Source organism: Sphaerisporangium rufum (assembly GCF_016863395.1).
Classification (GTDB): Bacteria; Actinomycetota; Actinomycetes; order Streptosporangiales; family Streptosporangiaceae; genus Sphaerisporangium; species Sphaerisporangium rufum.
Genome location: NZ_BOOU01000077.1, coordinates 1 through 56,829 on the forward strand (window position 1 = coordinate 1; position 56,829 = coordinate 56,829).

Annotated in this window: 51 protein-coding genes and 1 riboswitch (1 of these 52 only partly in view); of the genes, 20 read left to right on the forward strand and 31 right to left on the reverse strand. The window is 73.1% G+C overall.

The window, feature by feature from the left end; translation table 11 throughout:
* Window positions 1-292: 292 nt before the first annotated feature.
* Window positions 293-679 carry a roadblock/LC7 domain-containing protein gene (locus Sru01_RS28025; protein WP_373869550.1) on the forward strand — a complete coding sequence of 129 codons (387 nt, stop codon included), beginning with the start codon at window positions 293-295 and terminating at the stop codon, window positions 677-679.
* Between the two features lie 73 nt (window positions 680-752).
* Here Sru01_RS28025 and Sru01_RS28030 read toward each other — a convergent pair whose 3' ends face one another.
* The 4 genes from Sru01_RS28030 to Sru01_RS28045 are packed head-to-tail and all read right to left on the reverse strand — an operon-like array spanning window position 753 to window position 4,837.
* Window positions 753-1,328: a GTP-binding protein gene (locus tag Sru01_RS28030; protein ID WP_203991685.1), complete on the reverse strand. Its 576-nt coding sequence runs from the start codon at window positions 1,326-1,328 to the stop codon at window positions 753-755.
* Complete coding sequence (locus Sru01_RS28035) at window positions 1,309-1,683, reverse strand: DUF742 domain-containing protein (protein WP_203991688.1); 375 nt, start codon at window positions 1,681-1,683, stop codon at window positions 1,309-1,311. The genes Sru01_RS28030 and Sru01_RS28035 overlap by 20 nt, the downstream gene beginning before the upstream one ends.
* Window positions 1,680-2,087, reverse strand: coding sequence for a roadblock/LC7 domain-containing protein (locus Sru01_RS28040; RefSeq protein ID WP_203991690.1), 408 nt, complete (start codon window positions 2,085-2,087; stop codon window positions 1,680-1,682). Before Sru01_RS28040 ends, Sru01_RS28035 begins: the two co-directional genes overlap by 4 nt.
* Window positions 2,084-4,837 (reverse strand): sensor histidine kinase, encoded by a 2,754-nt coding sequence (locus Sru01_RS28045; RefSeq protein WP_203991693.1) that lies wholly within the window; start codon window positions 4,835-4,837, stop codon window positions 2,084-2,086. Before Sru01_RS28045 ends, Sru01_RS28040 begins: the two co-directional genes overlap by 4 nt.
* A 109-nt stretch (window positions 4,838-4,946) precedes the next feature.
* Between Sru01_RS28045 and Sru01_RS28050 the strand changes: the two genes are divergently transcribed.
* Window positions 4,947-5,771, forward strand: coding sequence for an SDR family NAD(P)-dependent oxidoreductase (locus Sru01_RS28050; RefSeq protein WP_203991696.1), 825 nt, complete (start codon window positions 4,947-4,949; stop codon window positions 5,769-5,771).
* 204 nt (window positions 5,772-5,975) lie between these two features.
* On the opposite strand, the gene Sru01_RS28055 is transcribed toward Sru01_RS28050, so the two are convergent.
* On the reverse strand, window positions 5,976-7,661 hold the full coding sequence (locus tag Sru01_RS28055; protein WP_203991699.1) for an NAD(P)-binding protein: 1,686 nt from the start codon (window positions 7,659-7,661) through the stop codon (window positions 5,976-5,978).
* 130 nt (window positions 7,662-7,791) lie between these two features.
* Window positions 7,792-8,367, reverse strand: coding sequence for a dihydrofolate reductase family protein (locus Sru01_RS28060; RefSeq protein ID WP_203991701.1), 576 nt, complete (start codon window positions 8,365-8,367; stop codon window positions 7,792-7,794).
* 110 nt (window positions 8,368-8,477) lie between these two features.
* Here Sru01_RS28060 and Sru01_RS28065 point away from each other — a divergent pair, with 110 nt between their 5' ends.
* Window positions 8,478-9,290, forward strand: coding sequence for an isocitrate lyase/PEP mutase family protein (locus Sru01_RS28065; protein WP_203991705.1), 813 nt, complete (start codon window positions 8,478-8,480; stop codon window positions 9,288-9,290).
* A gap of 43 nt (window positions 9,291-9,333) precedes the next feature.
* On the opposite strand, the gene Sru01_RS28070 is transcribed toward Sru01_RS28065, so the two are convergent.
* Window positions 9,334-10,728, reverse strand: coding sequence for an MFS transporter (locus Sru01_RS28070; protein WP_203991707.1), 1,395 nt, complete (start codon window positions 10,726-10,728; stop codon window positions 9,334-9,336).
* A gap of 63 nt (window positions 10,729-10,791) precedes the next feature.
* On the opposite strand from Sru01_RS28070, the gene Sru01_RS28075 reads away from it, so the two are divergent.
* Complete coding sequence (locus Sru01_RS28075) at window positions 10,792-11,613, forward strand: helix-turn-helix domain-containing protein (RefSeq protein ID WP_203991709.1); 822 nt, start codon at window positions 10,792-10,794, stop codon at window positions 11,611-11,613.
* Between the two features lie 67 nt (window positions 11,614-11,680).
* Window positions 11,681-12,553, forward strand: a complete 873-nt coding sequence (locus Sru01_RS28080; RefSeq protein WP_239137795.1) for a class I SAM-dependent methyltransferase — start codon at window positions 11,681-11,683, stop codon at window positions 12,551-12,553.
* Here the strand turns inward: Sru01_RS28080 and Sru01_RS28085 are convergent.
* Window positions 12,548-13,150, reverse strand: a complete 603-nt coding sequence (locus Sru01_RS28085) for a TetR/AcrR family transcriptional regulator (RefSeq protein ID WP_203991711.1) — start codon at window positions 13,148-13,150, stop codon at window positions 12,548-12,550. The two genes, Sru01_RS28080 and Sru01_RS28085, sit on opposite strands and share 6 nt — an antisense overlap.
* Before the next feature lie 76 nt (window positions 13,151-13,226).
* Here Sru01_RS28085 and Sru01_RS28090 point away from each other — a divergent pair, with 76 nt between their 5' ends.
* Window positions 13,227-13,916, forward strand: a complete 690-nt coding sequence (locus Sru01_RS28090; RefSeq protein WP_203991713.1) for an alpha/beta hydrolase — start codon at window positions 13,227-13,229, stop codon at window positions 13,914-13,916.
* A gap of 3 nt (window positions 13,917-13,919) precedes the next feature.
* On the opposite strand, the gene Sru01_RS28095 is transcribed toward Sru01_RS28090, so the two are convergent.
* Window positions 13,920-15,443, reverse strand: coding sequence for an MDR family MFS transporter (locus tag Sru01_RS28095; protein ID WP_239137796.1), 1,524 nt, complete (start codon window positions 15,441-15,443; stop codon window positions 13,920-13,922).
* Between the two features lie 301 nt (window positions 15,444-15,744).
* Between Sru01_RS28095 and Sru01_RS28100 the strand changes: the two genes are divergently transcribed.
* Both Sru01_RS28100 and Sru01_RS28105 read left to right on the forward strand, forming a co-directional pair.
* Complete coding sequence (locus Sru01_RS28100; RefSeq protein WP_203991715.1) at window positions 15,745-16,260, forward strand: SigE family RNA polymerase sigma factor; 516 nt, start codon at window positions 15,745-15,747, stop codon at window positions 16,258-16,260.
* Window positions 16,257-17,381 (forward strand): TolB-like translocation protein, encoded by a 1,125-nt coding sequence (locus Sru01_RS28105; RefSeq protein WP_203991717.1) that lies wholly within the window; start codon window positions 16,257-16,259, stop codon window positions 17,379-17,381. Before Sru01_RS28100 ends, Sru01_RS28105 begins: the two co-directional genes overlap by 4 nt.
* 36 nt (window positions 17,382-17,417) lie before the next feature.
* Here the strand turns inward: Sru01_RS28105 and Sru01_RS28110 are convergent, their stop codons facing one another.
* From Sru01_RS28110 to wecB, 5 genes are all read right to left on the reverse strand, one after another.
* On the reverse strand, window positions 17,418-18,839 hold the full coding sequence (locus tag Sru01_RS28110; RefSeq protein ID WP_203991720.1) for an ATP-binding protein: 1,422 nt from the start codon (window positions 18,837-18,839) through the stop codon (window positions 17,418-17,420).
* 177 nt (window positions 18,840-19,016) lie between these two features.
* Window positions 19,017-19,379, reverse strand: coding sequence for a DUF5615 family PIN-like protein (locus tag Sru01_RS28115; RefSeq protein WP_203991723.1), 363 nt, complete (start codon window positions 19,377-19,379; stop codon window positions 19,017-19,019).
* Window positions 19,376-19,819 (reverse strand): hypothetical protein, encoded by a 444-nt coding sequence (locus Sru01_RS28120; RefSeq protein WP_203991726.1) that lies wholly within the window; start codon window positions 19,817-19,819, stop codon window positions 19,376-19,378. Before Sru01_RS28120 ends, Sru01_RS28115 begins: the two co-directional genes overlap by 4 nt.
* 69 nt (window positions 19,820-19,888) lie before the next feature.
* A complete protein-coding gene (locus Sru01_RS28125; RefSeq protein WP_203991728.1) occupies window positions 19,889-21,967 on the reverse strand; it encodes a glycosyltransferase family protein in 2,079 nt (692 codons plus the stop codon).
* A gap of 146 nt (window positions 21,968-22,113) precedes the next feature.
* The gene (wecB, locus tag Sru01_RS28130) at window positions 22,114-23,250 is read right to left on the reverse strand and encodes a non-hydrolyzing UDP-N-acetylglucosamine 2-epimerase (protein ID WP_203991730.1); all 1,137 of its coding nucleotides are present in this window, start codon (window positions 23,248-23,250) and stop codon (window positions 22,114-22,116) included.
* Between the two features lie 76 nt (window positions 23,251-23,326).
* Here wecB and Sru01_RS28135 point away from each other — a divergent pair, with 76 nt between their 5' ends.
* From Sru01_RS28135 to Sru01_RS28155, 5 genes are all read left to right on the forward strand, one after another.
* Entirely contained in the window at window positions 23,327-24,988 is a 1,662-nt protein-coding gene (locus Sru01_RS28135; RefSeq protein WP_239137797.1) for a glycosyltransferase family 4 protein, read from the forward strand.
* 129 nt (window positions 24,989-25,117) lie between these two features.
* The gene (locus tag Sru01_RS28140) at window positions 25,118-26,383 is read left to right on the forward strand and encodes a nucleotide sugar dehydrogenase (protein WP_203991740.1); all 1,266 of its coding nucleotides are present in this window, start codon (window positions 25,118-25,120) and stop codon (window positions 26,381-26,383) included.
* A 19-nt stretch (window positions 26,384-26,402) separates the two neighbouring features.
* The gene (locus Sru01_RS28145; RefSeq protein WP_203991743.1) at window positions 26,403-27,491 is read left to right on the forward strand and encodes a glycosyltransferase; all 1,089 of its coding nucleotides are present in this window, start codon (window positions 26,403-26,405) and stop codon (window positions 27,489-27,491) included.
* A 78-nt stretch (window positions 27,492-27,569) separates the two neighbouring features.
* Window positions 27,570-29,369 carry a DUF4434 domain-containing protein gene (locus Sru01_RS28150; RefSeq protein WP_203991745.1) on the forward strand — a complete coding sequence of 600 codons (1,800 nt, stop codon included), beginning with the start codon at window positions 27,570-27,572 and terminating at the stop codon, window positions 29,367-29,369.
* A gap of 87 nt (window positions 29,370-29,456) precedes the next feature.
* Window positions 29,457-30,119, forward strand: coding sequence for an NUDIX hydrolase (locus Sru01_RS28155; RefSeq protein WP_203991747.1), 663 nt, complete (start codon window positions 29,457-29,459; stop codon window positions 30,117-30,119).
* Window positions 30,120-30,214: 95 nt separating this feature from the next.
* Here the strand turns inward: Sru01_RS28155 and Sru01_RS28160 are convergent, their stop codons facing one another.
* Window positions 30,215-31,141: a WXG100 family type VII secretion target gene (locus tag Sru01_RS28160; RefSeq protein ID WP_203991749.1), complete on the reverse strand. Its 927-nt coding sequence runs from the start codon at window positions 31,139-31,141 to the stop codon at window positions 30,215-30,217.
* A gap of 302 nt (window positions 31,142-31,443) precedes the next feature.
* Here Sru01_RS28160 and hisC point away from each other — a divergent pair, with 302 nt between their 5' ends.
* Window positions 31,444-32,505 (forward strand): histidinol-phosphate transaminase, encoded by a 1,062-nt coding sequence (gene hisC, locus Sru01_RS28165; RefSeq protein WP_203991751.1) that lies wholly within the window; start codon window positions 31,444-31,446, stop codon window positions 32,503-32,505.
* Between the two features lie 151 nt (window positions 32,506-32,656).
* On the opposite strand, the gene Sru01_RS28170 is transcribed toward hisC, so the two are convergent.
* The 8 genes from Sru01_RS28170 to purD all read right to left on the reverse strand — a co-directional run bounded on the left by Sru01_RS28170 (window position 32,657) and on the right by purD (window position 42,712).
* Window positions 32,657-33,565 (reverse strand): EamA family transporter, encoded by a 909-nt coding sequence (locus Sru01_RS28170; RefSeq protein WP_239137798.1) that lies wholly within the window; start codon window positions 33,563-33,565, stop codon window positions 32,657-32,659.
* 456 nt (window positions 33,566-34,021) lie between these two features.
* The gene (locus tag Sru01_RS28175; RefSeq protein ID WP_203991859.1) at window positions 34,022-35,269 is read right to left on the reverse strand and encodes a GTP cyclohydrolase IIa; all 1,248 of its coding nucleotides are present in this window, start codon (window positions 35,267-35,269) and stop codon (window positions 34,022-34,024) included.
* Window positions 35,270-35,692: 423 nt separating this feature from the next.
* Window positions 35,693-36,964, reverse strand: a complete 1,272-nt coding sequence (gene murA, locus Sru01_RS28180) for a UDP-N-acetylglucosamine 1-carboxyvinyltransferase (protein ID WP_203991758.1) — start codon at window positions 36,962-36,964, stop codon at window positions 35,693-35,695.
* A gap of 141 nt (window positions 36,965-37,105) precedes the next feature.
* Window positions 37,106-38,170, reverse strand: a complete 1,065-nt coding sequence (locus Sru01_RS28185; RefSeq protein WP_203991761.1) for a hypothetical protein — start codon at window positions 38,168-38,170, stop codon at window positions 37,106-37,108.
* A gap of 135 nt (window positions 38,171-38,305) precedes the next feature.
* Window positions 38,306-38,953, reverse strand: a complete 648-nt coding sequence (locus tag Sru01_RS28190; RefSeq protein WP_203991764.1) for a restriction endonuclease subunit S — start codon at window positions 38,951-38,953, stop codon at window positions 38,306-38,308.
* Complete coding sequence (locus tag Sru01_RS28195) at window positions 38,941-40,476, reverse strand: N-6 DNA methylase (RefSeq protein WP_203991766.1); 1,536 nt, start codon at window positions 40,474-40,476, stop codon at window positions 38,941-38,943. The genes Sru01_RS28190 and Sru01_RS28195 overlap by 13 nt, the downstream gene beginning before the upstream one ends.
* Window positions 40,477-40,484: 8 nt before the next feature.
* Window positions 40,485-41,159, reverse strand: coding sequence for a hypothetical protein (locus Sru01_RS28200; protein WP_203991768.1), 675 nt, complete (start codon window positions 41,157-41,159; stop codon window positions 40,485-40,487).
* A 323-nt stretch (window positions 41,160-41,482) separates the two neighbouring features.
* Complete coding sequence (gene purD, locus Sru01_RS28205) at window positions 41,483-42,712, reverse strand: phosphoribosylamine--glycine ligase (protein WP_203991771.1); 1,230 nt, start codon at window positions 42,710-42,712, stop codon at window positions 41,483-41,485.
* 411 nt (window positions 42,713-43,123) lie between these two features.
* On the opposite strand from purD, the gene Sru01_RS28210 reads away from it, so the two are divergent.
* Window positions 43,124-44,269, forward strand: a complete 1,146-nt coding sequence (locus Sru01_RS28210) for a magnesium and cobalt transport protein CorA (protein ID WP_203991773.1) — start codon at window positions 43,124-43,126, stop codon at window positions 44,267-44,269.
* A 72-nt stretch (window positions 44,270-44,341) separates the two neighbouring features.
* Window positions 44,342-44,932, forward strand: coding sequence for a putative glycolipid-binding domain-containing protein (locus Sru01_RS28215; protein WP_203991775.1), 591 nt, complete (start codon window positions 44,342-44,344; stop codon window positions 44,930-44,932).
* A 103-nt stretch (window positions 44,933-45,035) separates the two neighbouring features.
* Here the strand turns inward: Sru01_RS28215 and Sru01_RS28220 are convergent, their stop codons facing one another.
* Window positions 45,036-45,938, reverse strand: coding sequence for an endonuclease/exonuclease/phosphatase family protein (locus Sru01_RS28220; protein ID WP_203991777.1), 903 nt, complete (start codon window positions 45,936-45,938; stop codon window positions 45,036-45,038).
* Between the two features lie 653 nt (window positions 45,939-46,591).
* Here Sru01_RS28220 and Sru01_RS28225 point away from each other — a divergent pair.
* The gene (locus Sru01_RS28225) at window positions 46,592-47,008 is read left to right on the forward strand and encodes a sensor histidine kinase (protein WP_203991779.1); all 417 of its coding nucleotides are present in this window, start codon (window positions 46,592-46,594) and stop codon (window positions 47,006-47,008) included.
* A 78-nt stretch (window positions 47,009-47,086) separates the two neighbouring features.
* On the opposite strand, the gene tenA is transcribed toward Sru01_RS28225, so the two are convergent.
* From tenA to Sru01_RS28240, 3 genes are all read right to left on the reverse strand, one after another.
* Window positions 47,087-47,788, reverse strand: a complete 702-nt coding sequence (tenA, locus tag Sru01_RS28230; RefSeq protein ID WP_239137799.1) for a thiaminase II — start codon at window positions 47,786-47,788, stop codon at window positions 47,087-47,089.
* A riboswitch (TPP riboswitch) is annotated at window positions 47,780-47,891 on the reverse strand. It overlaps the preceding gene by 9 nt.
* Before the next feature lie 59 nt (window positions 47,892-47,950).
* Window positions 47,951-49,138: a helix-turn-helix domain-containing protein gene (locus Sru01_RS28235; protein WP_203991781.1), complete on the reverse strand. Its 1,188-nt coding sequence runs from the start codon at window positions 49,136-49,138 to the stop codon at window positions 47,951-47,953.
* Window positions 49,125-49,961, reverse strand: a complete 837-nt coding sequence (locus Sru01_RS28240; RefSeq protein WP_203991783.1) for a hypothetical protein — start codon at window positions 49,959-49,961, stop codon at window positions 49,125-49,127. Before Sru01_RS28240 ends, Sru01_RS28235 begins: the two co-directional genes overlap by 14 nt.
* A gap of 179 nt (window positions 49,962-50,140) precedes the next feature.
* Between Sru01_RS28240 and Sru01_RS28245 the strand changes: the two genes are divergently transcribed.
* Together Sru01_RS28245 and Sru01_RS28250 are read left to right on the forward strand one after the other, a co-directional pair.
* On the forward strand, window positions 50,141-50,791 hold the full coding sequence (locus tag Sru01_RS28245; RefSeq protein WP_239137800.1) for an RNA polymerase sigma factor: 651 nt from the start codon (window positions 50,141-50,143) through the stop codon (window positions 50,789-50,791).
* Window positions 50,784-51,896, forward strand: coding sequence for a CU044_5270 family protein (locus Sru01_RS28250; protein ID WP_203991786.1), 1,113 nt, complete (start codon window positions 50,784-50,786; stop codon window positions 51,894-51,896). Before Sru01_RS28245 ends, Sru01_RS28250 begins: the two co-directional genes overlap by 8 nt.
* Window positions 51,897-52,133: 237 nt before the next feature.
* Here the strand turns inward: Sru01_RS28250 and Sru01_RS28255 are convergent, their stop codons facing one another.
* Window positions 52,134-53,054 carry a glycerophosphodiester phosphodiesterase family protein gene (locus tag Sru01_RS28255; protein WP_239137801.1) on the reverse strand — a complete coding sequence of 307 codons (921 nt, stop codon included), beginning with the start codon at window positions 53,052-53,054 and terminating at the stop codon, window positions 52,134-52,136.
* 174 nt (window positions 53,055-53,228) lie between these two features.
* On the opposite strand from Sru01_RS28255, the gene Sru01_RS28260 reads away from it, so the two are divergent.
* Entirely contained in the window at window positions 53,229-54,563 is a 1,335-nt protein-coding gene (locus Sru01_RS28260) for a glycosyltransferase family 4 protein (protein ID WP_239137802.1), read from the forward strand.
* A gap of 102 nt (window positions 54,564-54,665) precedes the next feature.
* Here Sru01_RS28260 and Sru01_RS28265 read toward each other — a convergent pair whose 3' ends face one another.
* The 3 genes from Sru01_RS28265 to Sru01_RS28275 form a co-directional block, all read right to left on the reverse strand.
* On the reverse strand, window positions 54,666-55,568 hold the full coding sequence (locus Sru01_RS28265; RefSeq protein WP_203991790.1) for a hypothetical protein: 903 nt from the start codon (window positions 55,566-55,568) through the stop codon (window positions 54,666-54,668).
* Complete coding sequence (locus Sru01_RS28270) at window positions 55,565-56,206, reverse strand: RNA polymerase sigma factor (RefSeq protein WP_203991792.1); 642 nt, start codon at window positions 56,204-56,206, stop codon at window positions 55,565-55,567. The genes Sru01_RS28265 and Sru01_RS28270 overlap by 4 nt, the downstream gene beginning before the upstream one ends.
* Before the next feature lie 184 nt (window positions 56,207-56,390).
* On the reverse strand, window positions 56,391-56,829 hold the end of the coding sequence (locus Sru01_RS28275) for an adenylosuccinate synthase (RefSeq protein ID WP_203991794.1). The gene runs 845 nt beyond the window's last position; 439 of the gene's 1,284 nt are visible here — the last part of the coding sequence; its start codon lies off the right edge, out of view; it ends in the stop codon at window positions 56,391-56,393.

The window sequence follows — 56,829 nt, forward strand, 5'->3', positions numbered from 1 at the left end:
TCGTTCCTCAGGCTTCCTCCCTCCTCCTCAGAACACCGGCGCGCCCGAACCGGCCCGGGTGAGGCTTGCCGCGGTTGGACGGCTCGCTCCGCGCGGGATGGGGGGCCATGCCGGTCAGGGGACGGTGGACTGGAGGAGGACGATCGGGGCGGGACGGGGCGTCCGTGGCGGTGGGCGGCAAATGCGGAAATATCACGGATGTATATAGCTGTGGGGTCCGGCGGTGCTAATGTCAGCGGCGATCTTCACTCCGGTGGCGGGGACCGCAGGCGACGGCAAGGAGGTGAGACGATTGTCCACCGAGCTGAACTGGCTGCTCGACGACTTCGTGACGCGGGTGGCCGACGTCCGTTTCGCGATCATCCTGTCCAACGACGGGCTGCGCGTCGCCGCGTCCGGCAATCTCTCCCGGGAGGACGGCGAGCACCTGGCCGCGGTGGCGTCCGGTTTCCACAGCCTGGCCAAGGGCACCAGCCTGCGGTTCGGCGGCGGCCTGGTGCGCCAGACGATCGTGGAGATGGAGTCGGCCCTGCTGTTCATCACGGCGGCCGGCAGCGGCAGTTGCCTGTCGGTGATGAGCGGCATGAACGCCGACGCCGGGCTGGTCGCCTACGAGATGGCGCACCTGGTGGGCCGGGTGGGCTCCCACCTGGCCACGCACCCGCGCGGAGCCGTCTGAGGCCCGCCGGGCGGCGGCGGGGAGCCCCCGCCGCCCAGGGGGGCGGTGGCCGGCCGCCGGGCGAGCCCCGGAGTCAGCCGGCCGCCGGAGTGAGGGTGCGCAGCGCGTGCTCCACCAGGGTGACGAGCACCACCTTGGCCGAGGCCCGGCGCCGCACGTCACACAGGATGACCGGGATGTCGGGGTCCAGGTCGAGCGCGATGCGCACGTCCTCCGGCTCGTGCCGGTCGGCCCCGTCGAAACAGTTGACCGCCACGATGAACGGCGTGCCCCGCTGCTCGAAGTAGTCGATGGAGGGGAAGCAGTCGGTGAGACGCCTGGTGTCGGCCAGCACGACCGCGCCGAGGGCACCGTAGGACAGCTCGTCCCACATGAACCAGAAGCGCTCCTGACCGGGCGTGCCGAACAGGTAGACCACGAGACCCTCGCGGATGGTGATCCGTCCGAAGTCCATGGCCACGGTCGTGGTCGTCTTCGCCTCCACGCCGTCGATGTCGTCGACGCCGATGCCGCGGTCGGAGAGGACCTCTTCGGTGCGCAGTGGACGGATCTCGCTGATCGCGCCGACCAGCGTGGTCTTCCCCACGCCGAAGCCACCGGCCACCAGGATCTTGAGGGCGACCGGCTCCTCAGAGGGCTCGTAAGCCATTGATCACTTCCTTGAGAATGCGCTCGTGCGGGCGCGGTCCTGCCTGGGCGGGAGCCCGCACGCTGATCATGCCCTGGTCCTGGAGATCGCCGAGGAGGACTCGGACCACGCCCAGGGGCAGGTCGATCTCGGAGGCGATGTCGGCGACCGACACCGGGCGCTCGGCCAGATCGAGGATGCGCCTCTCCTCGGGGCCGAGACCGGCCTCGCCAGTGTACGGAGCCCCGGTCGCGGTGACCATAGCGATCAGGTCGAGATCGTCACCGGATGACCGCGTACGGCCACGGGTGAGAGCGTACGGCCGGACGACCCGCCCCGCGTCCTCGTCCAGCCACAGCTCGTGGCTCGCGCTCATGAGGGCTGCCGCCGGGGATTGGTGGAGATGTGCTGGCCGACCCGCTTCACGAGCATGGCCATCTCGTAGGCGATGTGGCCCACGTCGGCGTCCGAGCTGCTCAGCACGGCCAGGCAGGTTCCGGTGCCGGCCGCGGTCACGAACAGGAACGCGGACTCCATCTCGACGATCGTCTGGCGCACCTCGCCGCCGCCGAAGTGGCGGCCGGCGCCCCGCGCCAGGCTCTGGAAACCGGACGCCACCGCGGCCAGGTGCTCGGCGTCCTCCCGGCTGAAGCCCTTGGACGCGCCCACCACCAGGCCGTCGGTGGAGAGGATGACGGCCTGTCGTACCGCGGCGACCCTGCCGATCAGATCATCGAGCAGCCAGTTGAGTTCGCCGTTCGACGAAACATTGCCGGTCATTCGTCACCCTTCTCGCCGGTCGTCTGGTGTACGGAACCATGACTATGGTCGCGCAGCTCGCGAGGTTTGGTCACCAGACTGGATGATCTGCCGGACCGTTCGTTACCGGTGCCCGGGTCCGGGTGCGGTGGAAGATCGGCGTCGTCGCTGCTCAGGGCCGGATCCGGCCGGACGGGGGCGTTCGAAGAATCTTCCCGGCGACTCCGCTCGGCTTCCAGCCGTCCGCGCCGGGCACCTCGCTGGAAGGCCGACAGCATGGCGCGGGTCTCGTCCGGCGTGCGTTCGGCGACCGGCCCGGGCGGCCCGTCGGCCGGGGCCGGTGCGGCGGAGGCCGGGGCCGCGGGGGTCGCGGTGGCGGGCGCGGGTGGGGTGGGGGCGGCGTAAGGGCCGGTTCCCTCGCGGAGCTGCGGCGCCAGGTTGGCCTGGCGCACCCGGCGGGGCAGCCCGCGGTGCGTGCCACCGACCATCGACGCCCGGGACGGATGCCCGGCGGGGCACACCGATCCGGGGTGCGGTTCCTCCTCCGTCCGGCCGCCTGCCATCGGGGGGGCCGCCGCGGGAGAGTCCGCGATCGGGGAGTCCGCCGCGGGAGGGGCCGCCGGGGGCGAGCCGGCCGCCTCGCCGGTCGCCGGGCCGGCCTCGGTCTCGCCCGGCACCGGGGCGGCGGGCCCGGCGGGGATAGCCGGGAAGGGCCCGGTGTCGGCCCGGTCCGGGACCACGCTCAGCGGGGGCACCGCGTCCCTGCCGCGCCCGCCCGCGCGTGCGGGCACCGCGCCCCGGGCGCCGCGGATCCGGCGGGACAGCGCGGTGGCGTCCTCCTCGCGGGCGTGCCGCGGCGGCGCCTCGGCCGGCGGGGCGGCCGCGGCGACCAGCTCCTTCGGGATCAGCACGATGGCCGTCGTGCCGCCGTACGGCGAGCCGCGCAGTATCACGCCGACGCCGTTGCGCGCGGCGAGCCGGCCCACGACGAACAGGCCGAGCCGCTCGCTGTCGGCCAGGTCGAACTCCGGCGGGCGGGCCAGCCGGGCGTTGATCAGCTCGTACTCCTCCGGCGCCAGCCCGAGCCCCCGGTCCTCGATCTCGATGGCGAACCCGTTGGCCACCAGGTCGCCGCGGACCAGCACCTTGGTCTGGGGTGGCGAGAAGACCGCCGCGTTCTCCACCAGCTCGGCGACCAGGTGGATCAGGTCGGCCGCGACGGTGCCGTCGAGGTGGGTGTCGGGCATCGGCTGGACGGTTACCCGGGTGTAGTCCTCCACCTCGGCGATGGCCGCGCGCACGACGTCGACCACCGGAATCGGCTTGCGCCAGGCCCGGCCGGGCTCCGCCCCGGACAGGATGATCAGGCTCTCCGCCAGCCGCCGCATCCGGGTGGTGAGGTGGTCGAGCTGGAAGAGGCCTTCCAGCGCCTCGGGGTCATCGGCCTGGCGCTGCATGGCGTCCAGCAGGCTGAGCTGGCGGTGCAGCAGCCGCTGCTTGCGCCGGGAAAGGTTGAGGAAGACCTTGTTGACGCCGCGGCGCAGTTCGGCCTGGCCGACGGCGGCCCGCACGGCGGTGCGCTGCACCGAGCCGAAGGCGCGCGCCACGTCGCCCACCTCCAGTGAGCCGCCGGCGTCGGTGAGCGGCGGCGCGTCGGTGTCGACGTCGACGTCCTCGCCGGCGCGCAGCCGCTCGACCACCCGGGGCAGCCGTACCTCGGCGAGCTCTCGCGCGGAGTCGCGCAGGTCGGCGAGCTCGCGGGCCAGCCGCCGGCCGAAGCGGACCGAGATGATGATCGAGGCGACCACCGCGACCAGGCCGAGCCCGCCGGCCAGGATGATGCGGATCATGATGCCGGTCGCCACGTCGGCGGCGCGTTCGGCGAGCACCGCGGACGTCTTGGCACCGACCTCGTCCAGCGAGGCGGTCACGTCGTCGGTGGTCGCCTGCCATCCGGCGGCCGAGGCGGGCAGCGGGCCGCTGCTGCGGCTCCGGTCGACCAGGTCCTGCTCGATGCCGGTGAAGCGCTTGAACGCCGTGCCGGCGAAGACCTCGTCGTAGGGCCGGCGCAGGTCGAAGTCGAGCGCGGCCCGGCCCTTGGCGTGCAGGAAGCGCCGGGTGGCGGCCCAGTCGGCGAACGCCCCGTATTCGGCGTCGGACAGCCCGCCGGAGGCGACCGCCGCACCCACCAGCGCGTTCTCCCGGGCGATGACCTCCCGCGCGTTGCCCATGGCCTGCAGCGCCTGGGCCTGCTCGAAGATGGCCAGGTCCGGCACCGACACCATGCGGTCGTAGACGCGGAAGAGCGCGTCCATCAGGCGGTTGTACGCCTGGGTGGTCTCCAGCCGGTCGTCGGACCTGCTGTCCACGTTCGCCCGGATGCCCGGCAACTGCTCCAGGTCGTTGATCAGGCTGGTGAGCGAGACCCGGGTCGCGTCGCTGATCGCGTCCTGGGTGTCCTCGGCCTCCGCGGCGGCCCGGAAGCCCGCCAGCGACCGGTCGGTGGCCCGCCGCTGGTCCGCCAGCCGGGTGCGGTCGCTGCCCAGGTTGCTGAGCACGGTGGCGGACATGGCGCGCTCCGCCTGCATCTGCAGGCCGAGTTCGGTGGAGGTGACTCCGATGCCGCGGTAGATGGTGTTGGCCCGCATCAGCGCCAGGCCGTCACCGATGGTGAGGTTGAGGACGAATCCCCACAGGGCGCTGAGGGACAGCAGCGGGAGCATCAGCAGCGAGAAGACCTTGAACCGGATCGACCGCTTACCAGAACTCATGCCCCACTCCCGCGGCGATCGGAGGTTTCTTGCCGTTGCCGATGAAAGGTACCTCCGGAAGATCGATCCGAGGCTAGCACCGATAGGGTCGTTAATAGGGGAGGATGCAATGATTAGTGTGATTACCGGGGCCAGTGCCGGAATCGGCGCCGCCGCCGCGGTGGCACTGGCCGAGGCCGGGCACGAGGTGGTGCTCGTCGGCCGATCCTCAGCCCGGCTGGCCGCGGTGGCCGACCGGATCGCCGGCCGTTCCGGGCGCCGCCCGGACGTCGCCGTCGCCGACTTCACCTCCTTCCAGGACGTCACCCGGCTCGCCGCCGACCTGCTCGACCGGTACGAGCGCATCGACGTGCTGGCCGGCAACGCCGGGATCATGTCCACCAGGCGCCGGCTCACCCCGGACGGCCACGAGCTGATGATGCAGGTCAACCACCTGTCGCCGTTCCTGCTGACCAACCTGCTGCTGGACCGGGTCCGCGCCTCCGGCGGCCGGGTGGTCACCACCTCCTCCGGTGCCGCCCGGGCCGGCCGGCTGGATCCGGCGGACCTGGACCGCTCGCGCCGCCGGTGGAGCGGCTGGCTGCAGTACTGCGACAGCAAGCAGGCCAACGCGCTGTTCACCCTCGCGCTCGCCCGGCGCGGCGTCGCCGCCACCTGCTTCCACCCCGGTGTGGTGCGCACCGGGTTCGCGCCGGACAGCCTCTACATGAAGGCGCTCATGCTGCTGCCCGGCGTGGCGCGCACTCCGGAACGCGGCGCCCGCACGCTGGTGCACCTGGCCACCACCGCCGACGGCACCGAGCACTCCGGCCGTTTCTTCTTCGACGACGCCCCCGCGCCGGCGACGCCGCGGATGACCGACCCGGTGGCGGCCGAGTCGCTGTGGACGGCCAGCCTGGCCGCCACCGGACTGTCGGCGCCCGGCCCCGGCTGACCCGGCGTCCCGCCCGGTCCGGGCCGGCGACCCGCTCGCGCTGGGCCGGCGACCTACTCGAGCTGGGCCGGCGACCCGCTCGGACCGGGGCGGCGCCCTGGCAGAGCCGGGCCGGCGTCCGGTCCAGGGCAGGGGCGACCGGGGTGGCGACCGGCCCTGGCGACCCGTCGAGCAGGTCCCGGTCACCCGTCAAGTAGGTCCCGGTCACCCGTCGAGCAGGTCCGCGGCGGCACGGCACGCGGCACGCACCCCGGCGTCCCGCCCGGCCTCCGGCAGCGCGTCCGAGCCGGCGATCACGATCCGTCCGTGGCGGACGGTCCGCGGGCCCGCCCCGGTGCCCGCCGGATCACCGGTGACGGCGGCGGGCCCGTGCCCGAACCGGTGCACGGTCACCGCCGCCACGTCCCGCCCGGCGGCGAAGCCGAAGGGCCCGAGCAGCCGGCCGAGCTGGGCCACCGCGTGGTGCGCCATCACGTCGTAGGGAGTGCCGGCCAGCGCGCGCCGCCCGGCGGCCGCCGCCACCCGCAGCGGCGGTCGTGGCACGGCCGGCGCGTGCAGCAGGCGGACCTCGAGCGGCCCGTCCCCGGGGGCGGTCTCCGGCCCGGCCACCGTCCAGAACGCGCCGGTGAAGCGGACCCGGCCGATCCCGGCCGCCCGCCAGGGCCGGCCGTGCCGCAGCCGCACCGTCGCCCGGGCCAGCGGCAGCCGCACCGCCCGCCCCAGCGCGGCGCGCCGCCCGGCCGGCAGGTCCGGCACCAGATAGGGGACCAGCATGTGCGGGCAGGTCAAGATCACCGCCCCCGCCCGAACCGAGCGGACCCGGTGGCCGTCGAAGTAGGCCACCGTGGCCGAGCGCGCGGCGTCCGGCGGGCCGTCGTTGCGGGCCAGCACCACCGGGCTGGACAGCCGGATCCGGATCGGGCACGCGGGCCGGCCGGCCCGCACCCTCGGCACCGTCCCGGCCGCCGGCGCCGGGGCCGGTCCAGGCCCGCCGGCCGGCGCGCCCGGCGGCGGGCCGAGGCCGGCGAAACCGGGGCAGGTATGCGGGTCCGCGCTCGCCGCCCACGCGTCCAGCGCGGAAACCGTGTCGGCGCCGTGGCCGAACGCCGCGGTCGTCATGGTCCGGCAGAACGTGACGGCGTCCGGATGCGCCTGGCATACGTCCCGCAGCAGGTCGCGGTAGGTGAGGCCGGCCAGCCACCGCCCGGCGGCCGCCGCGGGCAGTCCGGCCGACCAGCCGGGGGGCACGTCGAAGAGCGTGATCAGGTCGTCGCGGGCGCGTGGCGCCACGGGCAGCTCGGCCGCCCAGTCGGCGGTCGCCCGGTCCGGCGGCAGCAGCACCAGGCGGTCGACGCCGAAGCTCTCCCGGTCGCAGAACACCGCCGGGTAGGTGCCGGGCGGTCCGGCCGTACCGGGCGGATGGAGCAGGTCGGCGTCGCCCGCTCCGCCGGTCCGCTCCCGGGCCTCCAGGACGAGCACGTCGGCCCCGGGCCGGTGCCGCGCCCACCGGCCGGCGGCGGCCAGGCCGCCGGACCCGCCGCCGACCACGACGAGGTCGTAGGTCTCGCCGGTGGGCTCCGGCGGCCCGGCCCGGTGCCAGAACCTGCCGTCGCGCAGCGCGTGCGGCACGCCGAGCAGGTCGGGGGTGTCGCCGCGCGGGTCCACCGGCGCGCGGGCCGCGCCGCCCGCGGCCCGGGAGGGTAAGGCGAGCGGGACTCCCGACCCGCACGCCGCCCGGTCCGGGGCGGGACGGCCGCGCGGGCCGAACGCCGCGCAGGCCGCGATCGCGACGGCCCCGTCCAGCAGCCCGCGGCGGGTCGGTCCCGTGCCACCGGCCGGTGCGCCGGGGCGTGCCGGGAGATCTCCGCCAGAAGGGACATGAGCGGTCATTGGCCGATCATCACCCCGTCCCGCCGGGCGGCGGCCCGGGGCGCGGCGCGCCGGGGAAGTCTTTTCGGGATCATTGTCGCGAAGGAACGAAGAAGATCCCCGGTTTGGCGCCGATCTCATCGGCCTTGGCTCAGCGAAGGACGTCGAACCACAGATGGGTCACGTGCGCGGACTCCCGGACCTCGGTGCGGCGCAGTTCCACCCCGCGCGGGCCCCGGTCGCCGAAGAGCCGCAGTCCCGCGCCGAGCAGCACCGGGGCGATCTGCAGGCGCAGCCCGTCCACCAGGCCGGCGGCGAGGCACTCCTGGCTCACCGTGGCGCCCATCAGCACGACGTTCCCGTCGCCCGCCGCCGCCCGCGCCTGCCGCACCGCGTCGCGGGCACCGCCGGTGACGAAGGTGAACGCGCCGCTCTTCATCACCATCGGTTCGTGCGCGCGGTGGGTGAGCACGAAGCACGGCACCGGATACGGGGTGTCCTCCCACACCGGCAGGCCGACGTCGAAGGTGCGCCTGCCGAGCACCACCGCGCCCGTGGTGGCGGACGTCTCCCGGACCACCGCGGCGTCCACCTCGCTGCCGGCCCCCCGCAGGATCCAATCGTGCAGGCGCAGCCCGCCGTCTCCCATGGGGACGCCGGGGCGTACATCCGGGCCGGCCATGAAGCCGTCCAGCGAGACCGTCGCGTATATCAGGACCTTGCCCATCCTCCACCGTCCTCTCCCGGCCGCGGGACGCGGCCGACTTCGGGATACGGACTCCGAAGGAGGGCGGAATTCATTGGTCCGGCGGTCCGGAATTCTCCTAGGCTCGGCCCATGAACTCCGATCCCACCGCTTCCACCACCACCACCGCCGCCGGGAAGGCCGCCGAGCTGCGGGCCCTGCACGTGCCGGGGCGGCCGCTGGTGCTGCCCAACGTGTGGGACGCGGCCTCGGCGCGCGCGGTGGTGGCCGCCGGGTTCCCGGTCGTGGCGACCGGCAGCGCCGCGATCGCGCCCGTGCTCGGGTACGACGACAACGAGGGCACGCCGGCCGGCCTGGTCCTGGACGCGGTCGCCCGCATCGCCCGGGCGGTGCCGGTGCCCGTCACCGCCGACATGGAACGCGGCTACGGCCTGGCGCCGGCCGAGCTGGTCGAGCGGCTGGCGGCCACCGGGGCGGCCGGGTTGAACCTGGAGGACACCGACCACCGGACCGGCGCGATGGCCGACCCGGCCGAGCAGGCCGCCTTCCTGGCCGAGGTCCGGCGGGCCGCCGGCGACGCCGGGGTGGACCTGGTGATCAACGCCCGGGTGGACTCCTACCTGCGCCACGGCGGGACGCCGGCGGAGATCCTCGCCGACGCGCTGGACCGGGGCCGGCGCTACCTGGCCGCCGGCGCCGACTGCGTCTACCCGATCGGCGCGGCCGCCGCCGAGTCGATCGCCGCGCTGGCCGCGGAGATGGGCGGCCCGGTGAACGTGCTGTTCCGGCCGGGAGTGCCGCCGCTCGCCGAGCTGGCGGAGCTCGGGGTGGCCCGGATCAGCTTCGGGCACGGCCTGCACGCCGCCGCCCAAGCGTACCTGGCGGCGATGCTCGGCGAGATCGCCGCCGGCCGCAGCCCCTACGACCTGCCCGCCGGCCGCTAGCCCGGCCGGCGAGCGCGAGCCGGTGATCCGCGGCCCGGTCCCGTCAGCGGGCGGGAGCCGGCTCGGGGACGGCGGCGGGAGTGCGGAAGGCGGCGTGCGCGCGGGCCGCGGCGGCGCCGGCGGCGGCGAGCAGCGCGGCGATGACGGCGCACGTCCACAGCAGCCCCGCGCTCAGGTACAGGCCGCCCAGCGCCGCGATGGCGGCGACCTCGGCGAGCGTCGGGCCGGTGGAGTTCAGCGCCGACAGCGCCGACGCCCGCTCCGGGCCGGCCACCGCCGACACCCGGGCGATCATCGGACCGTACCCGGCGGCGTGCCCGGCGCCGGCGGCGAACAGCAGCGGAGCGGTCGCCGCCACCGGCCAGCCGTCCCGCGCCAGCCAGGCCACCGCGAGCGCGGTCACCGCGAACACCGCCGGCCCGGCCACCGGGAGCAGGGCCTGGACGCGCGCGGAACGCCGGGACCAGGTGAGGCTGAGCGCGGCGAAACCCAGCGCGTACGGGGCGAACGCCAGCCCCGAGCCGAGCGGCCCGTACCCGAGCCGGTCCTGCAGGTGCAGGGTCAGCGCGAACAGCAGGCCCGCGTAGCAGCCCATGACGGTGAAGCAGGTCACCAGCGCGGGACGCACGCCCGGCGGCCGCAGCACCGACAGGTCGAGCAGCGGCGTCCCGCCCCGCCGGGCGACCCGGCCCTCGAATCGGGCGAACACCACCAGGAGCAGCAGGCCGGCCGCCAGGGACGCCCAGGTCCACGGGCCGAAGCCGTGCTCCCGGCCGAAGATCGGCGGGCCGATCAGCGCCGTCATCGCCACGGTGAGCAGGACGACCCCGCCGATGTCCAGCCGCCGGGCGTGCGGCGCGCCGGGCGGCAGCACCCGGGCTCCGGCGGCGAGCAGGACGGCGCCGACCGGCACGTTGACCAGGAAGCCCGGACGCCAGGAGAGGCCGAACAGGTCGGCGCCGACCACCAGGCCGCCCACCAGCTGCCCGAGCGCCACGCCCAGGGCCAGCACCATCGAATACAGCCCGATGGCCCGGCCGCGCGCGGCGCCGGTGAAGCGCAGCTGGATGAGCGAGAACACCTGCGGCATCATCAGCGCCGCCGCGGCGGCCTGGGCCACCCGGGCCGCGACCAGCGCCGGCACCGACGGCGCCAGCCCGCACAGCAGGGACGCGGTGGTGAACCCGGCCAGCCCGTACTGGAAGGCACGCCGATGGCCCAGCACGTCGCCGAGCCGGGCCCCGGTGACGATCAGCAGCCCGACGGTGAGCAGGTAGGTGGAGACGATCAGCTGGACGGCGGCGCCGCCGGCGGCGAACTCGCGCTGCATGGACGGCAGGGCGACCGTGATGATCGAACCGTCCATCGACGCCATGGTCTGCCCGGCCAGCAGCACCGCGAGCACGACGCCGGGCCGGTCCCGGCGGAGGGTGAGCATGGCGGCCAGCCTGCCGCCGCAGCTGCCGTCCGTCTTGAAGGTTCTTGTGCATATGGTGGTCGGGTGCGCAGCTCGCGGACCGTCGTCGAGACACCGGACTTCTCGGTCCGGGTGGTGGCGTGCGGCGAGCGGGGTCCCGGCTGGGGTGCGCCCGAGGAGGGCGGCGCCGACGCGCTGGTGCTGGTGCATCGCGGCATGTTCCGCGTCCGGGCCGGCGGGCGGCCGCTGACCGCCGACCCGACCATGGGATACGTGCAGGCGCCGGGACTCGACTACTCCTTCGCCCATCCGGCCGGCGGGGACGTCTGCACCGTCATCGCGGTGGCCGGCCATCTGTGGCACACCGCCGGCGATGTGCCGGCGGCCGGGCCGGTGGCCGTGGACGGGCGGGTCGAACTGGCCCACCGGCTGCTGCTGCGGTCGGACCGCGATGCCGCCGACCCCGCCGAGCGCCTGGTGCGGACGCTCGCCGCCGCCGGCGTCCGCCGCCCGCCTCGCGCCGCCGGCGACCGGACCGGCCTGGCCCGGCGGGCGCGCGAGGCCATCGTGGCCGGTGACCCCGATTCGGCGGACCTGGTGCGGCTGTCCCGGCTGCTCGACGTGTCGCCCGCGCACCTGAGCCGGGTCTTCCGCCGGCAGGTCGGCATGACGGTCAGCCGCTACCGCAACCGCGTCCGGGCGAGCAGGGCGCTGCGCCGGTTGGAAGAGGGCGAGACCGACCTCGGGGTGCTGGCGGCCGACCTGGGGTTCGCCGACCAGTCGCACCTGACCCGGGTGCTGCGCGCCGAGATCGGGCTTCCGCCCGGGCGGCTGCGTGCCCTGCTGGCCGGGATTCCGGAATCGGGACGCCATTCTCGGGAGTTGGAAATCGTCGGTGAATCGTGACCGGCAGGTGACGGTAAAGTTTTTTGTCGCTGATATGATGGTCAATTAGATTTGTATATTCCATAATGTGGAATCGAATGGAATGCCGAGCCGCACGGCGCTCACCGCCGCGGCGGCCCGCGCGGCGCATCTGATCGTCGACGCCGAGCCGCACATCTTCGCCGACACCCTCGCCCTTCCGCTGCTCGGTGACCGTGCCGAGGAACTGGTCGCCTACCATCGCCTGCACGGCACCCATCCGGTGCTGGCGGGTGCCCGGCTGGCGGCCACCACGCGCGGCCGGTTCACCGAGGACCGGCTGGCGGCCGCGGTCGCCCGCGGCACCGGGCAGTACGTGGTCCTCGGCGCCGGCCTGGACTCCTACGCCTACCGGGCGGGCCCGGGCGGCCCGCGGGTCTTCGAGGTCGACCACCCGGCCACCCAGGACTGGAAGCGCGCCGCGCTGGCGGCGGCCGGGATCGCCGTCCCGCCGGACGTGGTGTTCGTCCCGGCCGATCTGGAGCGGGATCCGCCGGTGACCGCACTGGCCCGGCACGGGTTCGACCCGGCCCGGCCGGCGTTCGTGAGCTGGCTGGGCGTGACCATGTACCTCACCCCGGATGCCGTCGGGCGGACGCTCGCCGCGCTGGGCGGCCTGGCCCCGGGCACCGAGGTCGTGCTCGATCACATGGTGCCGGAGGAGCGGCGCGACGAGCTCGGCCGGATGTACGCGGCGGCCGTCGCGCCGGTCGCGGCCGAGGGCGGCGAGCCGTGGCGGGGGATCTTCGCTCCGGAGGACATGGCCGCCCTGCTAGCGGCGCACGGATTCGCCGTCCGGGAGCAGGCATGGCAGGGCGAGTCGGTGGACGCCGCGCTGTGGGACCGCTCCGACGCGCTGCGACCGCACCGCCTGCCGATGCTGACCCGGGCGGCCGTCACCGGCGTGCGGCCGGCGTCATAGGCCGCGGCCGCCGGGCGGGTCGAGCGCCCGGCCGAGCGCCCGGTCGAGCAGCCGGGTCAACTCCGCGAAGGCCGCGTCCACCCGCTCGTGCTCCCCGGTCGCGCGGCGGTCCAGCAGCAGCCCGCGCAGGACGGCGAGCACCAGGGTGGCCGACGCGGCGGGGTCGGGATGGCCGCCGGCGCGCAGGCCAGCCTCGAGGTGGGGCAGCCAGTCGTGCACCGCCATCGCCGGGAAGTCCGGCCAGGGCACGTCGGAGGCCGGCAGGCCGTGCACGGTGCCGAACAGCCGGACGTAACCCTCGGCCTCGGGCCCGGCGAGCGTGCGCCACGCGGCCGCCAGCGTCACCGCGTAGTCCTCCTCCGGGCGGTGCCGCAGGGCCCGCCGGAACAGCTCCAGCTGCCGGCGGCGGGCCTCCACCAGCGCCGCCTTCACCAGGCGGTCCTTGGTGCCGAAGTGGTAGATCAGCATGCGCGGGCTGGTGCCCAGCGATTCGGCGAGCGGCCGCAGCGAGGTCACCGGCAGGCCGTGCGCGACCAGGTGGTGTACCGCGCCGTCCAGCAGGCGATCGCGGATCTCCGGCTGTGGATGCCGTCCCATCCCCCCACTTTTTCACGTAATGATCGATACGTCTAACGTGGCCGGGGTGAGGAGATCTTCGGCAGGGAGGAACGCGATGCGAGTCGTCTTCGTGCACGGCGCCTGTGTCCGCGACGGCGCCTGGTGGTGGTCGCGAGTGGCCGCGCTGCTGGGCGAGCGGGGCGTGGCGAGCGAGGCGGTGGCGCTGCCGAGCTGCGGTGAGGACGGCCGGGCGCCCGGCACCGGCGGTCCCGGGCTAGCCGACGACGTCGCCGCGGTGCGCCGGGTCCTGGCCGGCGGCGGCCCGGTGACCGCCGTCGGGCACTCCTACGGGGGCGTGGTGATCACCGAGGCGGCGGCCGGCGTCCCCGAGGTGACCGGCCTGCTGTACATCGCCGCGTTCCTCCCGGAGCCGGGCGAGTCGCTGGCCACGTTCGGCGGCGGGGAGGTGCCGCCGTACCTGGACCCCGCCGCGGACGGCACGTTCGGCGTGCGGCGGGAGATGCTCCAGGACCTGTTCCTGCAGGACTGCGACGAGGCGGCGGTGACCGGCGCCGAGGCCCGGCTGGCGCGCCAGTCCCTGCACGCCACCACCGAACCGGTCCAGGCGGCCGCCTGGCGGCAGGTGCCCGCCACCTACCTGGTGTGCGCGGACGACCGGGCCACCCCGCCGGCCGTGCAGCGGGCGCAGGCCGCCCGGGCCGGCCGGGTCGTCGAGGTGCCCGCCGGGCACCACCCGTTCCTGTCCCGGCCGGAGCTGGTGGCCCGGGAACTCCCGGTCGGGTGACCGCTAGTCGAAGACCGCCTCCCTGGTGCGGCGGGGCATGAGGAAGAGGGCCAGCACCCCGAGCACCGCCACCACCAGCAGCGCGAGGAAGACGTTGTGCGTCGCCTCCCGCAGCGCGCCGCGGACGAAGGCCGCCGCGGCGTCACCGCCGGCGGCGGCCCCCCCGCCGAGCACCGAGCCGGTCGCGTCCAGCCCGTCGGGCAGCTTCCCGGCCACCGCGGCCGGCGGATGCGCGAACCGGGCGGTGAGCGTCGCGTTGGCGATCGCGCCGAGCACGGCGGTGCCCACCGCACTGCCGATGGACCGGGAGAACAGGTTGGTGGCGGTGACCACCCCGCGCCGCTCCCAGCCCACCACCGACTGCACCGCGACCATCGTCGGGCTGGACGACAGGCCGAGCCCGGCGCCGACTACGAAGCACGCGGCGGCCACCAGCCAGATGGGCGTGTCGCCGGTCAGCAGCAGCGCGCACATGGCGGCGCCGGCCACCACCAGCCCGCTGCCGATCACCGCGGTGTCCCGGAAGCCGATCCGCATGTACAGCCGGCCGGACAGCGTCGCGGCGAGCGGCCAGCCGACGGTGAGCGCGGCCAGCGCGAAACCGGCCACCAGGGCGCCGGTGCCGAGCACCCCCTCGGCGTAGGTGGGGATGTAGGAGGTCAGCCCCATCAGCAGCACCCCGATGCCGAGGGCGACGACGTTGCCGCCGGCCAGCGTGCGGTTCCGGAAGACCCACAGCGGCAGGATCGGCTCGGCCGCCCGCCGCTCCACCAGGACGAACGCGGCGGTCAGCGCGACACCCGCGGTGAAGATGGCGATGCTCGGCAGTGAGTTCCAGGCCCAGGCGACCCCGCCTTCCAGCAGGCCGAGGATGATCAGCGACGAGCCGGCGGTGAGCAGCACGGTGCCCAGGTAGTCGATGTGGTGCTCGCGCCGCTCCACCCGCTCGCGGAACCGCCGGGCGAGCATCCAGGCGGCGGCCGCGCCGAGCGGGAGGTTGATGAAGAAGATCCACCGCCAGGAGACGTACTCGGAGAACAGGCCGCCGAGCGCCGGGCCGACGACCGCGGATACCCCCCACACGCTGGCCACGTACCCCTGCACCCGGGCGCGTTCCTCGACCGAGTACATGTCGCCCACCATGGTGACGCTCATCGGCTGGATGGCGCCGGCGCCGATGCCCTGCACCGCGCGGAACGCGATGAGCGCGGGCATGCTCCAGGCCAGCCCGCACAGCACCGAGCCGAGCAGGAACACCGCGATGCCGAAGAACATGACCGGCTTGCGGCCGAAGACGTCGGCCAGCTTGCCGTAGATGGGGACCGTCACCGCCTGGGTGAGCAGGTAGATCGAGAAGAGCCAGGGGAACTGGGCGAAGCCGCCGAGGTCGCGTACGACCGACGGCACCGCGGTGGCGATGATCGTGCTGTCGATGGCCACCAGCCCGGTACAGAGCATGATCGCCGCGAGCACCCGGCCGCGTTCCGACCGCAGCCCCAGGCCGTCCGATGTCGCGGTGCTCGTCACGGTCGGGGTGCTCCTCACGGTCGGCTGCGGCGGGGCCGGGACGGGCCGCCGGGGCGGCGGTCCACGGGCGTACCCAACCGGTTCCCCGTCCCGTACATTCCCCGCTGACCGGAAAGCGCCCTCTATATGGAGCTATGGGCAATTTCGAAGTAACGCCAGGGCCGGCACCGCACGCCGCCTCTCCGGTGGTGCCGCCACCGCACCGCCGGAACGGCGTGCATCGCCGGCGGCCGATCGCCGCCGGACCGGAAAAGGCTGCGCACCTTCCAACCTTTGTAACGCTTGTGGCGTTCTTGTACACATGGACCGTTACGACGGGTTTCGGGAGTTCGTGCGGGTACGCCAGCAGTCGCTGATGCGGACCGCGTACCTGCTCACCGGTGACGCCCACCTTGCCGAAGATCTGCTGCAGACGGTCCTCATCCGGGTCGCCGCGCACTGGCGGAAGCTGGACGGCGGCGGCAACGCCGAGGCGTACACCCGCAAGGCGCTGATCAACCAGCACATCTCCTGGCGGCGGCGGAAGATCGTCGAAACCCCGCATGCCGAGCTGCCCGAACCCGGTGGCCGGCATGACGAGGCCACGGTCCGCCGGCTGGTCCTGCGCCAGGCGCTCGCCCGGCTCACCCCCCGCCAGCGGACGGTGATAGTCCTGCGGTTCTTCGAGGACCGCACCGAGGTCGAGACGGCGCATCTGATGAACTGCACGATCGGCACGGTCAAGAGCCAGACGCATCACGCCCTGTCCAGGCTGCGCACCATGGCGCCCGAACTGGCCGGGCTGCTCGACGACGCCGCGACGGAGGGATCCCGATGAACATGTTGCGCGACGATCTGCGGCACATCGCCGGGGAGGCCCCGGACGTCGACCTCACCGAGCGCGCGATCCGCGGCGCGCGGCGCCGGCGCGCGACCGCGGTGGCGGCGGCCGCGGCCATGGCGCTGGTCGTGACGGCGGGGACGGTGAGCGCCGTGATCTCCGGTGTGCTGCCCGCCCGGCGAGCCGCCCCCATCGTCGCCCCCACTCCCGTCATGGTCGCGTCCCCGTTGCCGGACAGCGGGGTCGGCCCGCTGGCCCACGCCCACCGGACAAGTTGCCGGATAGGCGTCGAGGAGAACTGTGTCGTGACCTGGCGGGTCGAGACCGCCGACGGCGACGTCTACCGGCTCGATCCGGCCCGCTACCACTCCGGCGGGCCGATGGCGATCACGCCGGACGGGCTGCGCCTGGCGTACTACGACCCCGCACGGCAGCGCTTCCAGGTCCGTGACCTGGCGAGCGGCCAGGTCTGGACGGCGCCCCGGCAGACCGGCCCCGAGCTGCTCGACAACGGTGACACCGTCCTGAGAATCTCGCCGGACGGGCTCCACCTCACCTACTCATGTTTCGGCTGCCGGTCGAAGCCGTACAACGTGCTGATCGACATGGCGGGCCGGCGGCAAAGCACGCTCCCCGCCGAGTGGATTCCGGTGAGCGTCGGTGCGGGGGGCGGGCCGGTGACCTTGATCTGGCCGTACGACGACCACACGTCCATCCGGGTCTTGGACCGGGCGGGACGGGACGAGCGGCGCACGGTGACCATCCAGACGTTCACCGACAGGTTCAGCACGCTGGGACCGGACGGGCGGACGATCGCCTGGCTCGACCTGGGGACCGCCGAACCGGCTCCGCAGGCGCGGATCGTGGTCACCGACCTCGCGCAGGGCGGGAGCGGCAGGTCGGTGACCGTCGGGGCGCTGCCCGACGGGTACCGGCCGGCCAGGCTCGGGTCCTGGCTCGGTCCCGCGGAGGTCACCATGCTGGCGTATCCGGAGGAGCCCGGGCGGGGGGCCACGCCGATGCTCTACGCGGTCGATGTCGCTACCGGCGCGGTGCGGGAGATCATGCGCCTTCCCGCCGACCAGAGTGCCATCGTCGTTCCCGGGCTGGTCCGCTAGCCCCGCCGGTGGGCCCGGGACGCCGGGCCCACCGGCTCAGCGGTCGCCGTGCCAGGCGGCGACGAGTTCTTCCGGGCCGTAGAGCGCCGCGTGGCCGTGGCAGGTGGCGCCGCTCCGGGACACGACGACCAGCGGAAGCGCGCGGTCGGTCAGCGCGGCGCGATGGTGGATCAGCCGCTGGAGATCATGTTCGTCGAACGGGCTCTCCAGCCACTTGATCGAACCGACGAAGCGCAGTTCCTTCGCGATCGGCGCCCGATCGGCCCCCACGATATCGATCTCGATGTCGTTGCTCCGCGTCCAGTAGGACCCGATGGCCTCGGCCGCCGGCAGCCGCTCGTCCGGCAGCCGCCGGGCGAGTGACTCGCGCACCAGGGGCTCGACCGCCCGGCCACGCCAAGTGCTCCATCCGGCGGCGACCCGGCGCAGGGTGAGGTCACCCCGGCGCCTTTCGATCTCCGCCATGTGCGGGCGCACGAAGGAGAGCCAGAACCGCAGGTACGGGTCGGTGACGCGGTAACGGCGCTCCTTGGACGGGCGGGTGCTCAACGGCAGGTCGGACACCACCATCCCCTTCTCGGCCAGCAGGTCCACCGCTCTGGTGAGCGTGGAGTGCGCGATGCCGCCGGCCGCCCGGGCGATGTTGACGAAGGTGCGCTCGCCGCTGCCGATGGCGGTGAGCACGTCCCGGGCCATGGCGTGCTCGGGGAACTCGGCCGCCAGCATCCGCTCGCCGGAGACCAGCAGCGCGGAGAGCGGATCGGTCAGTGCTTCATGAAGGTACTCCCACGGCGACGCGCCCGGCGGCCACTCGGCGCACACCAGCGGCAGCCCGCCGGTGACCAGCGTGGCGTCCACCGCCGTCCTGGCGTCCAGGCCCAGCATCCGCTGGATCTCCGCGGGATTCAACGGGCCGACCACCATCTCGGTGCCGCGCTGGTGGAAGGGCCGTTCGTAGCTGTTCAGGGCTTCCATCATCGACAGGTCGGAGCCGATGAGGATCAGCAGTACCGGCCGCCGGCTGAGGTGGCGATCCCAGGCGCGCTGCAGCAACCCCTCGAAGGCGTCCACCCGCTCCATCAGGTACGGCACCTCGTCGATCACCAGCACCGAGGGAGAATCGTCCGGTACCGCCTCGGCGAGCAACTGGAGCGCGCCGTTCCAGTTCGCCGGGGCGCTCTCGGCGAAGGCCGCGCGGTTCGGGAGTGTCGAATCCGCGACGTCGGCCAGCAGTTGCTCCAGTTCCTGCTCGGCGCTCGCCCGGGCCGCGGTGAAATAGAGATGAGGGAGGCCGCTGCGACCGACGAACTCCTCGGCCAGCGCCGACTTGCCGATCCGCCTGCGCCCCCTCATCAGCACGCAGACTCCAGGCCGCGATCCGCCGGCAGCGGATTTCACCCGGGTGAGCAGCCCGTCCAGGGCTCGCAGCTCCGCCTCCCGGCCCACGAACTCCGGCATAAAACGGTCCTCCGAAGAATAGTTTCGCCAGCGATACTATCTTTCGTCGAACCATGGCCGGGGCCGATCGGCAGGACCGGCGCCGATGTCGCGGTGAAGAGACCGGAGGTGCCGAAACCGGCGACACGCCGCCGATCGGCACGCTGCTCGCTCATCGACGTAAGCGACCCGCGGGTGTCACGGCAGCCGGTCGATCTGGCCGGGGCGCGGGAGCCGGCCGCTGGAAAGGCGCTCTTCCAGCGCGTTGACCAACCGTCCCATCGCCGGCTTGGTGCGTGGGAAGCGGTGGGCGGCACTGTAGAGAAGACCGGCGCAGGGCCGGCCCTGGTCGAGCCGCTGAGTCCTGAGGATCTCGAAGTCGCGGACGTTCTCGGTCAGCAGACAGCGCTCCTGCCCGATGGCGAGATCGAGCACCGCGTCGTCCGGAGTGCCGGGGCCTCCGGGGCACTGCGCCAACGCGGTCACGTCGTAACCTCGAGCCTGGAGTTCCGCCGCCAGGGCCGGGGAGAACATCTCGTCCAGCAGAAGGCGCGCGATCACGAGGCGAGCAACCCGCGCTCGCGGCGCCACCGCTCCTCGGCGGCCCGCGCCGCCTGCTCGGCCGCCTCGATCTGCTGGTCTATCTCCTCGGGATAGGCCGACCAGTAGCCCACCGCCGCCCGTACCTGCCCGACGGTGACTCCGGAATGCTCGCTCACCATTTCCACGATCTCGTCCGGAGCGGCCTCCTGGTCGGCGGCCCGCGTCGTCTTCACCGCGCGGACCAGTTCCCACACATCGGGGCCGCCGGCGGTCACCGCGCGCCGGCCCGCCGGTCCGGAACGGAAGAAGATCCCCGGGTGCTCCTCCATCCGCAGGGCCTCCGCGACGAGCAGATTCACCGCGGCGGACACCGACAGGCCGGGATGGTCCATGACGAACCGGGCGAGCTTGTCGAGGACCGCTTCCTCGAACCTGATCGATCGCGGGCTAGGGGTCACGACTACATTGTAGTCACCCGACTGTGCGCCCTTTCCTGCTCCTGACGGTCCGGCGTGCCGCGCGGCGGGTCAGATCATGACGTGGGCTTCGGGGTGGCCGACGAAGCAGAACTGGGCGTTGCGCGTCAGCTTGTAGTCCTGGGCCTTCCAGGTGTGCGCGGAGGCGTCGGCGCCGCGCATGTAGACGAAGTTGAAGCGGTCGGCCGAGTAGATGCGGACCCCGTCCTCCTTCAACCGGCGGACCAGCCGGGTGTCCTCGCCCGCGTTGACCGCCTCGAAGGCGTAGGTGCGCATCAGGTCGGCCCGGGCCAGGATGGTGGCGCCCTGCACCAGGTGGGCGTAGCGGTGCTCCAGGCCGGGCAGCCGCATGACGGTGGTGTCGGTCGCCGGGAAATAGGTGTAGTGCGCTCCCTTGCCGACCAGGTCGGCGTCGGCGTAGTCGAAGGCGCGCAGCAGGTCCGACAGGTAGTGCTCGCCGTAGAGGTTGTCGTCGTCCATCTTGGCGACGAAGTCGCCGCCGGCCCGCGCGATGCCGACGTTGAGCACCTCGCCCAGGGTGAGCGAGGCGTCGGCGGTGAGCACCGTGACCGCCGGGACGCCGGCGGCCAGCGCCTTGTCCCGGACGACCCCGGGGTCGATGTCCAGGCCGTGCAGCACCAGGATCAGTTCCAGGTCGCGGTGCCGCTGCCGGGCGACCTGGGCGATGGCGTGCTCCAGCTGGCCGGCCCGGTTGGTGGGCAGCACCACCGAGACCGGCCGGGTGCGCGCCTGGACCGGCCGACCGAGCGCGGCGAGGATCTGGTCGACCCGGTGGGTGAACAGGTGCTTGTCGAACACCTCGCGCATCGCCAGGTGCGCCTGCCGGGCCCGCAGCTCGGGGCTGTTGATGAGGTAGAGGGCCTGGTTGTAGGCCTCCTCCTGGGTGTGCGCGATCGGGATCAGCGGGCCGAAGGTCTCCTCGATGGCCCGCGACCAGCCGGACAGCACCGTGGTCGAGCAGGCCGACAGCTCGAAGACCCGGCGGGCGCACATGGTCGGCGAGTCGATCACCGAGTTCACGTTCAGGAAGACCTTGTACATCTTGTACGCGGCCAGCATCTGCTCGTACGGCAGCTCGCCCACGATGTGCGGGCGGTACTCCTCCGGCCAGGCGTACTTGTCGCCGGCCTTCTCGTTGCGGGCGAAGATGTGCAGGCCGAGCTCGCGGGTGGGCGCGATCACGGTCTCCATCTGCTCGCGCCGCTCGGGGTGCTTGTCGCGGAAGTACATGCCGGCGAAGACGACGTCGTAGGGGCGGCCCTGCTTGGTCTGGACGGGGTTGTGCACCCGGGGCTGGGCGGCGAACTGCAGCACGTCCACCCGGTCGTGCCCCAATATCTCGCGATATTTCGGCACCATGTCCCCGTCACACGTGTAGACGTGGTCGAACAGCTTCGCGGTGTCGATGAAGAAGTCGAAGTTCGGCGGGTCCTCCTTGTTCCAGAAGACCGTGGGAATGCCCTGCTCCCGGCACCAGGCGACCAGATCGCGCAGCTCCTGCTTGGGCGCGTTGGTGCCGGTCATCTGGTAGCGCCACCGGCCCTGGTTGCCGTGCCAGGCCGACTCGCAGAACAGCACGTCCGGCCGGTCGGCGGCGAAGATCTCCGGCCAGTCCTTCAGCCCGAACTCGATCTGGTGCCACTCGTAGCGGAACGCCATCCGGGAGAAGTCGTCCAGGATCACCGCGACCTTCAGATCCGGGCGGTTCACCGGCCCGTCCGGCCAGGCCAGGTTGGGGATCTTCACCTCGGGCGCGTGCGCGAGCGCCGCGTCGATGACGGCGGCGCTCGCGGTGACGGTGGCCGGCGGCTTGGGCGCCTTCTTCGGCTTCATGGCCTTGGACAGCTCGCCGGGCAGCCGGACCAGCCGGGACGGCCGCTTGGCGCCGGCCAGTACGGTGCTCACCCGGTACGGCCGCTGGGCGCGGGTCGCCGACAGCTGCCACTGCGCGTACTCGGCGCGCGCCTCGGCGGTGGCCAGCCGCCGCTCCAGCTCGCGGATGCGGTCCTCGTAGCGTTCGATGACCTTGCGCTCCTCGGGCAGCCAGTTCGCCGCGCCGAGGCGCTGGAAGCGCGGACCGTCCGGGTCCTGCCGGTCGCTTTCGGCCATGGTCGAGGTGCCCCCTCTGAGCTCCGCGATGGTCCGCCGGTCACCGGTCGCCCGGCCGGCTCCGGCTCGATGCCGGGAATGTCCGATCGTACGGCGTGTGCCGCGCCGACCGGTCCGTTTCCCAGGAAATCCCCAGATGGTGCCGGTCAGCCGGTGGCGGGTGGCACGCCCTGCGCGGCGGGGGACAGGTTGTCCCCCCGCAGCCACGCCTCGATGACCCGGGCGATGCGCGGCCCGGCGGCGCCGTCCCACAGCGGGGGCAGCTCGCCGCTCGGCGTGCCCGCGCCGTCGGACAGCGCCTTGGACGCCGCGGCGGGCAGCGTGGCCGGGGTGACCAGGCGGTTGGTGCCGTGGGTGATGGTGACCGGCCGCTCGGTGTTCGGCCGCACGGTCAGGCACGGGACGCCGAGCATGGTGGTCTCCTCCTGCACGCCGCCGGAGTCGGTCACCACCAGCGCGGCACCGCGGACCAGGGAGAGGAAGTCGACGTAGCCGAGCGGGTCGATGATCATCAGGGTGTCCCCGGTGACCAGGCCTGCCTCGGCCAGCCGGGTGCGCCCGCGCGGGTGCAGCGGCACCACGACCGGCAGCTGCTCGCCCACCGCGAGCACCGCCTCCACCATCTCGCGCGCCGCCCCGGGGTCGTCCACGTTGGCCGGGCGGTGCAGCGTGGCGACCGCGTAGCGCTCGGGCAGCCCCAGCCGCTCGCGCAGCGGAGCCGGGTCCAGCTGCGGCAGCGCGGCGAACAGGCTGTCGATCATGGGGTTGCCCACCAGGTGGACCTTCGACGCCGGCACGCCCTCGTTCGCCAGGTGGGAGAGCCCGTCCGGGCTGGTGACCAGCAGGATGTCGGCCAGCGCGTCGGTGACGACCCGGTTGACCTCCTCGGGCATCTCGCGGTCGAAGGAGCGCAGCCCCGCCTCGACGTGCGCGGTGGGCACGTGCAGCTTGGCGCAGACCAGGATCGCGGCGAGCGTGGAGTTGACGTCGCCGTAGACCACGACCAGGTCCGGGCGGTGCTCCAGCACGACCTCCTCCAGGCCGGTGAGCAGCGCCGCGGTCTGCCGCGCGTGGCTGCCCGAGCCCACGGCGAGGTTGGCGACCGGCTCGGGCAGGCCGAGGTCGGCGAAGAACACGTCCGACATCAGGGCGTCGTAGTGCTGGCCGGTGTGGACGATGCCCTGCCGGACGCCCAGATCGGCCAGGCCGCGCACGACGGGCGCCGCCTTCACGAAGTTGGGCCGCGCGCCCAGCACGTGCAGGACGAGGGGGTTCTCCCGCATTGACCTCGCCTTTCCCCGGAAGTAGGTTCATCTGTCGCCCCATGGGGCCAAGCGGTGCCTATGGTACGGTCACCGCGTGGTTTCCGAGGCCAGCCGGCCCGAGAAGGTCTCCCCCAAGTCGGCTCGCGCCGGCCTGCGCGGCTTCCTCAAGGGCTTCGTCCAGCATCCGGTCATCGTCTCCAGGGTCTTCGTCACCAGGGTCAAGTCCGACCCGATGCGGGTGGCGCAGGCCGCGGCGGAGGCCATGCCGTCCCGCCTGCGTCCCGCCGTGGGCCGGGTCGCGTGGCCGGTCGCGCGCGTCGTGCGCGTCACCGCCCGCAAGATCGCCCGGCGGATGGCCGACGGCCCGCTGGAGCAGGCCAAGGCCGAGTTCGAGCAGGGCCGGATGACCAAGGCCGTCCAGGTGCTCCAGCCGCACGCCCGCTGGCCGTTCATCCGGCGGCGGATCGCCTACTACGAGGGCGAGAAGGCGGCGATCGGCACCACGCCCATCCCGCCGAAGTCCAAGGTGATCGTCGGCGAGCGGGTGCCCGGGCGGGTGCTGCACTGCGTCACCAACGCCCTGCCCTACACCCAGGCCGGTTACACGGTGCGCACCCACCGGATCGTCACCGCCCAGCGCGCCGCCGGGCTGGACCCGCACGTGGTGACCAGCTGGGGCTGGCCCATGCTGCAGGGGCACGCCGACGCCGAGCCGTACGAGGAGATCGACGGCGTCCCCTACCACCGGCTGCTGCCGAGCGGCGAGGTGCCGTTCGAGAGCCGGGGCCGGATGATCCGCGGCGCCGGCGAGGTCACCGAGCTGGTGCGCACGCTGCGCCCGCAGGTGCTGCACGCCGCCACCGACCACCGCAACGGCTCGGTGGCGCTGGCGGTGCGCGAGCGCACCGGCACGCCGCTGGTGTACGAGGTGCGCGGCTTTCTGGAGGAGACCTGGGCCTCGCGCGACCCCGCCCGGGTCGGCAGCGAGCGCCATCTGTTGCAGCGGGAGCGCGAGGCGCACATCATGCGCTCGGCGGACGCGGTGGTCACGCTGGCCGAGACCATGGCCACCGAGATCGTCGAGCGCGGCGTGCCGCGCGAGCGGGTCTTCCTGGCCCCGAACGCGGTGGACGACACGCTGCTGACGGCCGACTACGACGGCGCGGCGTTCCGCGCCGCGTACGGCATCGCGCCGGGGGAGATCGTCGTCGGCTCGGTGTCCAGCATCGTGGGCTACGAGGGGTTCGCCACCCTGCTGTCGGCGGCCGCGCTGCTGCGCGACGCCGGCACCCCGGTCCGGGTGCTGATCGTCGGGGACGGGGCCGAGCGCCCCGCGCTGCTGGCGCAGGCCGAGCGGCTCCGGCTCGGCGACCTGGCCCTGCTGCCCGGCCGGGTCGGGCCGGAGGAGGCGCTGCGGGCCCAGTCGGCGATCGACATCTTCGCCTGCCCGCGCGAGGACCTGCGGGTGTGTCGCCTGGTCACGCCGCTGAAGCCGGTGGAGGCGATGGCGCTGGGCAAGCCGGTGGTGCTCAGCGACCTGCCCGCGCTGTCGGAGCTGGTCGGCTCCGACGGTGCCGGGCTGCTCGTCCCGCCCGGCGACCCGGCGGCGCTGGCCAAGGCGATCGGCGGGCTGCGCGACGACCCGGCGCGCCGGGCCGAGATGGGCGAGGCGGGCCGCGCGGAGGTCGCCGCCAAGCGAACCTGGAGCCGGATCGCCGAGACCTACAAAGCGATCTACGGATCTGTGGCACGATGACGATCGGCCGGTGACCGTGCTGTCGGCCAGGCTTGCCTACCTGTTCATTCGCATTAGACGTGATCTGTGCGGACTTGAGATAGCCTTTGCCACCATGCAGTGTTGTTTCGGACTTCCTCGGGCCGCCCGGTGAGCGGATACGACCTCGCGGTCATCGGCCTGGGATACGTGGGCATGCCCCTGGCCAAGGAGGCCACCGGGGCCGGTCTCCGGGTGGTCGGGCTGGACGTCGACCCGCGCAAGGTCGACGCCCTGACCGCCGGTCACTCCTACATCGACGACCTGAGCGACGCCGACCTGGACGCCATGCTGTCGGGCGGCTTCACGGCCACGCTCGACCAGTCGGTGCTCGCCGCCAGCGACGCCATCGTGATCTGCGTGCCGACCCCGCTGGACGAGGACCACCGTCCCGACCTGTCGGCGGTGCGCGGCGCCGTCGCGTCGGTGGGCCGGTACCTCCAGCGCGGCAGCCTGGTGGTGCTGGAGTCGACGACCTATCCCGGCACCACCGACGAGGTCGTCCGGCCGATCCTGGAGGAGGCCTCCGGCCTCACCGCCGGCACCGACTTCCACCTGGCCTTCTCGCCCGAGCGCATCGACCCCGGCAACCCCAAGTTCGGCCTGCGCAACACGCCGAAGGTCGTCGGGGGGTTCACCACCGGCTGCCGGGACCGCGCCGCCGCGTTCTACGCCCGCTTCATCGAGCAGGTGGTGCCGGTCAGCGGCACCCGCGAGGCCGAGATGGCCAAGCTCCTGGAGAACACCTACCGGCACGTCAACATCGCGCTCGTCAACGAGATGGCGATCTTCTGTGACGAGCTCGGGGTGAACCTCTGGGAGTCCATCGAGGCGGCGGCCACCAAGCCGTTCGGCTTCCAGAAGTTCCTGCCCGGCCCCGGCGTCGGCGGGCACTGCATCCCGGTGGACCCGTCGTACCTCTCGCACGCCGTGCGCAAGCTCGGCTACCCGTTCCGGTTCGTCGAGCTCGCCCAGGAGATCAACGAGCGGATGCCGGCGTACGTGGCGGCCCGGGTGCAGCGGCTGCTCAACCGGGCGAAGAAGCCGGTGAACGGCTCCCGGGTGCTGCTGCTCGGGGTGACCTACAAGCCCGACATCGCCGACGAGCGCGAGACGCCGGCGGTGCCGGTCGCCCGCGCGTTCCGCGAGCTCGGCGCGGAGCTGTCCTTCGCCGACCCGCACGTGAAGAGCTGGGCGGTGGACGGCGTCCCGGTGCCGCGCGAGGAGGACCTGGCGGCCGCGGTGGCCCGGGCCGACGTGACCGTGCTGCTCCAGCCGCACTCCGCCTTCGATCTGGACATGGTGGAGAAGCAGGCGCACCTGCTCCTCGACACGCGGGGCGTCCTGGCCGAGGGCGAACGCGTCGAGCGGCTCTGAGACGCGGAGGGGTCGGCTCGTGCACGTGCTCGTCATGACGGTGGTCCACCACCCCGAGGACGCCCGGATCCTGCACCGGCAGATCCGCGCGCTCGTGGACGCCGGCCATGAGGTCACGTACGCGGCCCCGTACACCGCGCGCGGCGTGGTGCCCCGGTCGTGGGTCACCGGCGTCGACCTGCCGCGTGCCGCCGAGCGCCGGCGGCTGGCCGCCGTCCGGGCGGCGCGGCGGCTGTTCCGCAGCCTGCGCGGGAAGGTCGACCTGGCGCTGATCCACGACCCCGAGCTGCTGCTCGCCGTGGCGGGCGTGCGCCGCCGGCCGCCGGTGGTGTGGGACGTGCACGAGGACACCCCGGCCACCCTGTCGCTCAAGCCGTGGCTGCCCTCGTTCCTGCGCCCGCCGACCCGCTTCCTGGCCCGGCTGCTGGAGGGCACCGCCGAGCGGCATCTGCACCTGCTGCTCGCCGAGTCCGCCTACGCCGGCCGGTTCCGCCAGGAGCACCTGGTGGTGCCCAACGAGACCTGGGTGCCCGACCACGTCAGCGAGCCGTCCGACGACCGGGTGGTCTACCTCGGCTGGCTGTCGGAGGCCCGGGGCGTGCGCGAGGCGGTCGAGGTGGGCCGGCTGCTGCAGCCGCACAAGGTGGCGGTGGAGCTCATCGGGTACGCCGACCCGCAGAGCCGGCCGATGCTCAACCAGGCGGTCGCCGAGGGCGTGCTGGAATGGCGCGACTTCATGCCGAACGACGAGGCGCTCAAGCGGCTGGACGGCGCGCTCGCCGGGCTGTCGCTGCTGCACGACGAGCCGAACTACCGCCACTCCATGCCCACCAAGATCGTCGAGTACATGGCGCACGGCATCCCGGTGATCACCACGCCGTCGCCGCGGGCCGTGGAGCTGGTCGAGCGCTACCGCAGCGGGGTCGTAGTGCCCTGGCGCGACCCGGGGGCGGTGGCGCGGGCCGTGCTGCGGCTGCGCGACCACCCCGAGGAGCGCCGGGCGGCCGGCGCCCGCGGGTACGCGGCGGCGCGGGCCAACCACCACTGGCCGAACTCGGCGCGGCGATTCGTGACCCAGCTGGAGTCCTGGGCGGGTGTACGACCGTAGCCCTGGGGCACCGATGATCCACGGTGCCCGTTCCGCTCTTTATAAGTGCCACATCGTAAGGACGGTAATCTCCTGAAGGTGCGCGGCCTCACTCTGCTCCTGGGGGCAGCCATCCTGACCGCCGTCGCGGCGTTCGTCATGGTCCTGCCGCGCGGCGCCGCGGAGGCGCCCCCCGTCTCGGCCACCCCGTCCCGGTCGGTCCCGGTCACCCCGCCGGCCAGCGCGTTCAGCGACCCGTGCGGCACGTTCGACACCACGACGCCCGCCCCGTACGCCATCACCGGCTACTGGCTGGTGCCGACCGCCGACCACTGCACCTGGCGACGCCAGCTGCAGGCGATCCACCGGGTCGGCGGTGACACCGTGGTGCGCCTCGGCTTCGGACTGCAGGCCCGTGCCGTGGACCAGGACGGCCAGGTGCTGAACGGCGAGGGCGACGCCCCGGACCGCCGGTTCGCGCGCTGCCAGGAGAACGGCATGACGTGCGTGCAGGCCGCGGAGTCGGCGCTCAAGGCCGCCAATCCCGGCAACCGCATCACCTGGACCTACGTCTACCGGACCGACGAGGCGTTCGGGCCGGGGCTGTTCCGCTGCCCGCAGATGGAGCACACCGTCCAGGCCGCCGGGGAGACCTTTTACCGGCTGATCGCCCCCGACGACGGTTCGGACAACCCGAGCTGCGACTTCACCTCCAAGGGGCTCGGCTACCACCTGATCCTGGTGAGCGGCGCGCTCCAGGACAGCCTCACCGAGATCCTCGATCTGGCCGACCGCTTCGCGATGAAGGTGTTCCCCGCGCTGCCGATGGCGCCGCGGGACCGGGTGCAGCGCAGCAACGCCGACCCCCGGCACATCGGCACGCTGACCACCCTGACCCGGCGCATCCTGCAGGACTACGGTGACCGCTTCGCCGACCGCGTCTCGCTGGGCGGCGTCTACCAGCCGTTCGAACTGCAGATCCGCGACTGGCCGGATCCGTCGAAGGTGCCGACCCTGGAGGTCTACGCCGAGCAGCACGACATCGTCGAGCAGGAGCTGCCCGGCAAGCCGATCATGGTCAGCCCGTACCTGGACGCGCGCCGGAACAAGTCCTTCACCTCCACGCCCGCCCAGGTGAAAGAGGGGTTCAAGGCGCTGGCCCGCACCGGGGTCGGCATCGTCGCCCCGCAGGACAGCCGCGGCACCGGGAAGGTGGGCCTCTACTGGCCGAACCTCAAGCGCCAGGCGGTGGACGACCGCCTCAAGCCGATCGTCGGTGACACCACCTACGACGAGGCCTACTACGGCGCCACCCGCGACTATTACCGCGCCATGTCCGAGGCCCTGGTCGAGCTGCGCGCGGACGGCGAGGAGCTGGAGCTGTGGGCCAACGTCGAGGCGTTCGAGCCGTCCGGCGACGGCGCCTGCGAGGCGGGCGGCAAGCGCGGCGTCACCGACAAGCGGCGGCTGGACACCGCGGTCACCTTCGCCGGGCCGTACGTGTCGAAGATCATTTCCTACAAGTGGAGCAACTTCTTCACCTGCGGTGAGCCCGACCTGGCCGCCCAGGTGGCCGCCGACTGGGACCGGCCGATCCCGATCCAGGCGATCCCGGGCCGGCGCGACGAGCGGGACGGGGTGGAGGTGCGTGGCTACAACCTGCTCGGCGGCAAGGTGACGCTGAGCCGGCACGGCAGCGACGACCGGCAGGAGCAGGACTCGGCGACGGCCGGCCGATCGGACGTCACCCCCGTCCCCGGGCTGCCGCCCGCGGTGCAGCGGATCTGGGTGCCGGTCGACTGGCGGGACATTCCGGCCGGGGCGTGGGTGCGAGTGGACGTGACCTCGGCCGACGGCCGCCAGGGCGGCTCCCCGGTCTTCCTGCAGCGCGGCCCTTGACCTGCGATGCCGTCCCCGCCGCCGGCGCCCGTGGCGCCTTCCGCTCCGGAGCCGGTCCGGGCGCCCGCGCGGTGTAACGTGCCTGACATGGTCCCGCGCATTCCGGTCAGCGTGGATCTCGTCGTGCTCACCGTGCGCGGCCAGCAGCTGAACGCCCTGGTCTGGCGGCGCGACCGCCCGCCGTACCAGGGGTGCTGGGCGCTGTCGGGCGGTTTCATCCAGCTGGAGGAGGACCTGCCGGCCGCCGCCGCCCGGGTGCTCGCCGAGCGGGCCGGCATGCCCGGCGCGCCGGTGCACCTGGAGCAGTTGCGCACCTACGGCTACCCCGATCGCGACCCGCGCCAGCGGGTGCTCAGCGTGGCCTACCTCGGGCTGGCGCCGGACCTGCCGGCGCCCACCGAGGCGCACATGAGCTGGCAGCCGGTGGCCTCGCTGCGCGATATGGCCTTCGACCACCGCCGCATCATGTTCGACGGCATCGAGCGGGCGGGCGCCAAGCTGGAGTACACCTCGCTCGGCGCCGCCTTCTGCCCGGCGGAGTTCACCGTGGCCGACCTGCGCCGGGTGTACGAGATCGTCTGGGGCCGCTCGCTGGACCCGCGCAACTTCCACCGCAAGGTCACCAAGGCCGAGGGCTTCCTGGTGCCGACCGGGCGCACCACCACCCGCGACGGCGGCCGGCCCGCCATGCTCTACCGCCGCGGCCCCGCCGAGTGGCTGCACCCCCCGATGCTCCGCCTGGGCGGCTGACCCGCACCACCGCCCCGGCCGCCCGCCGGTGGGCCCGGCCCCGCTCCAGATCGGCGTGCGGGCGGCGGTGGTCCGACGCGTCATCGACTAGATCACTACCCGGCCCAGGCAAGGTAGGTGCCCGTCTCGCCTCGGTCGGCGGGCAGGATGACGTCCACCTTCTCCAGGTCCTGGTAGAGGGCGAGGAACCTGGTGTAGTGATCGTGGAACTTGTTCTGGATCTCGGCCAGATACTCGTGTGCCCGCCCGTCGGTGTCCTCGCCGCGGAGCCAGTCGAGGAATCCGCGATCAAGGTCGGGCACGCCCGCCTTGATCTGGCGGATCGTGGCACCCAGCGCCTCGTACTGATCCACGAATTTCTGCATGTGAGGGACGAGCTGGTCGGCCTGCTTCCCTATGACGGCGAACCGGTCACGCGCCAGTTGGGCGGCCTCGCCCTGCCAGATGTCGCCGAGCTCCTTGGCGGCGCCGTACGAATTCGTGGACTGGTTCTTGAGGTGCTCGACGGCATCGTGGAGGCAGGGTGAGAATTCGCGGACGCAGTGGTCGTCCATGCTCTCCACGTAATCACGGACTTCGGCGGCATCGAAACGGGCCGGGTCATCCTGGTTCCAAAAAGCGGGTGGCCGGCCCTGTTCCAGCCCGGCGCGCAGGCGGCGGTACTCCGATGCCTCGATCGACTCGATCACCGGAAACTCGCGGGTCTCGGCCTCGACGGTGCCCAGGGCGCGGATCACCTCCTGCTCGGTCGTCAGGTACCTGCGCATGCAGTCGCCGATGAACCCGCGGCACCTTCTCGCCATGTAGTCGGTCGCTTCCACCTTGAATTTCAGGTTAAAGCTCAGTACCTCGATGAGGTCGGTCAGCGCCCGGCCTGCGGCCATTTTGCCGTAGCCCGTGATGTCCCAGTAAACGTTTTGGGGGATGTTATTGGTGATGAATCCGTCGTGGAAAAGTTTGTCGTACTTGGTGATGAATGCTGACAACTTGGGCCAGTCGATGTCCAGGTAGGACTCGGGCATGCGCGTTACTCCCCGTGGCCGGTGCCCGCCGGCGGGGCGGGCCCGCGATGTGCTTCTGTCGCAGTCTGGCACGGATTGATCATGAGGTCAGGATGTTGGGCGAATTGCGGCTTTTGGTGGCCGGACGCCTGCGGCACCGTGCCGTCACAGGCGAGGAGCAGGAGTTCTCCAGCGGCTCGGCACCGCGCCAGGATGGACGCGACGTTTCGACGTCCTCGACGTTCCGCCAGGTGGCACGACCACCACCTGGCCGGCCGCGAGGGCGGATGACCTCGCCCCCGATGGCATCCTAAGCTGGGCGCATGCCGCGTTTCCGTTCCATCCTCGACGAGCTGCCCGTCTACCGGCCGGGCAAGGCCGTCGTCTCCGCCGAGGGCCGGTCGTACAAGCTGTCCTCCAACGAGTGCCCCTACGACCCGCTGCCCTCGGTCGTCGAGGCGATCGCCGCCGCCGCCCGCGAGGTGCACCGCTACCCCGACGCCGGGTGCGTGCGGCTCACCGAGGCCCTGGCCGCGCGGTACGGCGTGCCGCCCGAGCATGTCGCGCTCGGGGCCGGTTCGGTGACGGTGGCCCAGCAGCTGCTGGAGACGGTCGGCGAGCCGGGCGCCGAGGTGATCTACGCCTGGCGGTCGTTCGAGGCGTATCCGCTGCTGGCCGACCTGTCCGGGGTGACCTCGGTCCGGGTGCCGCTGGCGGCCGAGACGCACGACCTGGCCGCGATGGCCGAGGCGATCACCCCCGCCACCCGCATGATCTTCGTCTGCAACCCCAACAACCCCACCGGGACGGCCAACCGGGCCGCCGAGCTGACCGCCTTCCTGGACCGGGTGCCGGACGACGTGCTCGTCGTGCTGGACGAGGCCTACCGCGAGTACGTGCGGGACGCCGGCGTGCCCGACGGGCTGGGCCTTTACGCCGAGCGGCCGAACGTCGCGGTGCTGCGCACCTTCTCCAAGGCGTACGGCCTGGCCGGGCTGCGGGTGGGCTACCTGATCGGCCACGAGCCGGTCGCCACCGCGGTGCGCAAGACCATGGTCCCGTTCGCGGTCAACAGCATCGCCCAGGCCGCGGCGATCGCCTCGCTGGCGGCCGAGGACGAGCTGCTGGAGCGGGTCGAGGCGGTCGTCGGCGAGCGCACCCGGGTCCGGGAGGCGCTGCTCGGCCAGGGCTGGACGGTGCCGCCGACCGAGGCCAACTTCGTCTGGCTGCGGCTCGGCGAGCGCACCGGCGAGTTCGCCGAGCGCTGCGCGGTGGACGGCGTCGCGGTGCGCCCGTACGGCGCCGAAGGGGTACGCGTGTCCATCGGCACGCCCGAGGCCAACGACGCCTTCCTCGCCGCCGCGGGCGAGTTCCGCCGGAGCTGACCGGAGCCGGCCGCGGCGGGAGCCGGGCCGGCCGGGGAGCCGGCCGTGGCGGGAGCGGGGCGCCCGCGAATCGCGGCGGCCGCGGGCGCGCCGCCGGCACCGCTCGCCGGCCCGGGCCGCCCGCGCGCCTTCGTCCCCGCGCGCCGGGTGGTCAGGCGCGGTCGAGCGCCGGAGCCGTGGCCGGCGGGCGGCGGTCGCGGCGTTCGGTGGAGACGACCAGCGCGACGCCCACCACGATGAGCAGGCCGCCGGCGATCATCGGCGGGGTCAGCGGCTCGCTGAGCACGGCGGTGCCGAGCAGGACGGCCACCACCGGGTTCACGTACGCGTAGGTGGAGACCAGGGTGATCGGCGCGTTGCCGAGCAGCCACACGTATGAGGTGAAGCCGACCAGCGAGCCGATCAGGATGAGGTAGACCAGTGCCAGCCACGAGGTCGGGCTGACGCCCGCCGGGTCGAGGCGTTCGCCGAGGGCGGTGCCGGCGACGAGCAGGGTGGCGCCGCCCGCCAGCATCTCCACCGTGCTGGCGACGAACGGGTCCCGCGGCATGGCGATCCGGCCGGACAGGAACGAGCCGGCCGACCAGGACAGCGAGCCGAGCAGGATGACGACGATGCCGCTGGTGCTGGACGGACCGCCGCCCCCGGTGAGGGAGAGTCCCGCGACGCCGCCGAAGCCGATGAGCACGCCGGCCAGCGTGAGCAGGTACGGGCGGTCGCGCGCCACCAGGCGGAACACCACCAGCCAGAGCGGGACCGAGGCGACCAGCAGCGCGGCCAGGCCGCTGGAGATGTGCTGCTCGGCCACCGCCACCATGCCGTTGCCGCCGGTCAGCAGGAGCAGGCCCGCCAGGGTGGCGCCGCCGGCCTGGCGCCAGGTCATCCGGAAGGCGGCGGCCCCGCGGCGCAACGCCAGAACGCCGCCGAGCAGCAGGCCGGCCGCGACGAAGCGCAGGCCGCCGCTGAGCAGCGGCGGAATGGTGTCGATCGTCAGGCGGATGCCGAGGTAGGTGGACCCCCAGACGACGTACACCGCCGCGAGCGCGGCCCAGACTCTCATGTCAGGAGTGTTCCGGTCCATGACTCATGACAATATCGGCCCGGCGGCCGGGGTGCCCGTGAATATCGGACCGGAAATGCGCCGCTATCCGGGCATATTGCTCGGGTTATCCACACCTTGTGGATAACTGTGGCGGGTCGCGGCGAGTGAACATCACATTTCAGCATCTAGATCGCGGAATCTCGGACGGCCCGCGCGGCCCCCGGTTGTCCACAGCCTGTGGACAACCAGGTGACCGGGTACGCGGCGCCGGCCGTCGTCGGCGACGTCTCCGCGCGGGCCGCAGGCCGCCGGTACGGTCCGCGTCGGCTCGTGGTACCGCTCCCACCCCGGCGGCGCCGATGGACCGGTACGGACCGGTACGGCGCCGCCGGGAGCCCGGTGGCGAAGGACGCGGGCCGCCCGCCCCACACGGACGGCCTGCGGGCACCGGCCGGGCCGGACCCTTGCGACGGCTCAGCGCGGGCCGAGCTTCTCCACGATCAGGCGGTACAGCTGGCGCGGACGCCCCGGCTGGGGTGTCCGGTTCGGCGGCAGCGGCCACGCGAGTCCCTCGTCGACCAACGTGCGCAGCAGGCGCCGAGCCGTGCGGGGAGTGACCCCGAGCATCCGCCCGGCACTCTCCGCGTCCACGATCGTGTCGCCTCCGTCCAGCTTGGCGGCCAGCCGCGCGAGCACCTCGGTGCCCTTCGGCCGGCCCTGGCCGGGTAACTGCGGAGGCATCCGGGGCGCCGGCACCAGCGTCCGGCCTTCCCGGTCCACCGCGAAGCCCTGCGCCTGCTTGCCGGCCTGCGTACGGGCCAGCGCCGCCCGCGCGTGCGCCTCCGCGTCGTGGGTGGTACGTCCCATGCCTACGCCCACCTCGACCGACAGCCCGAGCTCGTCGCGGATGCGCGCCGCGAACGGCAGCACCCGGAACCCGTCGGTGGCACCGGCCATCGAGCCCCGCGTCGCGGTGACCAGATAGCTGTGATCGTCGATCGCCCATACGACGGCGTGCATCCGGTTGGCCTCCTGCACCAGCAGCCGGTGCAGAGACAGCCGCAGCTCATCACGCCAGTATCTCGGTGCCGCCCGCCGTACGGGCTCGCGTAACGTGGGCACCTCGACCAGCACGACCGTCAGCTGCGACTCCTCCAGCCGGTGGTGCGCTCCGAGCAGCGCCGCGGTGTGCAGCGCCGTGCGGACCGCGGCCGAGGTCGGCCGTACCCGCACGGTCGGCACCCCGGCCGTGGTCAGCCGGTCGGCCACCGCGGGCAGGCAGGTCAGCGCACCGGTGGTGGTGCCCTGCCGCAGCATCCGCTCGTGGTAGGCCGCGACGGTGCCCGTCGCGCCCGGCTCCTCCCGGGTCAGCACGCCGCTGGCGGGCAACCCCAGGTCGGCGTACGCCTCCTCGACGTCCGCCCTGCTCAGCACGTCCAGGCTGATCCGCCGCGGGTCGATGCGCTCGTCCAGCGCCGCCCGGGCCAGCGCCGCGGTGAGCGCCGGCCCGCCGAGCTGGACGTGCGTCGCCGGCACGGTGAGCACGCCCGACCGTTTGGCCAGCTCGTACGGCACCGGGCTGGCGAACAGGCAGGCGTCCACGCCCGGCCCGAGCCGTACCACCTTGTCGGCCGCCTCCTGCTCGTCCCGGTAGGCGGCGGCGACGAGCCGGCACGGCACCGGCGCCGCGGCGTGCCCCATGAGCATGACCCGTTCGACCAGGTCATGGGGTCCTACCACTCCGATGGTGAGGTCCGGCGCCGAGGCGCCTCCTCGTGGTCCTCGTGGTGTTTCTTCGGCCCTTTCGACCAATGTTCGTCCCATCCCGCCATACCTCTGATCGAGGCCGCCGTACCGCGCGACGACCCCGGGCCGATGCATCCGGCCCGGGGCGACCCGGCGTGACGACCTCGCAATCCACTGGTCGAGTCCACCGAGCGGAAGCCACCGGACGGGGTCGCCGGACGGCGATCCGCGGTCGTTTCCGGCTCGGGTTCTCTCCCATCCGGTCCAGTCCTCTTTGGAACGATCGCTCGCCGCGGCACTAATGTCACGCCCGGATTTCCGGCACGAGCATGCATCCATGCCCGCCCGGTATGGCGGGGAAGGGAGAACCAGCAGGTCAGCGGGGGTTTACCGGTCGAGTCACGGAGTAGGGGAAATCTCTCTTACCACATCGCCGCCAAGGGCCTTCATGCGCTCGGCGAGGTCGTGATGGCCGCGGTCGATGAGGTAACCGGGGTCGACGACCGTCTCGCCGTTCGCCGCCAGCCCGGCGAGCACCAGCGCGATGCCCGAGCGAAGATCGTGCGCCGTAACCTCGGTTCCGGTCAGCGGGGTGGCGCCGTGCACGACCGCGCGGCTGCCCTCCACCTCGATCCGGGCGCCCATCTTGTTGAGCTCCCCGGCGAGCGCGAAACGCCCGTCGAAGATCCGCTCGTGGATGTAGCTGGCGCCGTCGGCCAGGCACGCCACCGTCATGATCGGCGACTGCAGGTCGGTGGCGAACCCCGGGTAGGTGTCGGTGATGACGTTGATGGGCCGCAGCGGCCGGTCGCGCCGCACGTTGAGCACCGCGCCGTCGGTGGCGAACTCGACGCCCATCTGCTCCAGCTTCCAGCGCACCACGCCCAGGTGCTCCAGCGAGGCGCCGACCAGGTTCACCTCGCCGCCGGTGATGGCGGCGGCCATGGCGAACACGCCTGCGTCCAGCCGGTCCGGCATCACCCGGTGCTCGACGGCGGTCAGCTCGTCGACCCCCTCGACGGTGATGAAACCGGTGCCGCCGCCGCTGATGCGCGCACCCATCTTGGTGAGCATGGCGATGACGTCGAGCACCTCGGGCTCGAGCGCGGCGTTCTCGATGATGGTGGTGCCCTTGGCCAGGGCCGCCGCCATGATGAGGTTCTCGGTGCCGGTGTGGGAGGGGGTGTCGAGGTAGAGCGGCGCGCCGGTCAGCCCGGAGGCCTTCACGTGGATGACGCTCTCGCCCTCGTCCACCATCGCGCCGAGCCGCTTGTAGCCCAGGTAGTGGAAGTCGAGGTTGCGACTGCCCAGGTTGCAGCCGCCGACGCCCTCGATGACCGCCTCGCCCATCCGGTGCAGCAGCGCGGGCACGAAGAGCACCGAGCCGCGGAACCGGCGGGCGATCTCGGCGGGCAACACCGGGTTGGTCAGCCGGGAGGCGTCGATGACCAGCGTGCGCTCGGCCTCGTGCAGCTCGACCCGCGCACCGATGGCCTCCGCCAGCTCCAGCGCCCGCCGCACGTCCTCGATGATCGGCACGTTGCGCAGGACCGTCCGGCCCTCGGCGGCCAGCAGCGCCGCTCCGATCATGGGGAGCACGGCGTTCTTCGCCCCCTGGATGAAGGCGGTTCCACGCAGGGCGTTGCCACCGCGCACGCGGTAACGAACCATATTGACTGGGCTCCTCGGAGTCGGGGAAGTTACACGCCTGAGGCAGCGACCGGCGGCGAGCTATCCGCCCACAGTAGTGCGTTCGGCACCGTGGCCCGGCCGCTTTGGCGCCACTCCGCTGCCCAGCCGATCACGGTCCAATCATCGGCCAGGTGGCCCGGCCGGCACGCTCGGCGACGCGGCGTGCAGCAGCGTGGCGGCGCGCTGGTCGACGAATCGGGTGACCACCTGCTGGGCGTATCCGAACACCATCGCCCACACCAGAATGGCGGTCTGCGAGCTGAGCCCGGCGAATCCCGGCACGAAGCCCGAGTTGAGGATCAGCAGCCCGACGATGGCGGTCGCGACGCCGGCCGGCGCCTTCAGCAGGTTCTGCGCGACCGCCAGGGAGTACTTGGTGGCCAGCTCCGACCGGGTGGACAGGCTCGCCGCGGTGGCGAGCGCGGCGCCGAGCATGCCGACCAAGGCGACCAGCGGCACGTCCCCGTGCGAGGGCCCGCCGGCGCCCGCCGGGCACACCTGGATGTTGTGCGCGCCGAGGCTGGCCAGCAGGGTGCCGTTGCCGCACATGGGGATGGCGCCCGGCCAGGCGGCGCCGATGGCCACCAGCCCGGCCACGATGAGGCTCAGCACCACCACCCCGCCGAGCAGCATGTTGCGGAAGCTGCGCACCCGGTTGCTCTCCACCGAGGCGTCCTGGTAGGCCGCGCGCAGCACCGACTGCAGCAGCGCGCGGTCGCGCTCGCCGATGTCGCCGGCCACGACGCGTCCGGCGAGCTGCCCGAGCCGGGCGTCGTCGGCGGGCAGGTACGCCCGCCCGGTGGCCAGCACCTCGGCGGCCCGGGCGTTCAGCTCGCCGGCGGGTAACAGCCCGTACAGCAGCACGGTGGCGCCGTACACGCCGGACCAGGCCCCCTCGACGGCCTGGCCGGTCAGCCACCGCCGCCAGCCCTGCCGCTCCCGGGCGTACCGGGCGGTCGCCGCCAGGTGCCGGCCGATGGCCTGGTGCAGCGGGTCGAGCCCCGGCCGGTCGGGGTCGCAGGCGAGGGCGCGGGCGGCCTCCGCCTCGATCTCCGCGGCGCGCGAGGTGACGTGCACCCGCCACACCCCCGGCCAGCGCGACGGATCCGGGCCGGCCGGGCCGCCGGTGTCCGGCTCGCCGCCGGGCGCCGCTCCGGTCCGGCCTGTCGCGGCACCCGCTGCCATACGCCCCTCCGAAGGATCGACTTCCCCCGGCTTATCGCGCCCGCCCGCCCCGGCGCTACCCCCGCCCGGGCCGGTGGACCGTCTTAGCCGGTCCACCGGCAGGATGAGGATCGTCACCTGCCAGGGGCCGGGCGGTCACCCGGGGCGGGTGCCGGAATCCTCGTCGAGGAACTCTCCGGACACGAGCCGCGGGAGCAGCCATTCGTGGAGTCGCTCGGACGACCGGATGAGATCACGATGTGCGGCGATTCTTCTCTCCAAGGCGCCGAGTATGTCGGCGACTGACGACTGAACGCCGGGCGGTGCCATAACGAACGGCAGATCGCGTAGGACCTGGGCGCTGACGCTCGGGATGGCGGAGTACCTGGCGTTCACCCTGATCCAATCTCGGACCTTCGGATGATGAAGGTAGCGCAGCGCATATCCGGCGTTCACCGAGTCGGCGAGTCGCAACCTCATGCATGAAGTACCCAGAATCCACCCCTCGTTCTCCGGCCCGGCCAGAGCGGCACGCCCGAGGTCGCCCGTCCGTACGCAGATCAGGTCGCCGGCACGGATGCGATAGCGCGTGAGTCGGCCCGCTGTGCCGGCGGATACACTTCTGGCCGCCCGTCGGTCGAGAGAGAACCAATTGACCTCGCTTGGCGTGACCACGGGGACGCCCTTGTCGCCGACCGGTAGTAGTTCAGATTTAACGTTCGCAGGTCCAGGCTGGATATCGGCGACATCTCCCAACCGGAGTTGGCGCCACCCGTCCGGAACCGGGCCGATCACCGTCTCCATTCGGAGATCCTCTTCAGCTGCTCGCGGGCATGCGCGTCGGCGATCTCGACGGCACGCTCGGCCAAGGCCAGGTCACGTAGGTGGTCGGCGAAAGTCGAATCATCCTGCGACACCGACATCCTGGAGATGTAGCGGGCCGGACTGAGATCGTAATCATGTTCCTCGATCTCCGGCAGCCGGGCCAGGCGACTCCGCTCTCCGGGCGCCATTGAGGCCAGGAGCCGGATCTCCGGGCCGCTGAGCTCTCGCCGGGAACGCCCGACCATATTGCCGAGGTCGGTACCGTCCACCAGCAGAACGCTCTGTGGACCGGTTTTTCGTAGAACCCAGAGCGTCACCGGGATGGCGGTGGTGACGAACAGTCCTGGCGGCAGTGCGATGATCCGTTCGATGACGCCGGCCCGGACCATGGCGGCTCTGATGTCGCGCTCTGCGCCCTGTGAGAACGACGACCCGTTCGGCATGATCACGGCACCTCGGCCATCGTCCGCCAGACGCTCGTAAATATCGCAGAGCCACGCAGTGTTAATGCTTTTTGCGGGGATCGTCCCGAAGCGTCCACGCCATGGTCCTTCTTTGGCGTGCAGATTGAACGGTGGATTGGTCACCACCACCTGGTAGCGGCGTCGAACTCCATCAGGCGACGGCGCGGCGTCCGGCGTGATCTCACCCTTCCTCCCGCGGAGCGCCAGGGTCAGCGAGGCCGTTCGGGCTGATCGCTCCCACAGCGCATGGCCGCGTACCGCTTTCCGCGTGACACCGGCGATGCCGGCCAGCAGACCTCCGTTGCCACAGCACGGGTCGCACACCTCGTCATCCGGTGCGGGAGAGGTCACTGCCGATATGAGCTCGACGAGCGATCGCGGAGTGTAGTGCTCCACGCTTTTTACCAGCCATTCGGCCGCGACGTCCGTAAAGGCGGCCACAAGTGCCGACCATCCAGAGTCATCAGTCGGCGGTATGAGGGTGTCAAGGCCTGCCAGCAGGTCGTGGGAGACCTGACTTCTGATGGCTTTCGGGCCGATGTGCTCGAACTCGCTGCCCCGGCGCCCCAGGAATTCCCGGATATCCGGATACGCCGTCACTTCGCGGTCTCGCTCTTTGAGAGCGGTCCATCCGTTCTCGTCGCGGAGCCGAAGGACCAGCAGTTCGAGAAGTACGTCTGGATCGCTGTTGGGTATCTGAAAGGAAGGTAGTCGCAGCAGACGTGTCAACAAATCTCTCATCTGCGCCGTGTATCCAGGATGGCCCGCCGACCCGCCGGTCGCTCGCAACTGATCACCATAAGTCGCCCGAAACCGATCACCATAAGTGCGGCCGCCGGCTTCGTCCGGACGCAGAGATGCCCGATCGATTCTACGGCCATCGAGCCAGCTTGCGACTTCGTCGGCACGAAATTGTTCGCGTCCCTCTAGGGAGACCGGTTCCGGAAAGCTGTCGCGATGGCGGCGGCGCCAATTGCTGACGGCTCCCGGCCCGACCCCGGCTCGGCGGGCGATCTCCGTGAGGGATACCAATGTCACGCGGTCTCCTAGAAGCGGGGTGCCATGAGACCGCCGCACACACCGCTTTTGCGTCCCAGCGCTTCGGCGACGCGGTCGAGATGAGGAAGGCGATACGCCGCCTGCGGCTCGAGGTAGCCGAGCATCCGGCAGATCTTCGCGTAGTCCGCCGCGAGGTCACGATGGTGGATCGGCTCGTGATGCATGATCCGGTTGCGCAGCAGCACGAGCGACAGGAGGCCGTCATGGAGGGCGCGACGGGGCTCACGGGAGTCCGCGAAGGCACGATGGACCACGGGCACCCACAGAGTGCGGTCGTAACGTCGGCTCAGCAGGGAGACCCAGAAACCGAAAGAGAGTTCGGTGACCACGTCATCGGGACCGGGGACACGGCCGGGGCGCTGTCTCACGTTCTCTCGCACGCGAGTGGCCGCCTCGCGGACCTTGCGTTCGTTGTGATCCCCCAGATTGGTGGCGTGCCACCAGTCGGCCCGCGTGAAGTGGGTCGTCAACGTGTCGTGGAGAACGTTGCGGAGACAGATTTCCAGGAAGTGCAGCGGGCCGTAGAACGCGGCCGCCGCCTCCACGTTCCAGTAGTACAGGCGTTCGGCACGCTCCGCGTCTCCCGCCGAGGCTCGCAGGTACGGCGCCAGCCGAGAGTCCGAGAGGCCACGGCGTAACCAGGCGGGCAGTTGCGGGCTCACAGGTTCGTCCGGGTGACGGAACGGCGTGGTACTATCGGGCTGTAAGCCCCGGGTTCGCCTCTGCTCAGCATGCCACCCGGGGCACGGCCATTTCTGGGCCCCTCTTTCGAACCCGCCGCGTCATCGTATCTTGGTGCGGCCGCCGCGGCAAGTGCATTCACAATACTCAAGAACTGTGAATCTGGACTGCCTGGTGGCGCCGGCCCGAGCCTCTGGGAAGAGAGCGAATGATCAGTGTGGCGGAGATCAGGAACAGGTCACGCGGCTCGCTTGCCTGTCTTGTGGCGATCGGTCCACGGTCGGCTCGGGCCTGAGCGGCGGTATCAGACGCGGGCGGCGATGTCGGAGCGGTGGTGGGAACCGCGCAAGCGCACTCGGCCGGCGAGCTCGTAGGCGGCGGCCCGGGCCGCGGGCACGTCCGGACCGGTGCCGACGACGCTCAGCACCCGCCCGCCGGCGGAGACCACCCGGCCCTGGTCGTCCAGCGCGGTGCCGGCGTGGATGATGTAGGCGTCCCCGGTCGGCTCCAGGCCCTCGACCAGGTCGCCCTTCGCCGGTTCCGCGGGGTAGTTCTCGGCGGCGACGACGACGGTGACCGCCGCCCCGCCGCGGTGCCGCGGCGCCGGATGCGCGGCGAGCGTGCCGGTCGCGCAGGCGAGCAGCAGCCCGGCGAGCGGGGTCTCCAGCCGGTCCAGCACGACCTGGGTCTCCGGGTCGCCGAACCGCGCGTTGAACTCGATGACCCGCGGGCCCGCCTTCGTCAGGGCCAGCCCGGCGTACAGCACGCCGCTGTAGGGCGTGCCGCGCCGTGCCAGCTCGCGCACCGTGGGCAGCACGACATCGGCCATCACCTGGTCGACCAGCCCGGACGGCGCCCAGGGCAGCGGGGTGTAGGCGCCCATGCCGCCGGTGTTCGGCCCCTGGTCGTCGTCGTAGGCGCGCTTGAAGTCCTGCGCCGGCTGCAGCGGCACGGCGGTGGTGCCGTCGCACAGCGCGAACAGCGACACCTCCGGCCCGTCCAGGTACTCCTCCACGACGACGCGCCCGCACGCCGCGGCATGCTCCAGCGCCGCCGCGCGGTCGCCGGTCACCACGACGCCCTTGCCGGCCGCCAGCCCGTCGTCCTTCACCACGTACGGGGCGCCGAACTCGTCCAGCGCCGCGGCCGCCTCCGCAGGGGTGGCGCACACCCGCGCCCGCGCGGTGGGCACCCCGGCGGCGGCCATGATCTCCTTGGCGAAGGCCTTGGAGCCCTCGATGCGGGCGGCCTCCCGGGACGGGCCGAAGCAGGGGACGCCGGCGGCGCGCACGGCGTCGGCCACTCCCGCCACCAGCGGCGCCTCGGGGCCGATCACCACGAGATCGGCGCCGAGCCGCATCGCCAGCGCGGTCACCTCGGCCGGGTCGGCCGGACGGACGGGATGGACGGCGGCGACCGCGGCGACGCCGGCGTTGCCGGGGGCGCAGTGCACTTCGGAGACGGCCGGGTCGAGGTCGAGGGCCCGGCACAGGGCGTGCTCGCGCCCGCCGGAGCCAATCACAAGAACGCGCACGTGGGGAGTCTACGGGTCGGCTCTGGGGTCGCCGGCCCGTGCCGGCGTCACCGCAGGCCGGCGGCTCGGAACCGGGTGCCGGTCGCGGGTGAGGTGCGACCGGCCGGGCGATCGCATGATCGGGAGGGCCGCGGGCGGTGTAGGCTGTCGAGCGAGACCTGCCTATGGTAGCTTTGGTCAGCTGTGGACCGTCTCGTGGCGATTGGAGGTGGAATCGGGATGACATCTGGTGATCCCAGCAGTACGTGCTCGCGCACGTACGTCGTGCGCACCCCCGACCACTCCAATTCGGTGTCCGGCTGACGGAGTCACGCGCTCCCTTTTCTTCCCCTGAGGCGACGTTCGTCGCCCGGTGCGACCTTCCGGGTGTCGCGTCATGGGTCCGCCAGGCCGGGCGGGAAGGGACCCCACATGCGCTCGTCCACCCTTTTCCAGCGGATCAACATGCACCCGCGGGCCGCGCACGTGCGGCTGGGCGCTCCCCCGGTGTCCGGGCCGGTGCACCGCGAGCCCGGTGACGTCCGGTGCGTGCCGCCGCGCGACTCGGTCGTCGAGTTCGCCGCCTACATCGAGGGCAAGGCCGTGCGCGCCCCCGGCATCACCGAGGCCGTGCGCCTGGTCCGCGAGCACAACGCCGTCCGGGCCGCCGCCGCCGAGGACGGCGACGCCTACGTCTGGGTCGGCCTTCACGAGCCGGCGGCGCCCGAGGTCGAGTGGCTCGCCGAGGTCTTCGGCCTGCACCCGCTCGCCGTGGAGGACGCCATCAAGGCCCACCAGCGTCCCAAGGTGGAGCGGTACGGCGACTCGCTGTTCGTGGTGCTGAAGACGGTCGCCTTCCTCGACCACGACGAGCTCACCGCGTCCAGCGAGATCATCGCCACCGGCGAGATCATGGTCTTCGTCGGGCCGGACTTCGTGGTCACCGTCCGGCACGGCGAGCATTGCCCGCTGGCCGGCGTGCGCCGCCGGCTGGAGTCCAAGCCCAAGCTGCTGGCCCGCGGCCCGTCCGGCGTGCTGCACGCCATCGCCGACCACGTGGTCGACCGCTACCTGTCGGTCGCCGACCTGATGCAGGCCGAGCTGGAGGAGGTCGAGGCGGCGGTCTTCGCCGACGTCAGCTCGCGGGACATCGGCCGCATCTACCAGCTCAAGCGCGAGATGATCGAGATGAAGCGCGCGGTGACGCCGCTGCAGACGCCGCTCGGCGCGCTGCCGCAGCGGCGCATGATCCCGGCCGAGATGCGGGAGTACTTCCGCGACGTCGTCGACCACCTGTCCCGGGTGTGCGAGCAGGTCGAGTCGTCCAACGAGCTGTGCAACTCGATCCTGCAGGCCGCGCTGGCCAGGTCCAACGCGCTGGCCAACGAGGACATGCGCAAGATCTCCGCCTGGGTGGCCATCATCTCGGTGCCCACGATGATCGCCGGCATCTACGGCATGAACTTCACGCACATGCCCGCGCTGTCCGCCGTGTGGGGCTACCCGCTGATCCTCGGCGTCATGCTGATCATCTGTACGTTCCTCTACCGCGGCTTCCGCCGCAACAGCTGGCTCTGAGCCCGGCGGGCCACCCGCGCGCCCCGGGATCGGCCGCCGCGTTCGTCCGGTTCGCCGGGCAGGATGAAGACCATGAGTTCCACATTCCACCCGTTCCTCCCGGAGACGGCGGCCTGGCGGCATCTCGGGGCGCGGGACGGCTTCGAGGTCACCTGGTTCCGGCCCGCGGCCGGCGGTCACGTCATCGACGGATGCACGACGGCCGTCGAGGACGGCCGGTCATGGGCCGTCGACTACACCATCGAGGTGGCCCCGGACTGGACGACGCGGTCCGCGCGCGTGCACGGACGTTCGGCGGCCGGCTCCTGGCGTACCGTGCTTTCGGCGGACGGCGCGGGCCGCTGGCGGATCGACGGGGAACCGGCGCCGCACCTGGACGGCTGCCTGGACGTCGACCTGGAGTCGTCGGCGATGACCAACACCCTGCCGGTGCACCGGCTGGCACTGCGCCCGGGGTCGCGCGCGGCCACCCCGGCCGCCTACGTGCGGGCCGCCGGCCCGGCGGTGGAGCGGCTGGAGCAGGAGTACGCGCGGGTCGCCGACCGGGACGGGCTGCCGGGCTTCGACTACGCCGCGCCGGTCTTCGACTTCTCCTGCCGCCTGGGGTACGACGCGGCCGGCCTGGTGCTCGACTACCCCGGCATCGCGACCCGGGCCGCGTGACCTGTGCCGCCGGCCTGCGCGGCCTGACCTGTGCCGCGTGACCTGTGCCGCCGACCCGCGGCCGGCCCGGAACCCGGCTCGCCGCGGGTCTCCGCGATCCCGGTCAGAAGCGGACCGAGGCCCACAGCGGGTCATGGTCGGAGTACGGGGCGGTGGTGGCGTCACCCCAGTCCACCTGAAGGGCGCGGGTGACGAAGATGAAGTCGAACTTCTGGCCGGTGGGGCTGCCCTCCTCGGTCACCCAGTCGTCGAAGGTGGCCTCGCCGTCCCGGCAGTAGGTGTACAGCGGCCAGCTGCCGGTTCGCTCGGTGATGGTGTTGCCGCACGGGCTGTCGACCTCCTTGAACCGCCCGCGCGCGCCGCGGCCGTACCCGGAGTCGTAGAAGTTGTCCGCCATGCCGGACATCGGGTCGTCGTTCAGGTCCCCGCCGAGGAAGACGGTGTACCCGGCGTACTGCCCGGCCAGGATGCCGGCGGCGACCGACGCCTCGTGCCGCCGGGCGTCCAGCTGGGGCTGGTCGTCGCCGTTGGTGAGGTGCGCCGAACAGATGGCGAGGCTCGCGGCGGTGGAGCGGACGCACAGCATCTCCCGCTGCTCGTACCCGGCGGGCGACTCCAGCGGGTGGGCGGTCGCCGCGTCGATGCCCAGGTCGTCGCGGTAGAGCACCGCGTTGCCGAAGTCGGACGCGTGCCGGCACCGCGCCGTGGCGCCGCCGCCGGTCTGCACCGGATCGAAGCGCACCGAGTAGCCGGGCAGCCGGGCGTCCAGGCGCTCGGTCCAGTCCCGGCAGGTCTCCTGGAGCGTGACGAAGGCGGGGCCGCGCTCCTGCACGCTGGTGACCAGCGCGTCGGGTGCCTGGTCGCCGAGTGCGCCGTAGGTGCCGTGGCCGCCCGCCATGTTGAACGTGCCGACCTGGCGGGCGGTCGCGCCGGTGGCGGTCACCGCCGCCACCCGGGTCACCGGCACCGCGCAGCCCTGCACGAGGAGGCCGAGGGTGATCAGCACGGCGGCGTGGAATCGGCCGATGGAACGGCGGGGTACGGAGTGCGGAAAGGTCTGACGTGACCGGCCGGTCATGGCGCCTCCAGCGGAGTCGATCTCCACTAGAAACGTGACCGCCGAAACGCCTCCCGTCAATAGGAAGAATCGCTCGTGGCAGGTCACGGTTTTTCAGCGATGCAAATCCCTTTCTCGGTGATCATCGGTTACCGTTCACTTACCATCGGTGATATCACATTGAATGCCGGTGCCGATTCCGCGTCCCGGTATTGTTAAAATCGGTGATGTATTGTAGGTTCAGCGCGCAAGATCACTGCACGGGGGCGGGGCGGTGCGGTGACGCGTACATGACGGGGAAACGGGGGCGGGGTACGAGCCGGCGGGCCGGACTCGACCGCGGCGGGACGCCGCCGGCGGCGCGCGGGTGACCGCGCCGCGCCGCCGGACCGGGACCCGGCATCATGGCGGCCCGTGCTCGGGCCGTTCGACGGCTGCGGCCGCCGGCAGGACCGTTCCAGAACATGTTGGCCACCCGGGCATGGGTTCGTGACGCCTGCCCGGGACGGGGAAGGCGACAGCCGGAAGGCGGGGGCGGAATGACAGAGACCGCGGGGACCATCGGAACAGTGGAAACCATGGAAACGGCGGAGACCGGGGCAGTGGGACGAATGCCGGGAATCGGCAGGTTGGCGCCGGCGGCGGTCACCGACCGCACCAGGTCGCTGTACGACCTGCTCGCCGAGTGGTCGCGGCGGACGCGGGTGAACGTCGAGGTCTGGGCGATGCCCGCTCTGCCAGTCGCCGACGCGGTCGCCGACGCGGTGTACGACGTCGTGGCCGAGGTGCTGCGCCTCGTCGAGACGCACACCGCCCCCCGCACCCTGTCGTTCGCCCTGACCACCGGGCGCGGCGGCCTTCGGCTGACGATCTGCGACGACGGGCGCGGCGCCGGGCCGGCGGGCACCGCCCGGTCGGCCGAGATCATGAAGCGGTGCTTCCGGCAGGTGGGCGGCACCCTCACCGTGCGCGCGGTCGCCGGGGAGGGTCTCACCGTTCACGGCCGGATCCGGCCGTGACCCGCCGCCGGCCGTGACCCGCCGGTCTGACCTGCCGCCGGCCGTGACCCGCGCGGCGGGTCACGGCCCGGCCGCCGGTCAGACCGGCCAGGTCTCGCGGCGCCAGGCGGCGTCCCAGAACATCCACTCGTAGCGCGACGTGGTCACGAAGTGCTCGACCGCGGCCGCCCGCTGCTCGGGGGTGGCCGCGGCTCCGGTCCGGTCGGCCAGCGCCACCACCCGGCGGACCACCCCCTGGAACGCCTCGTCCCCGTAGGTCTCGATCCACCGCCGGTACAGCGGGTCCGGCGACGACTTCGCAAGCAGCGCCTCGCCGACCCGGGCGTAGATCCAATAACAGGGCAGCACCGCGGCGAGCCCGTCCAGGAACGATCCGCCGTAGACGGTGGCCAGCAGATAGCTGGTGTACGCGCGGGTGGTCGGTCCCACCGGCTGGGCGGCCGCCTGCGCGGCCGAGCCGCCGAGCCGGTCCATGAACTCGGCGTGCATCTCCTGCTCGGCGGCGATCGCGCCCGCGGCGTCGCCGGCGAAGGCGCGCACGTCGTCCTCGCCGGGCGCCCGGGCCGCGCACACCGCCAGCGCCCGCGCGTAGTCGCGCAGATAGTGCGAGTCCTGCACCACGAAGTGCCGGAAGGCGTCGTGCGGCAGCGTGCCGTCCACCAGCCCGGTGATGAACGGGTGGTCCAGGATGGCCGCGTACACCGGGTCGATCGCCGTCCACAGTTCCGCGCTGAACGGCCGTGCAGTGCCGGGGGAATCGGGCATCTGGGGCATCGTCATCGGTCAACTCCCTACGCCGGCATGACCCGGTCAGGTTCGAGCGGTCTGCGGCCGCGTCCGCCGCACTCTCAGCCCGGTCCGCCGGGCTCCCGCGTCCGTCGCGCCCGAGACTATTACCTTCGCGCCGCCCGGCGGCCGGCGGGCCGGCCGGGCGGCGGCCGGTCAGGGGACCAGTCGCAGCGCGGGCCGGCGGTCGCGGACGCCGAGCAGCTCCCGCACCCGGGGCACCGGCCAGGCGAGCGTGCCGGCCAGGGCGGCCATCGTGAGGCCGCCTTCGGCCGCCGCCAGGTCGAACGCCTGGCGCAGCATCACCGGGTGCTCGCCGGGGTAGCCGGTGATGGGCTCGCAGCCGAAGCCCGGCTGGTCGCGCAGCTCGGCCAGCCGCTGGTAGGCGCGCCCGGCGGCCGAGTCCGACAGCAGGCCGACCTCGCGGCAGCGGTACAGCAGGGAGTCGACCGACACGCCCCAGACGTTGCGCAGCTCGGCCAGCCGCCGCAGGTCGAGCCGCCTGGGCAGCTCGGGCAGGATGCTCTCGCGCGGGGTGAGGAACTCGGCGGCGAAGGTGTCGGCCTCGCGCTCCTGCTGGTGGTCGCCGGCCGCGGTGTCGCCGTGCAGCACCAGGTGGCCGAGCTCGTGCGCGGCGGTGAATCGGTAGCGGTGGATGTCGTCGAAGCGGTTGGCGGTGAGCACCACGATGGGCCGGGGCAGCTGGGAGGTGGAGAAGGCGTCCACCGTGGTGGCGTCCTCGTCCGGCGGCGGCAGCACCACCACGATGCCGTGCGCCTCCAGCCGCCGGACCAGGTGGGCGACCGGGCCGGTGCCCAGGCCCCAGTGCCGCCGCAGCGCCCGGGCGGCGGCCGCCGGGTCGCCGGCCGGGGCGGCGTGCACCTCGCCGCCGGCGAACCCGGGCAGGTCGACGGCCGGCAGCCGCACCCGCGACTCCAGGGCGTGGGCGAGCTCCCATACCTGCTCGACGAAGGCCACGGCCCGGGCCCGCTGGTGCGCCCGGGTGGAGCGCAGGCTGCGGAAGTGCGCCATCGAGCCGTCCAGCTTGGCGTGCGGGCGCCCGGGCAGGAAGAACGCCATGGGCACGCCGAGCACCTCGGCCAGCCGCGGCACCAGGTCGGGACGGGGCCGGGTGGCGCCCGTCTCGTACTGCCCGACCGCCGCCGGGGTCACCCCGAGCCGTTCGGCCAGGTCCTTCTTGGTCAGGCCGGTCAGCCGGCGCGCCTGGGTCAGCCGCGCCTGGTCGAAGGCGTCGGCCACCGCGCGCGGGGTGGGGCCGCGGCCGGTGCCCGCCGCGGCGCCGAACAGCCGGACCTGCCCGCGGCCGCTTTTACGCTCGTTCATCCGTACCGGTCGCCTGCGCCTCGTCGGTCTCGTCGTGCACGGGGAACAGCGCGGGGACGCGCCGCGCCATGGCAGGCCGCCCGACCAGCCCGATGTCGGGCACCGCGCCCTGGTCGAAGCGCGCCGCCGGCACCGGCGGGACCGCCGGGGCGGCGGCGGAGCCGCCGGTAAGCGCGGCCGACAGCGGGATCTGCTCGCAGTGCACCCAGTGGACGTGGCCGGTGTCGTCGATCAGCTCGGCCTCACCCCAGAACAGCTTGAGCAGGCCGGCCTGCGCGTTGGCGGCGTAGGCGACCGGGATCAGCCGGGTGTCGTCCGGCAGCTGCGCCAGGACGACCCGGGGATCGGGCCGGCCGGCGCCGCCGGTGTCGTCGGGGTCCTCGGCGTCCTCGTCCACGCCGAGGTCGAGGGACTCCTGGAAGAAGGAGGCGCGCGGGCCGAACCGGGTGAACAGCTCGCGGACCAGCGAGGACACCCGCCCGGGGCCGACGCGGGCGTCGCTGATCGGCGTGGTGTCGTCCTCGGCGTACCGGAAGGGGAGTAAAAGGTTGCCGTCCAGCACGACCAGGTGGTGCGGCGAGCCGTGCGGCCGGACCACCCGGAAGCCGGGGTCGTCGCGGAAGCCGTCGACCAGCGCCTCGTAGCGGCGCGCCATCAGCGTGGACCCGTAGGCGTACCGCTTGCCGCTGCGCGAGGACTGCTGGGCGTCCTGCGCGTTGCCGGCCGCCTCCAGCAGGGACGCGGCCAGCCGCCCGCGCACCGACGCCGCCCGCTCGCCGAACCGCTCGACGGCCCAGCCGGAGATGTGCGCCGCTTCCCGCATCGTGCTCCTCCGTTCGCCGGCCCGCCGGCGCCGGGCGGCGCGGGGGCGTCACTTCGGTTTCCGGCAGCCTACCCCCGCCGGCACTGTAGTTGATGTTGTGACGCGCCACTGGCCCGGCCGGATCGCCCCGCCGCCGGCACCCGCCGTGAAAGCGTGCCGGGGTGTCGGGAGACAAGGAGGTGACGGCCGCCACAGAGCGCGGCGGCCCGCGGGAGGCTGCAGATGACGAGGAGACCATGGTGACCCAGGCGCGGGATCCGGCCGTCGGGGACGCCTATCTGGTGCGGCTGTCGCAGGCCGAGCCGGAGAGTTTCGGTGCGGTCTTCGACGCCTACGGCGCGGAGATCCACCGTTATGTGGCCCAGCGGCTCGGTGTCGACCAGGCCGAGGACGTGGTGGCCGAGACGTTCCTGATCGCGTTCCGCAAGCGGGACGGCTACGACCCGGCGCGGGCCGGCGTCCGGGCCTGGCTGTACGGCATCGCGACCAAGCTGGTCGGCCGGCACCGCCGCTCGGAGATGCGCGCGCTGCGGGCGCTCGGGCGCTGTGCCCCGGAGCGGGACACCGATGGGCACGACGAGCGGGTCGCCACCCAGGTGAGCGCGCAGAGCCTGCGGCCTGACCTGGCCAGGGCGGTGGGCTCGCTCAACCGCGGCGACCGGGACGTGCTGCTGCTGCTCGCGCTGGGCGGGCTGAGCCACCAAGAGATCGCCGATGCCCTCGGCATCCCGTACGGGACGGTGGGATCCCGGCTGAACCGGGCCAGGCGCAAGGTGCGCGCCGTGCTGGGCGAGACCGATCCGATGGACGGAGGGAGTGACCATGAATGACCTGGACGCGGTGCGCGAGCTGTATGGGGAACCGACGGCGAATCCGCAGGCCCGGCTCGTGCTGCGCGGCATCCGCGCGCGGGTGGTGAACGGCCGGCCGCGGCGCCGGCGGCCGATCTTCCGGCTGGCGGTGGCCGGCCTGGCCGCGGCGGCGGCAGCGGTGGCGGCGGTGCCGGTCGCCCACTCCTGGCTCGGAGCGGACGGGCGGATCACCGCGGGCGTGCGGTCCGGGCCGGACCTGCTGCGGGAGATGGCCGATCGCGCCGAGTCGGCGCCGGCCGGGCAGGGCAGGTACTGGCATGTCGAGAGCCTCTCCCACCGCCCGTTCAACAAGCGCCTCGGCGCGGCGCCGAACCGGTACGAGGTGGAGGAGGCGGAGATCGCCGCCTACTGGACCGATCGGGAGGGCCGTGCCTGGTTCGCCTTCCGTGATCTCGGTGCTCGGCCTAGGACGGCGGCGGACCGGGAGGCCTGGGCACGCGACGGATCCCCGGAGAAGTGGGACAAGACCGTAGAGCCCAAGCTCAAGGTGAAGCTGTCCACTCAGCCGGACCAGGGCCACGTCGGGCAGGTGCGGGGAAAGGCGAACGACGAACCCGACGCGCCGGACGATTTCGTCTTCGCCGGGTCCGTCGCGACGTACGACGAGATCCAGGGGCTGCCGGCCGAGCCGCGGGAGCTGACCGCCGCGGTGCGCGACCGCACGCTCCGCTCCACCACCCGGTCGGAGTACGACGAGCACAACATCACCAGCACGCTGGCGGAGGATTTGCTGGCCGACCTGCCGGCCCCGCCGGCGGTCCGGGCGGCGGCGCTGCGCGCGCTGGCCGACCGGTCGGACTTCCAGTACGCGGGACCGGCCGCCGACGATTGGGGCCGCCGGGGCGAGCTGTTCCGGATGGAGGCCGCGGGCGGCCGGCTGCGCGAGGAACTGCTCATCGACCCGGCGACCACCCAGGTGCTGTCGTCACGGACCGAGAGCCGGTCGGAGCCGGAAGGGCCCATCGTCAAGGACAACTCCAAGACCTACCTCAAGGTCGGCTGGACGGACGTCCCACCCGCGATCCCGGCGGTCCCCGAGGGCTTCTGGGACCGCATCACCTGACGGCAGGCCGGCCGGCCTTCGGGGGAGCGGCGCCGGCCGGGCCGAGGGGCCCGGGAGGGGCCGCCCAGGCGGCACCGGTCAATGGGCCCGTCGAAGGCCGCCGGTCGACGGAGGCGGTCGAAGGGGGGCGAAGCGGCCGGTTGGAGGCGCCGGTCAACGGCGGCGGTCGAAGGCGGCCGTTCGAACGAGGCCGGTGGGGGCCGCCGGCGGAGGGGGTCTTCGGTAAGAGGTGCCGGGTCAGGCGGAGGCGTGCCGGAGCGCGCCGACCGGTGCCGGGCGGGGCAGCCCGCGCTCGGCCCAGACGTCGCGCATCCGGTCGGGGTAGTCGGTGACCAGGCCGGCGACGCCGAGGTCGAGCAGCCGGCCGGCCTCGGCCGGGTCGTTGACCGTCCAGGCGGCCACCGGCAGCCCGGCGGCCTGGGCGCGGGCCATCAGCCCGGCGTCCACCAGCACCCGGTCCGGGGACAGGGTGGTGGCCCCGGTCGCCGCGGCCGCCGCGGCGATGTCGCCGCCGAAGTCGCCGGCCAGGTCGACGCCCAGCCACGCCGGATGCAGGGTGGCCTGCTCGACCAGGGCGTACCGGGTGTCGACCAGCCGCTCGGCGGCGCGCAGCACCCGCCAGTCGAAGCTCAGGATCGCCGCGCGGTCCCGGCGGCCGTGCCGGTCCAGCTCGGCCACGACCAGCTCGGTGAACTCGCGCGGGTCGCCGGACAGGTCCGGCCGGGTCGGATCGGACTTCAGCTCGACGTGCAGCCGGACGCCGTCGGCGCCGTAGGCGTCCAGCAGCCCGAGCACCGCGCCGAGCGTCGGCATCCGGGTGCCGGGCACCGGCACCTGGGTGCCGGCGAAGCGGTCGGCCGCGCCCCGCGGGTTGCGCACGCCGACGTCCAGGGTGCGCAGCTGGCCGAGGGTGAGCGAGGCGATCGGCTTGCCGACGTAGGGGAAGGCCGGGTCGCCGGGCACCGCGGGTGCGGTGTCGGTGCTGGTCACCGCGGACACCGTCAGGTCGTGGGTGAGGACGGCCTGCCGGTCGGCGGTCAGCGCCACGTCGATCTCGATCGCGTGGACGCCGATCTCCAGCGTGTGGACCAGGCCGGGCAGGGTGTTCTCCGGGCGCAGGCCGCGCGCCCCCCGGTGGCCGTGAATCTCCGCATGCACAATGGCGCACCCTATCGTCCGCCCTCGCCGCCGCGCCGCACGCCGGGGGCGGCGCGCCCCGGGACGCGGTGGCGAGGCGAGGCGGCCCGCCGTCGGGCGGAGGTTTGCGGGCTTCGCTGAGCGGAAGTCGAATTCGTGGGGGATTGTCGCCATAGGGGAGGACGGAGCCGGGCCGTGGCCGCGAACACGCTGACGACGCTGACGGGGAAACTCACCACCGCGGTGGCGCGGGTCGCGCTGTGGGTGCTCGCGCTGCTCAACCGGCGGCGGGCCCGGGCCGCCGGCCGGCCGGACTCCGGTCCGGTGCGCATCCTGCTGCTGCACGCCAACGGCATGGGCGGCACCATCCGCACCGTGCTCAACCTGGCCGGCCACCTGGCCGCCCGGCGCGAGGTGGAGATCGTCAGTGCCCTCCGGACCGCCGAGCGGCCGTTCTTCGACATCCCGCCCGGCGTGCGGGTGACCTACCTGGACGACCGCACCGCCCCGGGCGGCCCGGTGGCCCGGCTGCTCTCCCGCATCCCGGCGCTGCTGGTGCCGGAGGGGGAGAAGGCCAGGAAGTCGTTCACCCTGCGGACCGAGCTGCGGCTGATCGCCTACCTGCGCGCCATGGACTCCGGCGTGGTGATCGCCACCCGGCCGGCGTTCACCCTGCTCACCGCGCTGTTCGCTCCGCCCGAGGTCATCACCGTCGGCCAGGAGCACGTCACCCTGGACTCGCACCCGCCGGCGCTGCGCCGCCTGATCCGCCGGCGCTACGGCCGGTTCGACGCGTTCGTCACCCTGACCGAGGCGGACCGGGAGCGCTACGCCCGGCTGCTGCGCGGCGACCCGCCCGGGCGGCTGCTGAGCATCCCGAACGCCGTCCCCGAGCTGGACGGCGGGGTGTCCCCGCTGTCGGAGAAGACGGTGGTGGCCATGGGCCGGCTGGCGCACGCCAAGGGGTTCGACCGGCTGGTGAACGCCTGGCGGACCGTCGCCGAGCGGCACCCGGACTGGACGCTGCGCATCTACGGCGGCGGCCCCCGGGAGCGGCACGAGCGGTTGCAGGAGCGGATCGACCGGGCCGGGCTGGCCGGCAAGGTCGTGCTGATGGGCCGCACCGCGACCCCCGGCGCCGAGCTGGCCCAGGCGTCGATCCACGTGGTGAGCTCCCGGTACGAGGGGTTCGGCATGGCGATCCTGGAGGCGATGAGCAAGGGCCTGCCGGTGGTCAGCTTCGACTGCCCGTTCGGCCCCCGCGAGATCATCACCGACGGCCGGGACGGGCTGCTGGTCCGCTCGAAGAAGGCGGCGGACCTCGCCGAGGGCGTGTGCCGCCTCATCGAGGACGAGGATCTGCGCCGCCGGCTCGGCCGGGCCGCGCTGCGCACCGCCGGCCGCTACGACCTGGCCACCGTCGGCGCGCGCTGGGAGGCGCTGCTCGGCGACCTGGCCGCCGCCCGGTCCGGCATCCCGCTGCGCAGGCCGGCCCCCGCCGGCGCCGGCGCCCCGCGCGCGGCGGCCTGACCGGCCGGGTCACCCGCCGGAGATCCGCCGGCCGGCCCGGCCGGGAGGCCGGGTCCGGACGACCGGGGCGGGTGCCCGCGCCATCGGGGCGTCTCCGCCGGCTCAGGACGGCGGTCCCGGTTCGGCCGCCGGTGGCGGGCCGGCGTCCTGGAGCTTCTTCATGATGTCCGGCGGCACCGGTCCGGCCGGCCGGATCATCAGCACGACCTGCCCGTCGGCGTACGGGTCGACGCTCATGACCCGCCATTTCGGGTCGACCTTCGACCGGGTCGTCAGGTCCCCGTAGCCCTGCCCGCCCGGCAGCGACCACTGCACGTTGTAGCGCGCGATCGTCAGGTGCTCGCGGGCGACCAGTGCCTCCACCGCCGCGACGGTGCGCCCCTCGACCGGGACGCCTTCCAGGGCCTCGCCCTTCGCCGTCGAGGAGTTGGTGGAGTCGTAGGGCTCGCCGGGGCGGGCGGCGCGCCCGAGGACGACCGTCGCCCGGCCGGTGAACCCGGCCTCGATGCGCAGGCCGATCGGGCAGGCGCCGCCCCCCGCCGTGCGGCAGGACGGGTCGTCGATGGTGTGGATCCTGCGGTCCCCTTCCATCATCACGATGGTCCCCACCACGCTGGGCGAGGCCGGGACCAGCCGCAGATCGATGTCGAAGCCGCAGGCGCGGAAGTCCTCGCCGAGCCGCCGCCGGTCGGCGAGCGGGTCCATGATCCGGGCGATCACGTGGTCGCGGTCCTTGGCGCAGACGACGGCGGCCTGGGCGGTGGAGGCGTCCTTCCCGAGCACCGCGTTGCCCGCCACCGCGGCCACCGTCACCGCGGCGGCGGCGACGGCTCCGGCGGCCAGGCGGCCCGCGAACCGGGGCCGCCGGGACGGCGCCGGCGGGGGCGGCGCGGTGCCCGCTTCGTCGCGCGACTGTCTGGTCAGCTCGGCCATGAGGTGTGCCCTTCGTTGCGCATGGCGGCCGCCGGGAAGGTCACGCTCGCCGGGAATGAGCGGATCGGTCATGAGTCCTCCACTGAGGGCCGGAGCGCGGGATGGCGCTCACCCGGTCTGTGTGCCGGGCCGCCCGGCGGTTCCCGCACCTCGCCGGGACGCGAGGCGGTCAGCCTCCTGAGCCGGGCGCGGGCCCGCGACAGGCGGGAGCGCACCGTCCCCACCGGCAGGCCCAGCGCGGTCGCGGCATCGTCATAGCCGAGGCCCGCCCACACGCACACGGATAGGATCTCCTGGTCGGCGAGCGGAAGCCGGTTCACCGCGGCGAGCACCCGGCGCATCCGGTGCTCGTCGTCGAGCCGGCCGGCGATGTCATCGGCCGGATCGGGTTCGGCGGCCGGGGCGGGCATCCGGGCCAGGGCGTCACGATGAGTGCGCCTGGCGCGGTGGCGGTTGCGCAGCACGTTGTTGGCCACGCCGAGCAGCCAGGGCAGCGCGGAGTCGCGCTCGGGACGCAGTTCCCCGTGCCGCCGCCATGCCTCCAGGAACACCACCGAGGTGAGGTCCTCGGCCTCCGACCAGTCGGCTGTCCGGCGGAAGCAGTGGTTGTAGACGGCGCGCGCGTGCCGGTCGAAGATGACGCCGAAGGCCTCGGTGTCCCCGTCCGCCGCGCGCGTCCATAGCTCGGCGTCTGTGGGAGGGCTGTCCATCACATCATGACCGTGTCGGCGGACGCCGCCGGGTTCCCATGATCACCGGTATTTCCCCGGACCCCGGTGACGTCCCCCGGCGCCGGTGACCCGCCGGCGGGCTCCGGACGTTCCGCCGGGGCCCGGCCCGGCGCCGGCCCGCCCGCGCCGCGGCCGTCGGCGCGGGCGGGCACGGCCGTCGTGGCTAGACCAGCGGGCGGATGGCGAGGGTCTGGGTGCGGCCGGGGCCGACCCCGATGGCGGAGATCGGCGCCCCGCTCATCTCCTCCAGGGCCCGCACGTAGTCGCGGGCCTTCGCCGGCAGGTCGTCGAAGCTCTTGGCGTCGCTGATGTCCTCCTGCCAGCCGGGCAGCTCCTCGTAGATCGGCTTGGCGTGGTGGAAGTCGGTCTGCGTCATCGGGATCTCGTCATGCCGCACGCCGTCCACGTCGTAGGCGACGCACACCGGGATGCGCTCCAGGCCGGACAGCACGTCCAGTTTGGTGAGGAAGAAGTCGGTCACGCCGTTGATCCGGGTGGCGTACCGGGCGATCACCGCGTCGAACCAGCCGCACCGGCGGTCCCGGCCGGTGGTGACGCCGTACTCGCCGCCGGTGGTGCGCAGCCAGTCGCCGGCCTCGTCG

Bases quoted from the DNA above. Each gene is read 5' to 3' on its own strand.
- Sru01_RS28100 (WP_203991715.1), top strand. From the start codon at position 15,745: ATGGACCGTTACGACGGGTTTCGGGAGTTCGTGCGGGTACGCCAGCAG.
- Sru01_RS28270 (WP_203991792.1), bottom strand. From the start codon at position 56,206: ATGGACAGCCCTCCCACAGACGCCGAGCTATGGACGCGCGCGGCGGAC.
- hisC (WP_203991751.1), top strand. From the start codon at position 31,444: ATGCCGCGTTTCCGTTCCATCCTCGACGAGCTGCCCGTCTACCGGCCG.
- Sru01_RS28110 (WP_203991720.1), bottom strand. From the start codon at position 18,839: ATGCCGGAGTTCGTGGGCCGGGAGGCGGAGCTGCGAGCCCTGGACGGG.
- Sru01_RS28250 (WP_203991786.1), top strand. From the start codon at position 50,784: ATGAATGACCTGGACGCGGTGCGCGAGCTGTATGGGGAACCGACGGCG.
- Sru01_RS28160 (WP_203991749.1), bottom strand. From the start codon at position 31,141: ATGCCCGAGTCCTACCTGGACATCGACTGGCCCAAGTTGTCAGCATTC.
- Sru01_RS28170 (WP_239137798.1), bottom strand. From the start codon at position 33,565: ATGAGAGTCTGGGCCGCGCTCGCGGCGGTGTACGTCGTCTGGGGGTCC.
- Sru01_RS28105 (WP_203991717.1), top strand. From the start codon at position 16,257: ATGAACATGTTGCGCGACGATCTGCGGCACATCGCCGGGGAGGCCCCG.
- Sru01_RS28155 (WP_203991747.1), top strand. From the start codon at position 29,457: ATGGTCCCGCGCATTCCGGTCAGCGTGGATCTCGTCGTGCTCACCGTG.
- Sru01_RS28065 (WP_203991705.1), top strand. From the start codon at position 8,478: ATGAACTCCGATCCCACCGCTTCCACCACCACCACCGCCGCCGGGAAG.
- wecB (WP_203991730.1), bottom strand. From the start codon at position 23,250: ATGCGGGAGAACCCCCTCGTCCTGCACGTGCTGGGCGCGCGGCCCAAC.
- Sru01_RS28265 (WP_203991790.1), bottom strand. From the start codon at position 55,568: ATGACCGATCCGCTCATTCCCGGCGAGCGTGACCTTCCCGGCGGCCGC.
- Sru01_RS28085 (WP_203991711.1), bottom strand. From the start codon at position 13,150: ATGGGACGGCATCCACAGCCGGAGATCCGCGATCGCCTGCTGGACGGC.
- Sru01_RS28055 (WP_203991699.1), bottom strand. From the start codon at position 7,661: ATGACCGCTCATGTCCCTTCTGGCGGAGATCTCCCGGCACGCCCCGGC.
- murA (WP_203991758.1), bottom strand. From the start codon at position 36,964: ATGGTTCGTTACCGCGTGCGCGGTGGCAACGCCCTGCGTGGAACCGCC.
- Sru01_RS28190 (WP_203991764.1), bottom strand. From the start codon at position 38,953: ATGGAGACGGTGATCGGCCCGGTTCCGGACGGGTGGCGCCAACTCCGG.
- Sru01_RS28045 (WP_203991693.1), bottom strand. From the start codon at position 4,837: ATGAGTTCTGGTAAGCGGTCGATCCGGTTCAAGGTCTTCTCGCTGCTG.
- Sru01_RS28070 (WP_203991707.1), bottom strand. From the start codon at position 10,728: ATGCTCACCCTCCGCCGGGACCGGCCCGGCGTCGTGCTCGCGGTGCTG.
- Sru01_RS28035 (WP_203991688.1), bottom strand. From the start codon at position 1,683: ATGAGCGCGAGCCACGAGCTGTGGCTGGACGAGGACGCGGGGCGGGTC.
- Sru01_RS28215 (WP_203991775.1), top strand. From the start codon at position 44,342: ATGAGTTCCACATTCCACCCGTTCCTCCCGGAGACGGCGGCCTGGCGG.
- Sru01_RS28040 (WP_203991690.1), bottom strand. From the start codon at position 2,087: ATGACCGGCAATGTTTCGTCGAACGGCGAACTCAACTGGCTGCTCGAT.
- Sru01_RS28060 (WP_203991701.1), bottom strand. From the start codon at position 8,367: ATGGGCAAGGTCCTGATATACGCGACGGTCTCGCTGGACGGCTTCATG.
- Sru01_RS28185 (WP_203991761.1), bottom strand. From the start codon at position 38,170: ATGGCAGCGGGTGCCGCGACAGGCCGGACCGGAGCGGCGCCCGGCGGC.
- Sru01_RS28235 (WP_203991781.1), bottom strand. From the start codon at position 49,138: ATGAACGAGCGTAAAAGCGGCCGCGGGCAGGTCCGGCTGTTCGGCGCC.
- Sru01_RS28240 (WP_203991783.1), bottom strand. From the start codon at position 49,961: ATGCGGGAAGCGGCGCACATCTCCGGCTGGGCCGTCGAGCGGTTCGGC.
- Sru01_RS28210 (WP_203991773.1), top strand. From the start codon at position 43,124: ATGCGCTCGTCCACCCTTTTCCAGCGGATCAACATGCACCCGCGGGCC.
- Sru01_RS28090 (WP_203991713.1), top strand. From the start codon at position 13,227: ATGCGAGTCGTCTTCGTGCACGGCGCCTGTGTCCGCGACGGCGCCTGG.
- Sru01_RS28050 (WP_203991696.1), top strand. From the start codon at position 4,947: ATGATTAGTGTGATTACCGGGGCCAGTGCCGGAATCGGCGCCGCCGCC.
- tenA (WP_239137799.1), bottom strand. From the start codon at position 47,788: ATGACGATGCCCCAGATGCCCGATTCCCCCGGCACTGCACGGCCGTTC.
- Sru01_RS28030 (WP_203991685.1), bottom strand. From the start codon at position 1,328: ATGGCTTACGAGCCCTCTGAGGAGCCGGTCGCCCTCAAGATCCTGGTG.
- Sru01_RS28125 (WP_203991728.1), bottom strand. From the start codon at position 21,967: ATGGCCGAAAGCGACCGGCAGGACCCGGACGGTCCGCGCTTCCAGCGC.